Origin of the sequence: Faecalibacterium langellae, from assembly GCF_002549775.1 — a bacterium.
Lineage (GTDB): Bacteria > Bacillota > Clostridia > Oscillospirales > Ruminococcaceae > Faecalibacterium > Faecalibacterium langellae.
This window is the reverse complement of the sequence record NZ_NMTR01000012.1, coordinates 54317-110508: the sequence shown is the minus strand read 5'-3', so window position 1 is coordinate 110508 and position 56192 is coordinate 54317. Positions and strand designations below refer to the sequence as shown.

Annotated in this window: 52 protein-coding genes, 1 tRNA gene and 4 pseudogenes (2 of these 57 running past the window's edge); 28 read left to right on the top strand and 29 right to left on the bottom strand. The window is 61.3% G+C overall.

The window, feature by feature from the left end; all coding sequences use genetic code 11:
- The 6 genes from asnS to CGS49_RS04805 form a co-directional block, all read left to right on the top strand.
- Positions 1-1388 carry the 3' portion of an asparagine--tRNA ligase gene (asnS, locus tag CGS49_RS04830; protein WP_097800776.1) on the top strand. Its footprint begins 1 nt before the window's first position, so the window shows 1388 of its 1389 coding nt (coding positions 2-1389); only part of the start codon is in view: it crosses the left edge, with 2 bases visible at positions 1-2; it ends in the stop codon at positions 1386-1388.
- 70 nt (positions 1389-1458) lie between these two features.
- Entirely contained in the window at positions 1459-2502 is a 1044-nt protein-coding gene (mutY, locus tag CGS49_RS04825; protein ID WP_097800775.1) for an A/G-specific adenine glycosylase, read from the top strand.
- A 282-nt stretch (positions 2503-2784) separates the two neighbouring features.
- Positions 2785-2991 carry a phosphatase gene (locus CGS49_RS04820; protein WP_097800810.1) on the top strand — a complete coding sequence of 69 codons (207 nt, stop codon included), beginning with the start codon at positions 2785-2787 and terminating at the stop codon, positions 2989-2991.
- Between the two features lie 90 nt (positions 2992-3081).
- A complete protein-coding gene (locus CGS49_RS04815; protein ID WP_242975369.1) occupies positions 3082-4395 on the top strand; it encodes a murein hydrolase activator EnvC family protein in 1314 nt (437 codons plus the stop codon).
- A gap of 143 nt (positions 4396-4538) precedes the next feature.
- Positions 4539-5225, top strand: coding sequence for a zf-HC2 domain-containing protein (locus tag CGS49_RS04810; protein WP_097800774.1), 687 nt, complete (start codon positions 4539-4541; stop codon positions 5223-5225).
- Positions 5226-5228: 3 nt separating this feature from the next.
- On the top strand, positions 5229-5714 hold the full coding sequence (locus CGS49_RS04805; protein WP_097800773.1) for an RNA polymerase sigma factor: 486 nt from the start codon (positions 5229-5231) through the stop codon (positions 5712-5714).
- 86 nt (positions 5715-5800) lie between these two features.
- Here the strand turns inward: CGS49_RS04805 and CGS49_RS04800 are convergent, their stop codons facing one another.
- The 3 genes from CGS49_RS04800 to mnmM all read right to left on the bottom strand — a co-directional run bounded on the left by CGS49_RS04800 (position 5801) and on the right by mnmM (position 9524).
- Positions 5801-6784, bottom strand: a complete 984-nt coding sequence (locus CGS49_RS04800) for an aldo/keto reductase (RefSeq protein WP_097800772.1) — start codon at positions 6782-6784, stop codon at positions 5801-5803.
- Positions 6785-6927: 143 nt separating this feature from the next.
- Positions 6928-8532, bottom strand: coding sequence for a peptide chain release factor 3 (locus CGS49_RS04795; RefSeq protein WP_097800771.1), 1605 nt, complete (start codon positions 8530-8532; stop codon positions 6928-6930).
- 125 nt (positions 8533-8657) lie between these two features.
- Entirely contained in the window at positions 8658-9524 is an 867-nt protein-coding gene (gene mnmM, locus CGS49_RS04790; RefSeq protein ID WP_097800770.1) for a tRNA 5-(aminomethyl)-2-thiouridylate-methyltransferase MnmM, read from the bottom strand.
- Between the two features lie 196 nt (positions 9525-9720).
- Between mnmM and CGS49_RS04785 the strand changes: the two genes are divergently transcribed.
- The 4 genes from CGS49_RS04785 to CGS49_RS04770 all read left to right on the top strand — a co-directional run bounded on the left by CGS49_RS04785 (position 9721) and on the right by CGS49_RS04770 (position 15760).
- Entirely contained in the window at positions 9721-11127 is a 1407-nt protein-coding gene (locus CGS49_RS04785; RefSeq protein ID WP_097800769.1) for a S1C family serine protease, read from the top strand.
- Between the two features lie 297 nt (positions 11128-11424).
- Positions 11425-12267 (top strand): PRD domain-containing protein, encoded by an 843-nt coding sequence (locus tag CGS49_RS04780; protein ID WP_097800768.1) that lies wholly within the window; start codon positions 11425-11427, stop codon positions 12265-12267.
- Positions 12268-12513: 246 nt separating this feature from the next.
- A complete protein-coding gene (locus CGS49_RS04775) occupies positions 12514-14184 on the top strand; it encodes a PTS transporter subunit EIIC (protein WP_430407819.1) in 1671 nt (556 codons plus the stop codon).
- Between the two features lie 136 nt (positions 14185-14320).
- Complete coding sequence (locus CGS49_RS04770) at positions 14321-15760, top strand: glycoside hydrolase family 1 protein (RefSeq protein WP_097800767.1); 1440 nt, start codon at positions 14321-14323, stop codon at positions 15758-15760.
- A 64-nt stretch (positions 15761-15824) separates the two neighbouring features.
- Here the strand turns inward: CGS49_RS04770 and pulA are convergent, their stop codons facing one another.
- Both pulA and CGS49_RS04760 read right to left on the bottom strand, forming a co-directional pair.
- Complete coding sequence (gene pulA, locus CGS49_RS04765; RefSeq protein ID WP_097800766.1) at positions 15825-17780, bottom strand: type I pullulanase; 1956 nt, start codon at positions 17778-17780, stop codon at positions 15825-15827.
- A 181-nt stretch (positions 17781-17961) separates the two neighbouring features.
- Positions 17962-18993 (bottom strand): hypothetical protein, encoded by a 1032-nt coding sequence (locus tag CGS49_RS04760; RefSeq protein WP_143405813.1) that lies wholly within the window; start codon positions 18991-18993, stop codon positions 17962-17964.
- A 185-nt stretch (positions 18994-19178) separates the two neighbouring features.
- On the opposite strand from CGS49_RS04760, the gene CGS49_RS04755 reads away from it, so the two are divergent.
- From CGS49_RS04755 to CGS49_RS04740, 4 genes are all read left to right on the top strand, one after another.
- Positions 19179-21227: an AAA family ATPase gene (locus CGS49_RS04755; protein WP_097800764.1), complete on the top strand. Its 2049-nt coding sequence runs from the start codon at positions 19179-19181 to the stop codon at positions 21225-21227.
- A gap of 222 nt (positions 21228-21449) precedes the next feature.
- On the top strand, positions 21450-21704 hold the full coding sequence (locus CGS49_RS04750) for a type II toxin-antitoxin system prevent-host-death family antitoxin (RefSeq protein WP_097800763.1): 255 nt from the start codon (positions 21450-21452) through the stop codon (positions 21702-21704).
- Positions 21697-22050, top strand: coding sequence for a type II toxin-antitoxin system RelE/ParE family toxin (locus tag CGS49_RS04745; RefSeq protein WP_097800762.1), 354 nt, complete (start codon positions 21697-21699; stop codon positions 22048-22050). The genes CGS49_RS04750 and CGS49_RS04745 overlap by 8 nt, the downstream gene beginning before the upstream one ends.
- A gap of 174 nt (positions 22051-22224) precedes the next feature.
- The gene (locus CGS49_RS04740; protein ID WP_097800761.1) at positions 22225-23289 is read left to right on the top strand and encodes a Fic family protein; all 1065 of its coding nucleotides are present in this window, start codon (positions 22225-22227) and stop codon (positions 23287-23289) included.
- Positions 23290-23447: 158 nt separating this feature from the next.
- Here CGS49_RS04740 and CGS49_RS04735 read toward each other — a convergent pair whose 3' ends face one another.
- From CGS49_RS04735 to CGS49_RS14650, 7 genes and pseudogenes are all read right to left on the bottom strand, one after another.
- Entirely contained in the window at positions 23448-23777 is a 330-nt protein-coding gene (locus CGS49_RS04735) for a hypothetical protein (RefSeq protein ID WP_097800760.1), read from the bottom strand.
- An 83-nt stretch (positions 23778-23860) separates the two neighbouring features.
- Entirely contained in the window at positions 23861-24211 is a 351-nt protein-coding gene (locus CGS49_RS04730) for a hypothetical protein (protein WP_242975366.1), read from the bottom strand.
- Between the two features lie 263 nt (positions 24212-24474).
- Entirely contained in the window at positions 24475-25647 is a 1173-nt protein-coding gene (locus CGS49_RS04725; RefSeq protein WP_097800759.1) for a DHHW family protein, read from the bottom strand.
- Positions 25648-25659: 12 nt separating this feature from the next.
- On the bottom strand, positions 25660-27078 hold the full coding sequence (locus tag CGS49_RS04720) for an MBOAT family O-acyltransferase (RefSeq protein WP_097800758.1): 1419 nt from the start codon (positions 27076-27078) through the stop codon (positions 25660-25662).
- An 83-nt stretch (positions 27079-27161) separates the two neighbouring features.
- Entirely contained in the window at positions 27162-27740 is a 579-nt protein-coding gene (locus CGS49_RS04715) for a DUF4358 domain-containing protein (protein ID WP_097800757.1), read from the bottom strand.
- A gap of 225 nt (positions 27741-27965) precedes the next feature.
- Positions 27966-28056 (bottom strand): annotated as a pseudogene (locus CGS49_RS14655) (D-alanyl-D-alanine carboxypeptidase family protein); the annotation flags it as partial.
- A pseudogene (locus CGS49_RS14650) lies at positions 28030-28341 on the bottom strand (M15 family metallopeptidase); the annotation flags it as partial. The pseudogenes CGS49_RS14650 and CGS49_RS14655, both read right to left, overlap by 27 nt.
- Positions 28342-28772: 431 nt before the next feature.
- Here CGS49_RS14650 and CGS49_RS04705 point away from each other — a divergent pair.
- The 3 genes from CGS49_RS04705 (at position 28773) to CGS49_RS04695 (ending at position 30697) form a co-directional block, all read left to right on the top strand.
- Positions 28773-29234 carry a SpoVA/SpoVAEb family sporulation membrane protein gene (locus CGS49_RS04705; RefSeq protein ID WP_097800755.1) on the top strand — a complete coding sequence of 154 codons (462 nt, stop codon included), beginning with the start codon at positions 28773-28775 and terminating at the stop codon, positions 29232-29234.
- 88 nt (positions 29235-29322) lie between these two features.
- A complete protein-coding gene (locus CGS49_RS04700; RefSeq protein WP_097800754.1) occupies positions 29323-30339 on the top strand; it encodes a stage V sporulation protein AD in 1017 nt (338 codons plus the stop codon).
- A gap of 1 nt (position 30340) precedes the next feature.
- Positions 30341-30697, top strand: a complete 357-nt coding sequence (locus tag CGS49_RS04695) for a SpoVA/SpoVAEb family sporulation membrane protein (protein WP_097800753.1) — start codon at positions 30341-30343, stop codon at positions 30695-30697.
- A gap of 60 nt (positions 30698-30757) precedes the next feature.
- Here the strand turns inward: CGS49_RS04695 and CGS49_RS14175 are convergent, their stop codons facing one another.
- The 3 genes and pseudogenes from CGS49_RS14175 to CGS49_RS04685 form a co-directional block, all read right to left on the bottom strand.
- Entirely contained in the window at positions 30758-30919 is a 162-nt protein-coding gene (locus CGS49_RS14175) for a hypothetical protein (RefSeq protein ID WP_179859028.1), read from the bottom strand.
- Positions 30916-31356, bottom strand: a pseudogene (locus CGS49_RS04690) (HAD-IC family P-type ATPase); the annotation flags it as partial. The pseudogene CGS49_RS04690 and the gene CGS49_RS14175, both read right to left, overlap by 4 nt.
- Positions 31357-32174: 818 nt before the next feature.
- Entirely contained in the window at positions 32175-32450 is a 276-nt protein-coding gene (locus CGS49_RS04685) for a metal-sensing transcriptional repressor (RefSeq protein WP_097800752.1), read from the bottom strand.
- A gap of 150 nt (positions 32451-32600) precedes the next feature.
- Between CGS49_RS04685 and CGS49_RS04680 the strand changes: the two genes are divergently transcribed.
- Positions 32601-32873 (top strand): peptidoglycan synthetase, encoded by a 273-nt coding sequence (locus CGS49_RS04680; protein ID WP_097800751.1) that lies wholly within the window; start codon positions 32601-32603, stop codon positions 32871-32873.
- 68 nt (positions 32874-32941) lie between these two features.
- Here the strand turns inward: CGS49_RS04680 and rpsT are convergent, their stop codons facing one another.
- The gene (rpsT, locus tag CGS49_RS04675; RefSeq protein WP_005943554.1) at positions 32942-33202 is read right to left on the bottom strand and encodes a 30S ribosomal protein S20; all 261 of its coding nucleotides are present in this window, start codon (positions 33200-33202) and stop codon (positions 32942-32944) included.
- Between the two features lie 167 nt (positions 33203-33369).
- Between rpsT and gpr the strand changes: the two genes are divergently transcribed.
- Together gpr and CGS49_RS04665 are read left to right on the top strand one after the other, a co-directional pair.
- Complete coding sequence (gpr, locus tag CGS49_RS04670; protein ID WP_097800750.1) at positions 33370-34152, top strand: GPR endopeptidase; 783 nt, start codon at positions 33370-33372, stop codon at positions 34150-34152.
- Between the two features lie 152 nt (positions 34153-34304).
- Complete coding sequence (locus CGS49_RS04665; RefSeq protein ID WP_097800749.1) at positions 34305-34895, top strand: acyltransferase; 591 nt, start codon at positions 34305-34307, stop codon at positions 34893-34895.
- Positions 34896-34937: 42 nt separating this feature from the next.
- Here the strand turns inward: CGS49_RS04665 and CGS49_RS04660 are convergent.
- The 5 genes and pseudogenes from CGS49_RS04660 to hrcA all read right to left on the bottom strand — a co-directional run bounded on the left by CGS49_RS04660 (position 34938) and on the right by hrcA (position 40408).
- A pseudogene (locus tag CGS49_RS04660) lies at positions 34938-35235 on the bottom strand (transposase).
- 204 nt (positions 35236-35439) lie between these two features.
- Positions 35440-36615, bottom strand: a complete 1176-nt coding sequence (gene dnaJ, locus CGS49_RS04655; RefSeq protein WP_097800748.1) for a molecular chaperone DnaJ — start codon at positions 36613-36615, stop codon at positions 35440-35442.
- 162 nt (positions 36616-36777) lie between these two features.
- A complete protein-coding gene (gene dnaK / locus CGS49_RS04650) occupies positions 36778-38604 on the bottom strand; it encodes a molecular chaperone DnaK (RefSeq protein WP_097800747.1) in 1827 nt (608 codons plus the stop codon).
- Positions 38605-38705: 101 nt separating this feature from the next.
- Positions 38706-39338 (bottom strand): nucleotide exchange factor GrpE, encoded by a 633-nt coding sequence (locus CGS49_RS04645; RefSeq protein ID WP_097800746.1) that lies wholly within the window; start codon positions 39336-39338, stop codon positions 38706-38708.
- Positions 39335-40408, bottom strand: coding sequence for a heat-inducible transcriptional repressor HrcA (hrcA, locus tag CGS49_RS04640; protein WP_097800745.1), 1074 nt, complete (start codon positions 40406-40408; stop codon positions 39335-39337). The genes CGS49_RS04645 and hrcA overlap by 4 nt, the downstream gene beginning before the upstream one ends.
- A 376-nt stretch (positions 40409-40784) precedes the next feature.
- Between hrcA and CGS49_RS04635 the strand changes: the two genes are divergently transcribed.
- Complete coding sequence (locus tag CGS49_RS04635) at positions 40785-42431, top strand: hypothetical protein (protein ID WP_097800744.1); 1647 nt, start codon at positions 40785-40787, stop codon at positions 42429-42431.
- A gap of 111 nt (positions 42432-42542) precedes the next feature.
- On the opposite strand, the gene CGS49_RS04630 is transcribed toward CGS49_RS04635, so the two are convergent.
- Both CGS49_RS04630 and CGS49_RS04625 read right to left on the bottom strand, forming a co-directional pair.
- Positions 42543-43085: a stage V sporulation T C-terminal domain-containing protein gene (locus CGS49_RS04630; RefSeq protein WP_097800743.1), complete on the bottom strand. Its 543-nt coding sequence runs from the start codon at positions 43083-43085 to the stop codon at positions 42543-42545.
- A gap of 100 nt (positions 43086-43185) precedes the next feature.
- Positions 43186-44175, bottom strand: coding sequence for a helix-turn-helix domain-containing protein (locus CGS49_RS04625; protein WP_179859031.1), 990 nt, complete (start codon positions 44173-44175; stop codon positions 43186-43188).
- A gap of 210 nt (positions 44176-44385) precedes the next feature.
- Here CGS49_RS04625 and CGS49_RS04620 point away from each other — a divergent pair, with 210 nt between their 5' ends.
- Positions 44386-45672, top strand: a complete 1287-nt coding sequence (locus CGS49_RS04620; protein WP_097800741.1) for an aminoacetone oxidase family FAD-binding enzyme — start codon at positions 44386-44388, stop codon at positions 45670-45672.
- An 89-nt stretch (positions 45673-45761) separates the two neighbouring features.
- On the opposite strand, the gene CGS49_RS04615 is transcribed toward CGS49_RS04620, so the two are convergent.
- Positions 45762-46040, bottom strand: coding sequence for a winged helix-turn-helix transcriptional regulator (locus CGS49_RS04615; RefSeq protein ID WP_343215855.1), 279 nt, complete (start codon positions 46038-46040; stop codon positions 45762-45764).
- A gap of 237 nt (positions 46041-46277) precedes the next feature.
- On the opposite strand from CGS49_RS04615, the gene CGS49_RS14415 reads away from it, so the two are divergent.
- From CGS49_RS14415 to CGS49_RS04605, 3 genes are read left to right on the top strand one after another with little or no spacing between them, the layout of a single operon-like run.
- Complete coding sequence (locus tag CGS49_RS14415; RefSeq protein WP_242975365.1) at positions 46278-46691, top strand: radical SAM protein; 414 nt, start codon at positions 46278-46280, stop codon at positions 46689-46691.
- Between the two features lie 30 nt (positions 46692-46721).
- Complete coding sequence (locus CGS49_RS14410) at positions 46722-47348, top strand: SPASM domain-containing protein (protein ID WP_242975364.1); 627 nt, start codon at positions 46722-46724, stop codon at positions 47346-47348.
- 1 nt (position 47349) lies between these two features.
- Positions 47350-47934: a nitroreductase family protein gene (locus CGS49_RS04605; RefSeq protein ID WP_097800740.1), complete on the top strand. Its 585-nt coding sequence runs from the start codon at positions 47350-47352 to the stop codon at positions 47932-47934.
- A 164-nt stretch (positions 47935-48098) separates the two neighbouring features.
- Here CGS49_RS04605 and CGS49_RS04600 read toward each other — a convergent pair.
- A tRNA-Lys gene (locus CGS49_RS04600) sits at positions 48099-48174 on the bottom strand.
- Between the two features lie 556 nt (positions 48175-48730).
- Between CGS49_RS04600 and CGS49_RS04590 the strand changes: the two genes are divergently transcribed.
- Together CGS49_RS04590 and CGS49_RS04585 are read left to right on the top strand one after the other, a co-directional pair.
- A complete protein-coding gene (locus CGS49_RS04590; RefSeq protein ID WP_097800739.1) occupies positions 48731-49948 on the top strand; it encodes a DUF3048 domain-containing protein in 1218 nt (405 codons plus the stop codon).
- Between the two features lie 13 nt (positions 49949-49961).
- A complete protein-coding gene (locus CGS49_RS04585; protein ID WP_097800738.1) occupies positions 49962-51071 on the top strand; it encodes a DUF3048 domain-containing protein in 1110 nt (369 codons plus the stop codon).
- Between the two features lie 183 nt (positions 51072-51254).
- On the opposite strand, the gene CGS49_RS04580 is transcribed toward CGS49_RS04585, so the two are convergent.
- From CGS49_RS04580 to CGS49_RS13920, 4 genes are all read right to left on the bottom strand, one after another.
- Entirely contained in the window at positions 51255-51860 is a 606-nt protein-coding gene (locus tag CGS49_RS04580; protein WP_097800737.1) for a Tat pathway signal sequence, read from the bottom strand.
- An 88-nt stretch (positions 51861-51948) separates the two neighbouring features.
- Positions 51949-52623: a histidine phosphatase family protein gene (locus tag CGS49_RS04575; protein WP_097800736.1), complete on the bottom strand. Its 675-nt coding sequence runs from the start codon at positions 52621-52623 to the stop codon at positions 51949-51951.
- A gap of 149 nt (positions 52624-52772) precedes the next feature.
- Complete coding sequence (locus CGS49_RS04570; protein ID WP_097800735.1) at positions 52773-55217, bottom strand: protein kinase domain-containing protein; 2445 nt, start codon at positions 55215-55217, stop codon at positions 52773-52775.
- Entirely contained in the window at positions 55189-55539 is a 351-nt protein-coding gene (locus tag CGS49_RS13920) for a hypothetical protein (protein WP_143405811.1), read from the bottom strand. The genes CGS49_RS04570 and CGS49_RS13920 overlap by 29 nt, the downstream gene beginning before the upstream one ends.
- On the opposite strand from CGS49_RS13920, the gene CGS49_RS04565 reads away from it, so the two are divergent.
- Positions 55538-56192, top strand: the 5' portion of a protein-coding gene (locus CGS49_RS04565; RefSeq protein WP_097800734.1) for a helix-turn-helix domain-containing protein. The gene runs 41 nt beyond the window's last position; 655 of the gene's 696 nt are visible here — the first part of the coding sequence; it begins with the start codon at positions 55538-55540; its stop codon lies off the right edge, out of view. The genes CGS49_RS13920 and CGS49_RS04565 overlap by 2 nt on opposite strands.

Sequence of the window (56192 nt, the reverse complement as noted above, 5' to 3'; positions counted from 1 at the left end):
TGGAACGCACTGAGATCGTTTCGCTGTTCAAGAACACCCCCGCCGACGGCACCGAGCTGACCGTCTGCGGCTGGGCAAAGAACATCCGCGACTCCAAGAACATCGGCTTCATCGCCCTGTCGGACGGCGGCTGCTTCAAGACCCTGCAGGTCGTGCTGGAAGCAGGCAAGCTGGCCAACTATGATGAAGTCATCCACACCGGCCTGTACAGCAGCCTGCGCGTCAAGGGCAAGCTGGTGCTCACCCCGCAGGCAAAGCAGCCCTTTGAGCTGAACGCCGACAGCGTGGAGATTCTGGGCGACTGCCCCGCCGACGAGTACCCCCTGCAGAAAAAGAAGATGAGCATGGAGTATCTGCGCACCATGCCCACCCTGCGCCCCCGCACCAACACCTTCAACGCTGCTTTCCGCGTGCGCAGCGCCGCTGCTTACGCCATCCACAAGTTCTTCCAGGAGAACGGCTTCGTCTACTCGCACTCTCCGCTGCTGACTGCTTCTGACTGTGAGGGCGCAGGTGAGATGTTCCGCGTGACCACCCTGGACCTGGAGAACGTGCCCAAGAACGAGGACGGCACCGTGGATTACACCAAGGACTTCTTCGAAAAGCCGGTCAACCTGACCGTTTCCGGCCAGCTGGAAGCCGAAGCCATGGCCATGGCCTTCGGCAAGGTGTACACCTTCGGCCCCACCTTCCGCGCCGAAAAGAGCTTCACCACCCGCCACGCCGCCGAGTTCTGGATGATCGAGCCCGAGATGGCCTTCTGTGACCTGAATGGCTATATGGACACCGCCGAGGCCATGACCAAGTACGTCATCCGCTATGTGCTGGACAACTGCCCGGATGAGATGGACTTCTTCAACCGCTTCATCGACAAGGGCCTCATCGAGCGTCTGGAGCTGGTGGCAAACAGCGAGTTCGGCCGCATCAGCTACACCGACGCCATCGAAATTCTGAAGAAGAACAACAAGAAGTTCCAGTACCCTGTCGAGTGGGGCGTGGATATCCAGACCGAGCACGAGCGCTACCTGACCGAGGTGGTGTTCAAGAAGCCCGTCTTCGTCACCGACTACCCGAAGGAGATCAAGAGCTTCTACATGAAGCAGAACCCGGACGGCAAGACTGTGGCCGCAGCCGATATGCTGGTGCCCGGCATCGGTGAGCTGATCGGCGGCAGCCAGCGCGAGGAAGACTACGACAAGCTGGTGGCCCGCATGGACGAGCTGGGCATGGACAAGTCCACCTACGACTGGTACCTCAACCTGCGCAAGTTCGGCGGCGTGGAGCATGCCGGTTACGGCCTGGGCTTCGAGCGTATGATCATGTACCTCACGGGCATCCAGAACATCCGTGACGTGCTGCCCTTCCCCCGCACCGCATACGGCTTCTAAAATCGAGCATACTTTTACCGGGCTGCTGCATCTTGCAGCGGCCCTTTTTTCAACAAGGAGACAACGACAAGTGGAAAACATCTCTCCTGCCCTGCTGGAATGGTTCTACCAGAACCGCCGCATCCTGCCCTTCCGGGAGGACCCCACCCCTTACCACGTCTGGCTCAGCGAGATCATGCTGCAGCAGACCCGCGTGGCGGCGGCCCTGCCCTACTACGAGCGCTTTCTCGCCGCGCTGCCGGATATTCCGGCGCTGGCTGCCTGCGAGGAAGAAAAGCTGCACAAGCTCTGGGAGGGCCTTGGCTACTACAGCCGGGTGCGCAACCTGCAGAAGGCGGCAAAGATCGTCTGTGCGCAGTACGGCGGGCAGCTGCCTGCCGACTACGACGCCCTGCGCGCCCTGCCCGGCATTGGCGACTACACGGCCGGGGCGGTGGCGTCCATCAGCTTCGGCATCCCGGTGCCGGCCGTGGACGGCAACGTGCTGCGGGTGTTTTCCCGCCTGTACAACGACCCGGGCGTCATCACCGAACCGGCCGTGAAAAAGGCCTTCACCGCCCGTGTGATGGAACACCAGCCGCCGGAAAAGGCCGGGGACTACAACCAGGCTCTGATGGAGCTGGGCGCACTGGTCTGTGTGCCCAACGGCGCACCCCTGTGCGAACAGTGCCCGCTGGCCCACTTGTGCGCCGCCCGGGCGGCGGGCACTGCGCCGGAACTGCCGCAGAAGGCAAAGCCCAAGCCCCGGCGCATCCAGCCGGTAACGCTGGCACTGCTGGAAAGCCCGGAGGGCTTTTTGCTGCAGCAGCGGCCGGAAAAAGGCCTGCTGGCCGGGCTGTGGCAGCCGGTGCTGTGGGAGAACGAAAGCCTTTCGGCAGAAGAAACGCTGGCCCGGCTGCAGGCCATGGGGCTGGATGTCCGCGGCACCCGGCCGGAAGCCCTGCCTGCGGCAAAGCACATCTTCAGCCACATCGAGTGGCACATGGGCGGCATCGCGCTGCGTCTGCCCGCCCAGGCGGCCCCGGCTGGCTGCGTCTGGGCCAGCCGCGAAGCCCTCAAGACCACCTACACCCTGCCCGGGGCGTTCAAGGCCTACCGGAAGCGGATGCTGTGAATTTTCGGCCTTTTTGGCCGGAATGGTTGTAATTTTTGGCAGGAACGGGTATAATAAAAACCACAAGAAGGCTGGCCGCGTCTGCGGCTGGCTGCACTCGCAGGGGACGGCGGCGCGCCGCCATCCCGCAAACGGAAGGTGCTGCGGATGATCTTTCTGGTAAAACTCTCGCTTCACATGCTGTCCTTCCTCTGGAAGGCGGCGGAGATCTGCCTGCGGTTCTCCCGCTGGAAAAATAAGCTGAAACATCGTTTCGACCGAAAAAAGGAGTGTACTGAACCTATGAAGAAATCTTGCCTGATCGCTGTGATCGCTGCTCTGGCCGCTGTGGCCGGTGCCCTTGCTGCTGTGGCTGTCTACCTGCACCGCCGTGAAAAGGAGCTGGACGAGTACGAGCGTCTGCTGTTCGGCGAGGACGACGCTGCAACGGTCGAGCCCGAAGCGCCCGCAGCCGAGGAAGCTGCTCCTGCCGAGGACGCCGCGGAATAAAAGCAAAAAACGAAACACCTTCGGGCGCACCGGGCATGTCTTTTGCGGACTGTTCCGGTGCGCCCTTTTTGTACATAAGGAGTAAGGGATATGCTGAGGACCATCAAGCATTTTCTGCTTTGGCTGGGGTCGGTCGCGCTGGGTGTGGTGCTGCTGCTGACGGTCGTGATGGGTGTGAGCTACGAGTTCACCACCGAGGGCAGCTGCCCGGCAAGCGCGGTGCAGTTCGGCGGCACGGAACTGGAAGCCAACGGCTGGTGCTGGCAGGTGCCGCTCATCGGCGGAAAGCTGGATAAGGTGTTTGCAAGCCCCGTCACCCTCACGGTGCAGAAGCTGGGCACCCTGTACACGGCCCACCCGGCCTTCACCCTGCCGGACTGGTACAGCTACGGCCCGCTGACCATCACCGACAGCGCGGGCAATGTGGTCTATGAGGGCACGGCAGCCGCCTACGACGAGTTCCTTTTCCCGGCAAACGGCGAGTACAAGGCCGAGCTGACCGTCTGGCGGCTGCCGGAAACGATGACGGCCGCCCAGTTCGAGGGCGGCAGCACCGGTGCGCTGTGCCAGAACCTGGGGCTGGAAAAGCCTGCAAAGCCCACGGGCTGGTACCACTATTCCTTCCGGTTCACCCTGCAGGCCAGCGCCGAGGTGGAGCTTTCCGCCGAGCGGGTGGAGCAGGGCGGCGTGGTGGGCCTGCGCATCTGCGGCATGGCCGGCGACACTGCGCCCACCGTGGAGACTGACCTCGGCAATGTGCAGTGCGTGCGCACCGCAGACGGCTGGCGGGCCTACATCCCGGCGGCCTACAACGCGTCTTCCGGCGGGCATGAGGTGAACGTTACGGTGAACGGCGAGGTCATCTCCCGCAGCATCATCGTGCTGCCCAAGGACTTTGGCACCGTGGAGGTAGAGCCGGAGCCTGCCGCGTCGGATGCCGCCAACACCGAGTTCAAAAACAGCGTCTGGCCGCTGTATGAGCAGCCCGCGCGGGAAAAGCTCTGGCAGGGCGGCTTCGTCTGCCCGGCCGAAAGCTACACCACACTGGTGGATTACGGCCAGGTGAAGGTGGAAAACGGCCAGCAGGGCAGCCGCTCCAACTCCACAATGCTCTACACCATCCCCGGGGAGCCCTGCCGCGCCCCGGCGGCGGGCGTGGTGGTGCTGGCAAAGGAACTGGCCCTCACCGGCAATACAGTGGTCATCGACCACGGCTGCGGCATGCGCAGCTACCTCTACGGCCTGCAGACCCTTTCCGTCTCACAGGGGCAGACCGTGGAAAAAGGCCAGGCCGTGGGTGCCCTGGGTGAAGAACTGACCATGGACTATAAGCTGGGCAGCAAAAGTGTGAACCCGTGGCTGCTGTTCCAGACCGGCGGCGGACTGTTCTGGAAAGAAAACTAAATAATAAACAGGCTAGCCCTCTCCGTCATTGCTTGCGCAATGCCAGCTCTCCCGAAAGGGAGAGCTTTTTTGCAAGGTTCCTGTAACGTTTTCCCCTTTTGTGCGTTATTGGGGTGAAACGGCCCGAAAAGGAGGGGAAAACGATGAAACTGGATTGTGAAGTCATCCGCGACCTGCTGCCGCTCTATGCGGAGCACATCGCAAGCCCCGCCAGCACCGCGCTGGTGGAGGAGCATTTGGAAAGCTGCGACGCCTGCCGGGAAGAACTGCGGCAGATGCAGATGCCGGTGCCGGTGCAGCCGGAACCGCAGCCGGATGCACCGCTGAAAGGCATCCGGAAGACTCTGCAGAAAAAGAGCATCCGCACCGTGGCCGCAGCCGTGCTGGCGGTGCTGTGCGCTGTGGCGCTGGTGTTCTGGATGGGCACCGCCCGGGCCCCGGCCACTGCCGAACAGGCCCAGTTCTGGACCTACAACCGCAAAGAGGACGGTGCGAACCTCTGCATCCTGGAAGCGCAGGGCGAGGGCGTCTGGCTGGAGGTGGAAGGCGGGTTCAGCTGGGGCATGGAGAACATTACCGTCACCGCGATGCACTACCGCTTCCCCGGCGTGCACCGGGCGCTGCTGGCGCTGGTGGGGTCCGAGGCGTCGTCTGCCAGCGTCACCGTCTCCCGCACCCAGGTGCTGACCGTGGTCTGCGCCGACGAGACCCGCTATTACAGTGATGGCCAGCAGGTGGAGCGGTTCATCGTGCGGGTGGACCCGGACGGTACGGTGCAGTATGGCTACGGCACCGAGGAGCAATACGGCAGCAGTTTTCAGAAGGGCTGAACCATGGATATCGAAACGATCTACCGGCTCTATTTCCGGGATGTGTTCCTGTTTTTACAGGGGCTCACCGGCTCCGAGACGCTGGCCGAAGAACTGACCCAGGAGACCTTTTTCAAGGCGCTGGACGGGCTGAAAGGCTTTGACGGCAGGCAGGACGTGCGGGCCTGGCTGTTCACAGTGGCCCGCAACGCCTACTACGACCACTGCCGCAGGGCAAAGCGCACCGCCCCGCTGGAAGCCGCCGCCGATGCCGCCGCAGACGCGCCGGACGTGGTGCAGCTGCTGGCCGACGAAACGGCGGCCTTCACAGTACACCAGTGTCTGCACGCGCTGGACGAGCCGTATAAAGAGGTATTCAGCCTGCGGGTGTTCGGCGAGCTGCCCTTTGAAAAGATCGGAGCCATCTTTGGCCACAACGCTGCCTGGGCCCGGGTGACCTACTACCGCGCCAAGACAAAGCTGCACGCACTGCTGGCCGAAAAAAACTGACACTTCCCTTTCCGTATACAGCACAAAGGCCCCGGACCATTGCGGTCCGGGGCCTTTGGCGTTTGTCAGGATGGGTGCAGCCTTTTTCAGGAAATGGAGTCCACGTCCCACTTCATGCGGACGGCATCGGCACCGTCCAGCTTGATGTTCATGGCACCGGCGTTGTCCAGCACCTGTTCGGGCTTGCGGGCACCGCACAGCACATGCAGGCCGGGGATCATGCGGGCGGTCAGGGCGATGACCAGCTGTGCCAGCGTGCAGTCGTACTTCTCGGTCAGGTCGCTCCACTTTGCCAGCATCTCCAGCGCCTGGGCACGGCGTGCGGGCTGGAAGCTGGGGTTCGAGTTGCGGGTGCTGCCCTCGGGGTAGGTGGTGTCCATGGTCACCTTGCCGGTGAGCAGGCCCTGCTCCAGCGGGGAATAGGCCTGAATGGAGACGCCCAGCTCCTTGCAGGTGGGCAGCAGCTGCTTTTCAATGCGGCGGGTCAGCAGGCTGTACTTTTCCTGAATGACGTCCAGCTGACCGTACTTGCAGTAGCCGCGGATGATGTCGGCCGTGACGTTGGACGCACCGATGGCACGAATTTTGCCCTGCTCTTTCAGCTTCATCATGGCTTCCACGGTCTCCTCCAGCGGGTAAATGCCGAAGTCCGGGGTCTGCCAGTGGGTGTACAGCACGTCCAGATGGTCGGTGTGCAGGCGGCGCAGGCTGTCCTCCACATCCTCGATGATGCTCTGGGCCGACAGATCACGGTACACGGTCACGCCGTCCACCACCTTGTGCAGCACCGGCGTCTCATGCCGCCACTCCAGGCCGCACTTGGTGGAGAGCACCACCTTGTCGCGGTCGATGTGCTTCATGGCCTCGCCCACCACTTCTTCGCTGTGGTACAGGCCATAGATGGGCGCGGTGTCGATCCACTGGATGCCCTGCTCCACGGCGGTCTGGATGGCCTTTACCGACAGTGCATCGTCGTTATCGCCCCACCATGCACCGCCGCCGATGGCCCAGGTGCCCATGCCGAGGAACGGCACTGCGATGCCGCTCTTGCCGATTTGGAGATTCTTCATATACTTACCCTCCTGCCAGCAGTGTTCCCCGCAATGGGAACCCTTCATTCCAATGCTGGCATCCTTTGATGTATTTTTTGGTTTATTCAAAAAAAGCCGCAGCGCAGGGGGTTGCCCCACACAGCGGCTTTCTTGAAACAGGTTTAAATGTTGCCGAACTCGCTCAGTTCCAGCGTTTCGTTGTGGGTCTCGGCCCAGCGCACGGCCCAGTCGGAGGTGAACAGCAGCAGGCGGTTGCCCTTCATGTCCTCCACCGCCTTGGTGTCGCTGGTCAGGTCGAGGTCGCGCAGGTTGTAGGTGTCGGGGTCGTTCTTCACCCAGCGCAGCTGCTCAAAGGGCAGCTGCTGCATGCGGATCTCCACGTTGTACTCGGTGTTCAGACGGTACTCCAGCACTTCCAGCTGCAGCACGCCGACCACGCCGACCACCACTTCTTCCATGCCGCCGCCCACTTCGCGGAAGATCTGGATGGCGCCCTCCTGGGCGATCTGCTCCATGCCCTTCACGAACTGCTTGCGCTTCATGGTGTCCTTCTGCTCAATGCGGGCAAAGTGCTCCGGGGAGAAGGTGGGGATGCCTGCAAACTGCACCTTCTTCTTGCCGGTGCACAGGGTGTCGCCGATGGAGAAGATGCCCGGGTCGAACAGGCCGATGATGTCACCGGCGTAGGCCTCATCCACGATGGCGCGGTCCTGCGCCATCAGCTGGGTGCCGGTGGCCAGCTTGATGTTCTTGCCCTCCTGCACATGGAAGGCTTCCATGCCGCGCTCGAACTTGCCCGAGCAGATGCGCATAAAGGCAATGCGGTCGCGGTGGGCCTTGTTCATGTTGGCCTGAATTTTGAAGATGAAGGCCGAGAACTCGTCACGGCAGGGGTCCACGGCTTCGCCGGTCAGGCTGTCCACGCGGGCCAGCGGGGTGGGGGTCAGCCGCAGGAAGTTCTCGAGGAAGGGTTCCACGCCGAAGTTGGTCAGGGCCGAACCGAAGAACACAGGGCTCAGCTCACCCTTCAGCACCTTGTCGAGGTCAAATTCCTCGGCAGCGCCGTCCAAAAGCTCGATCTCATCCACCAGCTGCTGGTGCAGGTAAGGAGTCAGCAGCTCGTCCAGGGCCGGATCGCCCAGCTCAGCCTCGGTCTCCTCCACCTTCTTCACGCCGTTGGCGCGGCCGTCGCTGGAAAAAGCCAGCACCTTGCGGGTGTTGCGGTCAAACACGCCCTTGAACTCCTTGCCGCAGCCGATGGGCCAGTTCATGGGGTAGGTCTTGATGCCCAGAATTTCCTCAATGTTCTCCATCAGCTCAAAGGGGTCGCGGGCTTCGCGGTCCATCTTGTTGATGAAGGTAAAGATGGGGATGTGGCGCAGGGTGCACACCTTGAACAGCTTGATGGTCTGGGCCTCAACGCCCTTTGCGGCGTCGATGACCATGACGGCAGAGTCTGCCGCCATCAAGGTGCGGTAGGTATCCTCCGAGAAGTCCTGATGGCCCGGGGTGTCCAGAATGTTCACGCACTTGCCGGCGTAGTTGAACTGCAGCACCGAGGAAGTGACGGAAATACCGCGCTGCTTTTCGATGTCCATCCAGTCGGACACAGCGTGCTTGGCGCTCTGCTTGCCCTTGACGGAACCGGCCTGGTTGATGGCTCCGCCGTACAGCAGCAGCTTTTCGGTCAGCGTGGTCTTGCCGGCGTCGGGATGGCTGATGATCGCAAACGTCCGGCGGCGCTCGATTTCTTCACGATTTGTCATAGAAATAAGATTCTCCTAAAGGGTGAAGTGATCTGCGTTCCTGCTGCGCAGGAACGCAGATCACATATTTTTACACATACGAATCATATTCTAACCGAAAACGCTTGATAATGCAAGAGTTTTCGTCATTTTTTCAGGATGAGGCAGGGCAAGGGGGCCGTTTCGGCCCAGTTGGCAAAATCACACACCAGAACGGTGAAACTTTTCAGTGGAAGTGCCCGCAGAAATTCCAGCACCGTCTGCTTTTCGCCGGAGCCGATGACCTGCCCGCTGTAGAGGATGGCCGTTACCACGCCGCCGGGCCGCACCGCTTCCAAGGCAGCTTTCAGCGCCGGGATGCTACTGTCCGCCGTGGAGAACACCCCGTGGTCGGCCCCCGGCAGCCAGCCGAAGTTGAACATCACGGCGTCCGCCGTGCCGGGCTGCACATACTGCAGAAGGTCCGCGTGGCTTTGGCAGTGCAGCTCGTACCGCCCGGCGGGCACGCCTGCCTGCTCCAGCCGGGCGCAGGTGGAACGGATGGCCTCGGGCTGAATATCAAAGCCCAGCACTCTGCCATCCAGGGCCGTGATGCCGCACAAAAACGCCGTGTCGCCGCCGTTGCCGCAGGTGGCGTCGATGCAAAGGCGCGGGTGCACCAGCCGCGCAGAGAGAAAATCCTGCACGAACTTCACGGCGGTCAGGTCCGGCGTGCGGCGGCGGTACAGCCTGCCGCCTTCTGCCGCAAAGCCGAACTTTGCCCAGAAGGCCCGTTCGCCCGGGTCCGCAGGCAGCGGCGCTGAGAACACGGTGGCCTTTTCGCGGTCATATCCGGCGAAGGTGCGCAATACTTCTTTTAACAGGTAGGAGCCGTAACCTCTGCGCCGCCACTGCGGGGCGATGCACAGGGCCGCGATGTCCGCACCCTGCGCGGCGGGCCGGACGGCACAGGTGCCGATGCAGTCCTTTTCTTTATAAAGGGCAAAGCCCTGTTCGGTGCGGCGCAGTTCCATGCGGCAAATCCTCCTTGACGATGCGTTTCTTCTCCCTTACAATAGCAAGCAGCGGCGCGGCTGTCAAGCAGGACCGCATTTCACAGCTTTTTCACGGCACAAGCGATTCATTTTCACAATTGCCGGTTACAATAGGGGCAGTTCAAAGGAACGGATGCCCCTGTGGACCAGGCCTTTGAGGAAGGGAAGTAGTAATATGGCAAATGAGAACAAGTGGGAATATGATTATTCCTCTCAGAATAATACCGGCGGCACGGACACCGGGTACCCCAACGTAGGCAGCAGCGGCATGAACACCGCCAACCAGTATAACGACCCGCAGCCGCAGTACACGGCCCCGAATGTCCCGCCCATGCCGGATGCAGGCGCAGGCGGCGTGACCCCGCCGGTGTACCCCGCCCAGCCGCAGCAGGCCCAGCCGCCCAAGCCGAAAAAGAAGAAAAAGTTCAACGGCGGCCGTGTGGCCCGCAGCGCCGTGGCGCTGGTTCTGGCAGCAGCCATGGGCTTTGCAGGCGGCTTTGTGGGCGCAAAGTACGGCGGCAGCGGCAAAGTGGTCATCCAGCAGGCGGCACCTTCCGCCGCATCGGACAGCAGCACCGGCAGCTCCGGCGCGGACAGCACCATCACGGCCGCTTCCAGTTCCGGCAGCAGCCTGACCACCGAGCAGGTGGCGGACATGGTCAGCCCCAGCGTGGTGGTCATCACCACCGAGCAGGTAGTCTACTCCCAGTGGTCCTGGTACGGCCAGAGCCAGGTGGAGAGCGGCGCCGGCAGCGGCGTCATCATCAGCTCGGACGGCTACATCCTCACCTGTGCGCACGTTGTGGATGGTGCTTCCTCCATCACCGTGACCATTGACGATAAAGACTACACCGCCACCCTCGTGGGCGAGGACACCACCAGCGACGTGGCCGTGATCAAGATCGACGCCACCGGCCTGACCCCCGCCACCGTGGGCGACAGCGACAACCTGAAGGTGGGCCAGAGCGTCATGGCTGTGGGCAACCCGCTGGGTGAGCTGGGCGGCACCGTCACCGGCGGCATGATCAGCGCACTGAACCGCAGCGTGACCATTCAGGGCAGCAGTTCTGTGAACACCATGTCCCTGATCCAGATGGATGCTTCCGTCAGCCCCGGCAACTCCGGCGGCGGCCTGTTCAACATGAACGGTGAGCTGATCGGCATCGTGAACGCAAAGTCCTCCTCCAGCGACGCCGAAGGCCTGGGCTTCGCCATCCCCATCAACGACGCCATCAAGGTGGCGCAGGAGCTGCTGGAAAACGGCTATGTCACCGGCCGGCCCTATCTGGGCATCACCTATCTGGGCGTTGAGGACGCCCAGACCGCTGCCCAGCTGGGCGTGAACGCTTACGGCGTCTATGTGGTGGAAGTGGTCAAGGGCGGCCCTGCCGAGCGGGCAGGCCTGCAGTCCGGTGACCGCATCGTGAGCATCGACGGCACCGAGATCGCCTCCAAGGACGATCTGGGCACCCTGATGCAGAAGCACGCGGCCGGTGACACCCTGAACATCACCATCGCCCGCAACGGCCAGATGCAGACCGTCAGCGTGACCCTGGGCGAAAAGACAGCGTCTAACAGCTAAAAATTCAAATCTTCTTGCGGCGGCAGACCTTTGCAGGCGGTCTGCCGCCGCTTTTGTGTGCCCGGAAAAGCCCCTTTGACCGAACGCACAAAAGTATGAGAAAAAATTTGTGAATATCGCCATCTGGACAAGCGGACCTTCCTGCGGTAACATAGATTTACAAGATTGTTACTCTCCATGAGGCATTACTTGCACACTGATCCTTAAGAGCATTTATGCGGCTTATGGGGTGTGGTGTAAGTATAACCACAGGGGGAGTTTTTTCTTTGTAAATTTTGCGGATGGAGCGTGCCGGAGATGCAGATTTTCAAAAAGATCAACAACAACGTTGCTCTGGCACGGGACGCAAAAGGCCGCGAACTGGTGGTGTTCGGCAAGGGCATCGGCTTCCCCGCCATGCCGTATGAACTCACCGATCTTTCGGCGGTGCAGCGCACATTCTACGATGTGAACGAGAAGTATTTTGCACTGCTGCGCGACATCCCGGGCGAAGTATTCCTGCTGGCGGACGACATTGCCGCCGACGCGCAGGACGAGCTGGACTGCTCCCTGAGCCCGAACCTGACCTATGCGCTGGCCGACCATCTCAATTTTGCCATTCAGCGCTGCCGGGACGGCATTGCCCTCCAGACACCGCTTGCCTATGATATCCGGCATCTGTACCCGCATGAATACAGCCTGGCAAAGCAGGCTTTGCACCAGATCCGGGATACGCTGCACGTTGACCTGCCCGCCGAAGAAGCCGTGAGCATTGCGATGCACTTCATCACGGCAGAAGCCGAGGTGGGCGACATGCACTCCACCATCCTCACCGCCAAGGTGGTGTCCGAAATTTCGGCGCTGGTGGAAGAAAACCTCTCCGTGAAGCTGGATAAGGACAGCTTCAGCTTTTCCCGCTTTGCGATGCACCTGCGCTACCTTGTGCAGCGCATGATGCACGGCAAACCGCTCAGCGGTGACACCGGCATGGACTCCATGTTCCGCACCGTCAGCCGCGAATACCCAAAGATCTATGCCTGTGTGCAGAAGATCAACGACTTCCTCACGGCCACCTACGGCTGGCCCTGCAGCAAGGAAGAACAGCTCTACCTCATCATGCACATCCACCGGGTGTGCTGTGAGCGCACCGAGGAAGAATAAGCCTTCCCCGAAAGACAACCGAATACCCCGAGATCATCGGATCGTTACCCGTGCAAAGTTCACGGGGCGTCACCCAGCTCGAAAAGAACACAGAACGGCTTTGGGCCGCGCTGCGGCCTTTTGCGAATTGGGTGATTTTTGTTTTTACGGTATATCCGCCGCCCGGCGCGCGAGGGCGGTGTGTTATATAAAATTTTATTGCATCTTGATGAAGGACACCTTCGTGTGCCCGGACAAAGAAAGGAAGTGCGGCCTTTGCAGGAAACGGAACCCCGGCAGGCATTGCTGGACCAGCTGCTCCCCCTTGTGGGCGGTGAGGCGAACGTGGCCTCCACAACCCGGCGGGGCAGCCGCATTTCCATGACACTCAAGGACGAAAGCCTTGCGGACCCTGCGGCGCTGGCGGCTCTGCCGTTTGCGGCCACCGTCAGTCTGCGCAATGGGCGGCTGCGCCTTGAGCTGACCGAACAGGCATACGAAACACGTAAAAAGGAGAATCTACTTATGGCTAGTAAATATGATGGTCTTGCGCGTATCATCGTTCAGAACGTGGGCGGCAAGAGCAATATCGTGTCCCTGACCCACTGCATGACCCGCCTGCGCTTCAAGCTGCAGGACGAGAGCAAGGCAAACACCGATGTGCTGAAAGAGACCGATGGCATCGTGACCGTGATCCAGTCCGGCGGGCAGTATATGGTGGTCATCGGCCAGCAGGTTGCCGATGTGTACGATGCTGTGTGCACCGTGGGCCACATTACCCCGGGCGGCGCTGTGGACGATAACGGCAACGCCATCGGCAGCGCCGATGCCCCCAAGGAAAAGCAGAGCCTGTTCAACGCCTTCGTCAGCATCATTACTACAGTGTTTGCACCCTGCCTGGGCGTGCTGGCTGCCACCGGTATCGTAAAGGGCTTTATCTCCCTGTTCGTTGCCATCGGCGTGCTCAGCAATACCAGCGGCACCTACAATATCCTGTACTCCCTGGGCGACAGCTTTTTCTACTTTATGCCCATGCTGCTGGCCTACACCGCCTCCAAAAAGTTTGGCCTGCCGGAGCTGGAGGGTATGACCATTGGTGCAGCGCTGCTGTACCCGTACCTGTCCACCACTTCCGGCATGGATATCTCCAACCTGTTCGGGATCCCGGTCGTTATGCCTGCTTCCGGCAACTACACCTCCAGCGTTCTCCCCATCGTCTGCGCCATCGCATTTGCAGCCTGGTTTGAGAAGAAGTATAAAAAGTTCATCCCGGATTCCTGCAAGCTGTTCTTTGTGCCGCTCATCACCTGCGGCGTTACCTTTATCCTCACGCTGTGGATCATCGGACCCATCACCTCTCTGCTGGGCGATGGCCTGGGCATTGCACTCAATGCGATCGCAAACTTTAACGGCATCCTGCTGGGCGCTGTTGTGGGCGGCCTGTGGCAAATCCTGGTCATGTTCGGTCTGCACTGGGCTACCGTGCCTCTGATGCTGAACGACCTGGCCACCAAGGGCTACTCCAACGCACTGACCGGTATGTTTGGCTGCACCTTTGCACAGTGCGGTGCTGTGCTGGCAATTTACCTCAAGACTAAGAACAGCAAGACCAAGAGCCTGTGTGTCCCCGCACTGATCTCCGGTATCGCAGGCGTTACCGAGCCGGCGATCTACGGCCTGACCCTGCCCAAGAAGAAGCCCTTTATCATCACCTGCATCGTGGGTGCCATTACCGGCGCTGCCCTGATGGCGTTTAATGTTACCGGCTACACCAGCGCAGGTACCGGCATCTTTGGCTACACCGCTTACATCAATACTGTTACCAACGATATCTCTGGCATGATCGCATCCATCGTCATCTCTCTGATCGCCGTTGTGCTGGCCTTCGTGATGGTCTATGTGACCTACTCCGATGAGCCTGCCAAGGCAAAGAAGTAAAAAGCACCACAGTTTTAGCAGGGGTTTTATAGATATCCGTATTCAGGGGCAGGCTCCGGCCACAGGCCGTGCAGGGCCGCAGCCGTAAAGGGCCTGCCCCGCTTTTTATATCAGCTGAACAAAGGAGAAAAACACCATGAGCGTTTTCCGTGATGATTTCCTGTGGGGCGGCGCCTGTGCTGCCAACCAGTTTGAGGGCGCATGGGATGTGGACGGCAAGGGCGCCAGTGTGCCCGATATGTGCACCAACGGCTCCCACACCGTGCCCAAGTGGGTGACCACCACCATCCACCCGGACCGGCTGTACCCCAGCCATGAAGCCATCGACTTCTATCACCACTACGAGGAGGACATTGCCCTGTTTGCCGAGATGGGCTTCAAGACCTTCCGCACCTCCATCAACTGGACCCGCATCTTCCCCAACGGCTGGGAAACGGAACCCAATGAGAAGGGTTTGGAGTTCTACGACCGCGTGTTCGACTGCTGCAAGAAGCACGGCATCGAGCCGCTGGTCACCATCAGCCACTACGAGCTGCCCTATGCGCTGGTGGAAAAGTACAACGGCTGGGCTTCCCGGGAGCTGATCGGGTTCTACATGAACTACTGCAAGACCATCTTTGAGCGCTACAAGGACAAGGTCAAATACTGGCTCACCTTCAACGAGATCAACGCAGGCATGATGGCCTTTGGTCAGGTGCTTTCCACCGGTACCGTGCAGGGCTACGAAGGCCCCGCCATGGGTGCACCGGATGACCCCCAGACCCGCCTGCAGGCTTTGCATCACCAGTTTGTGGCCAGTGCACAGGCCATCATCTACGCCCATGCGCACTACCCCCAGTTCAAGATGGGCTGCATGCTGGCCTACGGCCAGAGCTACGCCATGACCTGCGACCCGGATGACCAGCTGGCCAACCAGCAGAGCATGAACGAGCACAACTGGTACTGCGGCGATGTGCATGTGCGCGGCGAGTACCCCTACTTTGCAAAGCGCCTGTGGAAAGAGCTGGGCGTGGAGATCCGGATGGAGCCGGAGGACGCCGAGACCTTGAAGAAGGGCGTAGTGGATTTTTACACCTTCAGCTACTACATGACCAGCTGCGTGACCACCCACAAGGATGTGGAGGGCATTGGCGGCAACCTGCTGGGCGGCGTGAAGAACCCCTACCTGAAAGCTTCCGACTGGGGCTGGCAGATCGACCCCAAGGGCCTGCGCTATGCCCTGAACGAGATCTATGGTCGTTACCAGATCCCCCTGATGGTGGTGGAGAACGGTCTGGGTGCCTACGACGAGAAGGGCGAGGACGGCGTTGTTCACGACAGCTACCGCATCGACTACCTGCGCAGCCACATCGAGCAGATGGCTGAAGCTGTCAAGGATGGTGTGGACCTGATGGGTTACACTCCCTGGGGCTGCATCGATCTGGTGAGTGCTTCCACCGGTGAGATGGCAAAGCGTTACGGTTTCATCTATGTCAACAAGTTTGACGATGGCACCGGCGACCTGAGCCGCGAGAAGAAGGACTCCTTCTACTGGTACAAGAAGGTCATTGCCACTAACGGCGAAGATCTGGCATAACTGCATCTGAAAAAGGCTCCGGCAGCGAAAGCTGCCGGAGCCTTTTTGCGTATTCAGATGATTCTTATACCTGCCCGAAGATGGTTGCGCTGTAAGGCATGAGCACGGCTTCGTGCTCGTACACCCTTGCAGGGCCGCGCCACAGGCTGGACGAGGTGCCGTCGCTCAGCAGCTGCCACCGCCCGCCGGGCAGCGGAACAGTGCGGCTGGTATCGGTGGGGTTGTAGAATACACACAGTGCGCCCCACGCGGCACCGTCGCCCCACTGGGCGGGCAGAGTCCAGCCCACCAGCGGCTGCTCCAGCGCGAAGAACTGCAGCGCGTCCGGCGCGTTGCGGTCGGCTCCGCCCAGCCGCGGGAACTTTGCCCGCAAAGCAAGCAATCCCCGGTAATAGTCCACCAGCGGGTGGTACTTCTCGGCCCGCTCCCAGTCCAGCCGGTTCAGCGCGGGCGAGGAGCGGTAGCTGTTGCCCTGGCCCTTTTTGGTGCGGGCAAACTCCTCACCGGCCTGCAGAAAGGGCAGGCCGAAGCTTGTCAGGTAGATGCCCGCCGCCAGCCGGTTCTGGGCCAGCGCAGTGCTGTCGGCGGCGGTGAACTCCGGCTTCTCGTGCCGCACGAGAAGCAGCTTGTCCCACAGGGTGAAGTTGTCGTGGGCGGAAACATAGCTCACGATCTGCCCGGGCGCGTGGGGCGGCAGCTTGTCGCTGCGGCACCAGGCGGCCACCGCCGCGCCGATGTCCCACAGGCTGTCGGGTTTGCCCTGCACATAGCCCGGCTCCCGGGCGTTGAAGCACCCGCCCTTGATGGCGTCGCGGGTGTCATCGCAGAAGATGCCCACCCGCTCGTCCAGCATGGCGAGGTTTGCCTTGTTGGCCTCGTACCGGTGCAGCTGGCTGCCGCCGCCCTGCCACGGCTCACCGTACATCAGGATATCCCGCCCGCCGGGCAGGCGGTCCAGCGCGGCGCGCACCGCGTTGATGGTCTCCACATCGTACAGGCCCATCAGGTCGAACCGGAAGCCGTCGATGTGGTACTCCTGCGCCCAGTAGAGGATGGAGTCGATCATATACCGCCGGGCCATCACCCGCTCGCTGGCGAACTCGTTGCCGCAGCCGCTGCCGTTGGAAAAGCTGCCGTCCTCGTTCTGGCGGAAAAAGTAGCAGGGCACGGTGTCGTTCAGCGGGTTCTCATTGCGGTACATGTGGTTATACACCACGTCCATCACCACGCCGATGCCCGCCGCGTGGAGGGCGGCGATCATCGCCTTGCACTCCCGGATGCGCACTTCGCCGCGGGTGGGGTCGGTGGAATAGCTGCCCTCCGGCACATTGAAGTTGGCGGGGTCGTAGCCCCAGTTGTACTGCCGCAGCAGGGGTCTGGCCTCGTCCACGCTGCCAAAGTCGAAAATGGGCATCAGCTGGACGTATTTCACCCCCAGACGCTTGAGGTAGTTCAGGCAGGTGGGGTGCACCCCGTCGCCATGCAGGGTGGTGCCGCTCTGGGTAAAGGCCATGAACTTGCCCCGCCAGGCCGGGCGCACGCCGCTGGCGGCATCCTGCGAAAAATCCCGCACGCTCACTTCCCACACGGCCCGCTGGCTGGGCGGGATCACCGGCCGCACATCCCGCGCCCAGCGGTCGGGGTCCGTGCGGGCAAGGTCCACGATCATGCTGCGGATGCCGTTCACACCCGCCGCCCGGGCGTAGGGGTCGCCGGTCTCGCGGGCGGTGCCGTCCACGGTGACGGTAAAGGTGTAGTAGCGGCCGTGCTGGTCGCCGGGCAGGTAGATGCTCCACACGCCCTGCGCCCCGCGCTCCAGCGGCAGGGTGCCCATGCGGGCGCTGCCGTCGCCTTTGCGGTAGAGGTTCACCGCCACGCTCTGGGCCGTGGGGGCCCACAGGTGCAGCCGTGTGCCGGAGGGCGCATACTCCGGCCCCAGCGGGCCGGTATAGGTGGTCTCGCGGGCAAAGGTGTCGCTCTCGAACAGCGTTTTCAGTTCAGCAGGGTTTGTGGCGTTCATGTTCCTTCATTCCTTCTTGCGAATTTCCCATAGAGTAAGTGTAAACAACACAGCCGGGTTTTGCAAGGGTTTCCCACATAAAAATAGCACAAGGCCCCGGAAATTGCGTACCGGAGCCTTGTGCTGTACGGAAAAAATGGGAGATGTTCTGCCGCACCCTGCGGGGAACAGCATTGGCTGTTTAGCCTTCCAGCAGGGTAGGTTCATTGGCTTCCGTGTGCGTCAGATAGAACACATCACCCTCGTCTGCCAGAGCTAACAGGTCCGAGATCTGGAAAGAGCTGGTGCGCTGGCTGGTGGTGAACACAATGGTCTGCGCACCGTGCGCCTGCAGGTATTCCAGCGTTTCCATGGTGCCGGTCAGGGTGCCGCTGCTGAGCACAGCATCGGTGAGTCGTCCGCCTTTACCGCCGCCGATGCCGGCCGCACCTTCAGAGCCAACCGCAGTGACCGTCGGTTCGTAAGCATCGTTGACACCTGGCACACCGGCATTCAGGCCGACCATATGTGCACCCGCACCGTCGCCGCCGCCAATGCCTGCACCACCGCCTTTTCCGTAGGCGTTGACGGTTCCGTTCAGGATATACAGGCCACTGCCCATATCGCCCTTGCCACCGCCGATGCCTGCACCGCCGTCACCACCGTTGGCGGTCACGGTGCCGCCGTCCTCGTTAGAGTCGTTGATATTCAGAGAACCGACACTTTCCGTCCGGTTCTTTTCCAGACCGGCATGGCCATCCCCGGCAAGCAGTTCATTTTTGCCGTCCAGTTCTATATTGACGACTCCGTTGCCCTGGATCGTCATACCGGCACCGCCGGTGGCTCCTTCAGAAGAAGCGTCCTCCCGCGCATCCACAGTCACATTGTCCAGAGTAACATTCACGGTTGCCGTTGCAGTTTTGGTTTTATCCGCCTTGACGGTGATGCCGCTTTTGTTCGCTTCACCGTTCGTGACAATGTCCACATCTTTGAGCGTAACGTTTGCTTCACCGTCCTCCGCATGGATGGTGATCGTGTTGGAAACAGAGGTGGTATCGCTCTCATCCTCATGGTTCTTGATAATGACCGGACCATCATCATCCAGCACATCGCTGACGTAGTACTGGCCGCCGCGAACTTCGACGGTAATATTGCCCTGGTCCAGATAGTGGGTGCCATACAGCGCAATGCCGTAAGCGTCCGCAAAGGCCGGGGCCGCGATGGACGTGACCATGGTCATTACCGCCGCCGTGGAAAGCACCCGCAGGGCGAGGAAGGGGGAGGGGGCGCATTTTCTTTATTATATACCCCCCCTCCCCTCAGTAAATCAAGTAAAAACAGCAGCAGCGGCGCTTTTTCTTGCAAAAATGCGCCGGGTACACTATACTGAAAGAAAACAATGACACGGAGGGCAAAGCCATGGCATATACCGACGATTGGGAAACCCTTATGAACGGTGTGTTCGGCGCGGGCGGCAAGCTCAAATTCGGCGGCGCACAGCCGGGGGAGAAGCCGCAGGCCGCAAAGCCCGCAGGCAGCCCCCTGCCGGACCTGAACGCCGCATTGCAGGAGAACCAGCGCCAGCTGGACGAACTGCTGAAAAAGCAGAACGCCCAGCTCAAGGCCCAGGACGCCGCCGCGCAGTCTGCGCTGGAAGACAGCCGCCGGATGCTGCGGGACATGGAGGCCGACGGCCTGCTGGCCAAAGGCACCGCCGATGTGCCGCCGGAACAGCTGGGCAGCTTTGAGGGTCTTGCCGCCGAGGTGAAAAAGAGCGTCCTCGGGCAGGACGCCTTCGTGGACAGCGTGGTGCGCGCCATGCGGCGGCCCTTCGTGCTGGGCACCGAGCGCCCGGCGGCACGCAACGTGATCCTGATCTGCGGGGCACCCGGCACCGGGCGGCACTTCGCGCTGGCGGAGACGGCCCGCATCATGGCGGCGCGGGGCCTGCTGCAGAACGACCAGACCGCCGTGCTGGACCTTGCCCTTTACCCGAACTCCGGGGCCGAAAAGCTGTTTCTGCAGGACCTTTACGCCGCCCTGCACGCCCCCGGCGAGATCGTCATTTTTGAGCACTACGAGAGCTGCCACCCGGGCTTCCTCAAGACCCTTTCGGACCTGGCCGTGAAGGGCAGCGCCCCGCTTTCCAGCCGGTATCTGGTCAACAAGGAGGGCATCCTGGTGGACGCGGGCACGGCGCTGGCCCCGGGCGCGGTGAGCACCATCACCCCCTGCGGCAAGTACCTCGTTTTCTTCTCCCGCAAGGGCCGGGACGCGCTGGCGGATAAATTCGGTGCACCCTTTGTGGCGGCGGTGGGCGATGTGTGCACCACCAGCGCCTTCGCCCGCGAGGACCTTGCTGCCCTCGCGGCCCAGCAGCTGAACGCGCTGGCCCAGAAGGTGAACACCCGCTTGGGCCTGACCCTCACCGCCGGGGCGGATGTGCGGGACTACGTTGCCGCTCAGTGCTCCAAGGAAAAAGGCGCGGCGGGCCTTGCCGCCGCCTGCGAGCAGATCTTCCGCGCCCTGAGCGAATACTGCCTGCAGACCGACGCAAAGCTCACCGGCACCGTGGCCCTCACGGCCCAGCCGGAGGGGGTGTGGTTCAGCCTGAACGGGGCCGAGGCGCAGCCGCTTGCCGCCCTGCTGCCCGCCGAGTACACCGGCGCGGTGGACGCCATCCGCGCCGAGCTGGACGACCTTGTGGGCCTTGCGCCGGTCAAGGAGTATGTGTTCGGCCTGGCGGATAATCTGCAGGTGCAGCAGCGCCGGGCGGCGGCGGGCTTCAAGACCGCCAGCCTTTCCATGCACATGATCTTCACCGGCAACCCCGGCACCGGCAAGACCACCATTGCTCGCCTTGTGGCGAAGTACCTCAAGGCCATCGGCGCGCTCAAGGGCGGCCAGCTGGTGGAAGTGACCCGCGCGGACCTTGTGGGCCGCTACACCGGCCACACCGCGCCGCTGACGAACAGCGTCATCCAGAGCGCGCTGGGCGGCGTGCTGTTCATCGACGAGGCCTACAGCCTGTACCGCGGCGAGCAGGACAGCTTCGGCCTGGAAGCCATCGACACCCTTGTGAAGGGCATGGAGGACCACCGCGACGAGCTGGTGGTCATTCTGGCGGGCTACACGAAGGAGATGGAGACCTTCCTCACCGCCAACAGCGGCCTTGCCAGCCGCTTCCCGAACAAGATCGAGTTCCCGGATTACACCGCCGACGAGCTTTTGGATATCACCACGGTGCTGGCCAAGGGCAAGGGCTACCGCCTGGCCGAGAGCTGCACCTTCCCGCTTTTGGGCTACTACAAGCGCCGTCAGGCGCTGGACAGCCGCACCGCCGGCAATGGCCGCCTGGCCCGCAACACGCTGGAAAAGGCCATCTTCAACCAGAGCCGCCGCCTTGTGGCCGAGCCCGCCGCCGAGCTGGACCTGATTTTGCCCAGCGACCTGGAATTTGAGGAATAAACGATAAAAAGCAGAACGCCTTCGACGCTGGGTCGAAGGCGTTTTGCATTATTGCCCGGGCAAAAAAGTAAAACTTTTTGTCTAATGACTTGCACTTTCGTCTCAAGGCCGCACGGTTTTAGACGAAAACAGAAAAAGCTGAGAAGGAAAAAATGCGCTGCAAATTTTACGTTGAATTTTACAGCACAGTGCGTTATACTAAGGCTGAAAGGAGCGGATATTATGCCAAACATCAAACCGATTTCTGATCTGCGAAACTACAATGAGGTGCTGCGGGACGTGGAGGAAGGCTCGCCGGTCTTCCTGACCAAAAACGGCCGCGGGAAATATGCCATCGTGGAGCTGCGCGATTATGAGAAAGCGCAGGCGACCATCCGCCTGATGAGCGAGATCGCAAAGGGCCGCCGCTCCGGGGAAGAAGAAGGCTGGCTGAGCGTGGAGGAAGTGGAGAAATCGCTTGGGATCACACATGAATAAATTGCAGGTTTCAAAAGCAGCACAAAAAGATTTGCAGGAAATAAAAGCCTATCTCGCGGTCGATTTGGAAAATCCGGGGGTGGCAGTGGCTGCGGTGAGCAAGATCACGAAAAAGATACGGCTTTTGAAGGATAACCCGCTGATGGGCCCTGCGCTGACAGCCGTCACTGATGCAAACAGTGACGAACGATTTCTCGTCTGCGGGAATTATCTTGTTTTTTACTCTGTTACGCGGGAAAACATCTTTATTGACCGCGTTCTTTACGGCCGCAGAGATTACCTGCGGGTCCTCTTTGGCGAACAGGCCGATATGGTGCAGGCGGGCGAATTTCAGCCGGAAGAATGATACAAAAAGCGCGGCGGTACGTCACGGCTGGGAGGCGCCGCCGCGGCTTTGCAGCCCGGGCAAAAAAGTAAGAGCTTTTCGTCTAACCGCTTGCACTTTCGTCTCAAATGGGGTATGATTGAGACGAAAGAGAATTTGTGAGACGAAAACCACTGCAAGAAAGAGGGATGCTTTGTGCGCCATTTTGACTACGGAAAGCTGGCAGAACGGTTATGGGATATCGAAACGCTCACCTGTATTGCAAAGATCCATGAATGCAAGGGGCGGCAGGAGCTGTATGTGCGCCAGAAACCGGAAGAACTGGAACGTCTTGTGGAGATCGCGCGGATCCAGAGCACGGAATCATCGAATAAAATAGAAGGAATCGTAACGACGGCGACCCGCATGAAACAGCTGTTTGCGGAAAAAACAACACCGAGAAACCGGGACGAAGGCGAGATTATGGGGTACCGGAACGTGCTGAACACGATCCACGAGCACCACGACGATATTCCGGTCAAGCCGAATTATATTCTGCAGCTGCACCGGGATATGATGCAGTACGCAGGTGTTTCCTACGGTGGGCACTTCAAGAATGTGCAGAATTATATCAATGAGACACGCCCGGACGGCACACAGGTGACCCGCTTCACCCCTCTTGCACCTTATGAGACGGAGGCGGCCGTGACGGCGATCTGCGAAAGCTATCAGCGCACGATCGCGCAGGAGAAGGTGGACCCCCTGCTGCTGATCCCGGTGTTTATCTGCGATTTTCTGTGCATCCACCCGTTCAACGATGGCAATGGCCGCATGAGCCGGCTGCTCACACTGCTGCTGCTGTACCGCAACGGCTATGAAGTGGGAAAGTATATCAGCATTGAAAAGCAGATCGAGAACACAAAGGACACCTATTATGAGGTGTTGCAGCAGATCGACCAGGGGTGGTATGAGGAAACCAATGACCCAACGCCCTTCATCCGCTATATGCTCAAAGTGATCCTTGCCAGCTATATGGAGTTTGAAGAAAGGGTCGGGCTGGTGAATGCTGCCGGAACGCGCAGCTCGGCGTATGATATCGTAAAAAAGTGCGTCAGCGAAAAAATAGGCCGCTTTACCAGCGCAGAAGTGATCGCGGCCTGTCCGTCCGTGGCGAAATCCACGATCCTGCGGGAACTGAAAGTGCTGACGGAGCAGGGCGTGATCCGCAAAATAGGGGCAGGGCGAAGCACCTGCTATCTCCGGGAGGATGCATCGGAATAAAAAAGCGTTTCGTCTAATGTTTTGCGCTTTCGTCTCAAATGATGTGGCTTTGAGACGAAAACCGCACAAAGAAAAAGCGAGGGGGCTGTCCTGTCTGGGACAGCCCCCTCGCCTATGTTGTTCTTTGGTCTGTCTCCGGCCTGTGTTATGAGCGCAGGTCAGAGCAGGATGACCGCTGCGTTGACCACCAGGCCCACGCCGGTCGCGCAGGAAGCGGTGACCCAGACGATGCGGCCCAGGTCGCGGATCGCATTGGCGGCGCTCTTGTTCATATCGTTGGCGATGGCGTCAATGCCATTCTCCAGCCAGGTCTTGGGGTTGGCGTTGCGGTAATCACGGATCGCCGTGATGCCCTTGTACCAGCCGATGAACGGGATCCAGTTCAGGATGGCTTCGCTCATGGTAGCGTTTGCGCCGCCCTCGGTGTAGGTCATTTCTTCGCAGGAAAGGACATTATAACATGCAGGCATTCTCATCGTAGCTTCCATAATAACACTCCTTTTTGAAACAAAGATTTATTTCTGCAGCGCCGGACAGGGCGCTGACTCCGACGAAAAGATGCGGCCGGAAATCACTTGCGCAGCAGCAGGATGGCGCTCAGCGGAGCCAGAGCCACCAGCGTTGCCACCGATACGCCGTCGCGCAGTGCGTTGGAGGCAGACTGCTTCATGTCGGCGCCAATGTCGTCAAACGCACGGCCCAGAACGGTGAAGAAGTTGCCCTGCTTGTTGTCGGGCTGCGCCAGCCAGGCACGGCCCTGCTGGATGCCCCAGATGTAGCTGGAACCCAGCACACCAAAGCCGATGGTGGAGGTGACGGCGACAAGTCCGGTCAGGATGGCCGAACCGCCCTCGGTATAAGTCATTTCTTCCTCAGAAAGCACAGTATAACCAGCGGGAAGATTCAGATTCGTATTCATCATGCATACACCCTTTTCAAAAGATGATCGGTTCGATTTGTTCCAAGCACTCGCACCGCTGCAATATCCGGGCAGAGAAACCTCTCTGTACCGCCATTGTACAACAGCCGTCGTTTTTTTGCAAGAGGGTTCTGGGCAGGATGCGCAAAAACTGGAGAGACTTCCGAAAAGAACTGGAAAAATTTGTGAAAAAGGACTGCAATAATTCGCGAAATCGCTGATTGCAGTCCTTTTTTGTTCCGTTTCTTTGCCGGTGCTGAAGTTTCTCAGCCCACAACGCCTGCCCGGTAGAGGTAGGGGTCGCTCTTGAAGCTGTCGAAGCTGTAGAGCACCAGAATCTGATCGTAATCGTTGTCCGCGATCAGCTGGTCAAGGCCGTAGTTGTAATTGCGGAAGTCCACCACGTCGATGGCGGCGTAATTCGCGGTCAGGTAGGGCGCAAAGCAGTTGGCATAGCTGTCCTTGATGACCAGAATCTTTCCCGTCCCCTCGCCTTCGATGCGGCTCAGGCCGTTGTTGCCGTGCAGGAACATGGCGTACTTGTCGTACACGTTCAGCTTGTCGGTGTCGTACAGGCCGGTGGTCTCGCCGTCCGTGGGCTGGCCCGCCGCCGTTACGTTGTAGATGGTCAGGCTGTTGGGCAGGTCGTAGTACGTGATGGTGTCCGGCACGGCGTTCCAGGTGCGGGCCTTGGAGTAGTGGGTGCCGTAGAAGCTGTTTGCCGTCAGCGCGGTGTGGGCGGCTGTGTCGAACGGGGTCAGGCCCAGCTCCGCGCACAGCTGGCCGTAGGCGTAGTAAGCGCCAAGGGTCGTCCAGTGGTGGTCGGTGCGGTAGTAGATATATTCACTCTTGTGGGCGGCAAGAACCTGCCGCACGTCCACAAAGCGGCCTCCGGCGGCCTGTACGGCGGCGGAGAGCCGGTCGAGGTATGTGTCCTCGTCCAGCAGCGGGGCGTTTGCAGGCACATTTTCCTTGTAGATATCCGAGGCCGCCGGGGCCAGCAGCACGTTCACCTTGCCGGGGTACCGCTGGCAGAGCGACTCCACCGCGGCGGTGTTCTTGGGCAGGGTGCGGGTCTCACTGTCCAGCAGGCCGAAGGTGCGGGGGAACATCATGTGCTCTTTGCCCAGCAGGATGCCGCCGTTCTGCTCCTTCTGCAGCAGGGTGGTCTCCACCACGCTCTGCAGGCTGATCCACTGGTCGCGGCCGAATACCTGATCCTTCACGTACTTCGTGTAGGCGGTGAAGTAGCTGTTCAGCCCCTTGGCGGAAAGCTGGGTCAGGGCCGGGCGCTGGCTGAGGGTGGTGTTTTCCATCTCGCTGTAGGCGCGGTCCGGCGTGATGAGGTCCAGCGCGAACAGGCCGACGAAGAACAGGCTGAACACCACCAGCACCGGGTAGTGCAGGAGCGAAGAAGATTTTTTGCTGTGCTTTGACATCTTCACGCCTCCTTAAAAGTTGAAGTAGAGGAACGGGCTGTTGGTGCTGCCCACGACGTAAGCAGTGGAGACCACCAGCAGGGCCAGAATGGCACCGCAGCGGGTGACGACATTCTTTTTGAGCAGGTTCCAGAACTTCTCAATGAGCGGGGTGCAGCAGACGACGCTGACAGCCAGCAGTACGCCGTAGTTGCGCAGGAAATACAGCGGCGACACACCGCCGGAGGGGATAAACAGCTTCTGGAACAGCAGGCCAAAGCTCACGCCGGTATCGTTGCCCACGAACATGGCCCAGCCCACAACAACAAGGAACAGAGTGTAGATGTGGGGCCACACCCTGCCTTTTTCCAGGTGTTTGAGCAGGAACAGCTTTTCCACCGCCAGCAGCACAAAGTAATACAGGCCCCAGCAGATGAAGTTCCAGTTGGCACCATGCCAGATGCCGGTGAGCAGTTCCACCACGAACAGGTTGAAGATTTGGCGCTTGAGGCCCTTGCGGTTGCCGCCGAGGGGAATATACACATACTCGCGGAACCAGCCGGACAGGGTCATGTGCCAGCGCCGCCAGAACTCGGTGATGGAAGCGGAGATATAGGGATAGTTGAAGTTTGTCGGGAAGTCGAAGCCCAGCATCTTGCCCATGCCGATGCCCATCATGGAGTAGCCGGAAAAGTCGAAGTAGAGCTGCAGGCTGTAGGCCAGGATGCCCAGCCACACCAGCGGGGTGGACGCATTGGCAAGGCCCACAAAGGTGGTGGAGGGGCTGTCCGCCACACCGATGATGTCGGTCCACAGAGCACCAATGGCGTCCGCCAGCAGTACCTTCTTGGCCAGACCGAAGGTGAACAGGGTCATGCCGTCCTCGATCTGCTGGAGGGTATAGCGGTGCTTGTAGACATGCAGCTGGTTCGAGACATCGCGGTATTTCACGATGGGGCCCGCGATCAGCTGCGGGAACATGACCACATAGGCACCGAAGTCGATGATGTTGCGCTCGGCTTTCACATCCCGGCGGTAGACGTCGATGGAATAGGAGAGGGTCTGGAAGGTGTAGAAGCTGATGCCCAGCGGCAAAGTGCCGATGCCCTGAATTTCGGCAAAGGCGGTGCCCAGCAGGGCATTGGCGCTGCGCAGCACGAAGTTTGCATATTTGAAGTAGAACAGCATCCCCAGACTGCCGATGAGGGCGACCAGCAGAAAGGCTTTGCGCAGAGCAGGCTTTGCGTCAAAGTGCTCGATGGCAAGGCCGCATACATAGTTGATGAAGATGAGGGCCACCATGACCGGGAAAAAGCGCACCTCGCCCCAGCAGTAGAACACCAGACTGCAAAGGAACAGCACGGTATTCTTGAGCTTTGCGGGCGCGAGATAGTACAGCGCCAGCGTGATGGGCAGAAAGCGGAACAGGAAGATGATGGTGCTGAAAACCAAGGCGTCAGCCTCCTTTTTTACCTGAAAAAGCCGATGCCGAAAATGGCACCGGCTTTGGGTGGGTCAGATTCAGAACGGGACGATCAGGCCAGGGCGTTGTCCACGGCGCTGTCCAGATCGGCAGTGCACTCGTTGGAGGCGATCACCATGACAACGGTGTTGTCCTTGAAGGCGATGACCGCGTTCTCCACGTTGGTCTGGGCCTGGGCGAACTCGGCATAGTTGCCGTAGAAGGCCACCTGATCCTGCTGGTAGGTGTACAGGGCATCGGCAATGTCCTGAGCCTTGCCCTCGGCGGCCTCGATCACCAGCACAAGGCCGGCGTCGCCGTTGTCGTTGCTCTTGACGCCCTTGTAGCTCACCACGTTCTCGGCAGGCAGGTTGAAGTCATACTCGATGTTCATGGCTGCGATCTCGAACTGGTTGGAGATGGGGTCCTGCTCCAGCAGAGCGTCGTAGATGCCGTCCAGCGCAGAGGTGCCGTTCTCGGCGGCGTTGTCCACCACGGAGGATGCTGCCGCGCTGGAAGCGGGCGAGGTGACCTCAGCCGTGGAGACCGAGGACGGGGCAGCGGAAGAACTGCTGCCGCCGCAGCCGGTCAGTACAGCGGCGGACAGAGCGGCCACAGCCACGAAAGATGCGATTTTTGTGCGGTTTATCATAAAAAATTCCTTCTTTTGTTCAAAACATTCGCCGCCCTGCCGAAACAGCTTTTCTCCCAGGGCAGACTATTGTTATCTTACCATAACTGCGGGCAAAATGCAACGCAAAGGGCCCCGGTTTTACGGATTTTTAACCGGTGACGCTCTCCCCTGCAGCCAGCTTTTTCAGCAGTGCCACGGCGTCCTCAAAGCACAGGCCGCTCTGGTTGATGAGGGCGGCATTCTCCGGGCCCACATAGCGCCAGTGCCAGGGTTCGTAGGTGATCTCGGTGACGGCTTCGGCGTCCTTCGGATAGCGCAGGATGAAGCCGTATTCCTCCGCGTGGGCGCACAGCCAGCGGAAGGCCTCGGTGTTCTCAAAGCCCTCGTCAAGGCCGGTGTGCTCCGGGCTGTTCAGGTCGGCGGCAAGGCCGCAGTTGTGCTCCGAATAGCCCGGCGGGTTCACGATGGTGGCCGCCTGTTGGAGTGCCTCGTCCCGGGAGAGACCTTTCTCGAGAAAATACTGGGTCTTTTTGTCGTAGAGTTTTTTCTGGTAGTCCACGCTGCGGTAGCCGCTCTGCATCCAGACGGTCACGCCGTCCTTTGCGGCGGCGGCCTGCATGGCAAGGAAGGCGTCGGCGGCTTCGGTCTGCAGGGTCTTGTTGATGGCGGTGGCCGAGCCGCACTCCTTGGTGGTGAAGGTGTAGCCGTCCGGCATCTTGCTTTGGTGGTTCACCAGCACCATGCGGGGGTCGTCCAGCATGGCCTGGGCCTGCTGGGCCTGCGCAGCGCTGTCCTCAGCCTGTGAAGCGGCACTGCGGGCCGGGACGGAAGCGGCCTGCGGCAGGGCGGCGCTGCGGGAGAGCGCGAAGGAAATGCCGCCCACGGCCAGGCAGGCGGCGGCAGTCACGGTGAGCAGCCGCCGCACGGCGGGGCGCAGATGGCGGCGGCGGTGCGGGTGCCGGGTGGATGTGTTCATGCAAAAGCCCTCTTTCCGGTTCGATGGATAGAATTGCCCGTCTTCGGGCAGACTATGCCCGGAGGGGAACGAATATGAAACTTTCAGCACAGGAATATGCGCGCCGGGTGCGGCGCATCGGGCCGCATTCGCCCCTGGGGATGGACTGCCTGTGGGCCTTCGGTGTGGGCGGGTGCATCTGCCTGCTGGGCGAGGTGCTGCGCCAGCGGTACCTTGCCCTGGGGCTGGAAGCCGACCTCGCGGGCACCCTGACCAGCTGCAGCCTCATCGCCCTTTCGGCGGTGCTCACCACGCTGGGCTGGTACCAGAAGCTGGCGGCCAAAGCCGGGGCCGGGTCGCTGGTGCCCATCACGGGCTTTGCCAACGCGGTGGTCAGCGCGGCCATCGAGTTCAAGAGCGAAGGCCGGGTGCTGGGCACCGGGGCGAAGATGTTCACCATTGCCGGGCCGGTCATCGTGTACGGCACGCTGGCGGCGGTGGTGTACGGCGTGGTGCTGTGGGCGGCGGGCGCGCTGGGCGTCGCCCTTCCATCCTGAATACGGATCAGCGCGCCGAAAGCTTGCAGCGCAACGCTATTGTACCATAAAACTTTGCATTTGTTGCCGGAAAGGGGAAATTTTGTTCATGGTGAACCGCTGCGGGGATACCCTGCTGTTTGAAGCGCCGCCGGTGATCGCTGCCGGGGCGGCGGTGGGCGGCAAGAAAGAGAGCGAGGGCCCGCTGGCAGCGGAGTTCGACGAGCTTTCCTCGGACAACCGCCTCGGCCAGTCCGGCTGGGAAGCGGCAGAGACTCACCTGCAGCTGCGTGCTGCACGGCTCTGCCTGAAAAAAGCCGCCCTCCCGCAGGAGAAGGTCCAGCTGGCCCTTGCGGGCGACCTGCAGGCCCAGTGCACGGCGTCCAGCTATGCCATGCGGGAGCTGGGGGTGCCCTTTGCGGGGGTGTTCGGGGCCTGCAGCACCATGGCGGAAGCCCTGGGCCTGGGCGCAGTGCTGTGCAGTTCCGGGGCCGCGCGGAACCTGCTGGCCATGGCGTCCAGCCACTTCTGCGCGGCCGAGCGGCAGTTCCGCACGCCCCTGAGCTACGGGGCCGTGCGCACCCCCACCGCCCAGTGGACGGCCACCGCCGCCGGGTGCTGCCTGCTGCAGCCCCAGGGCGAGGGCGTGGGCATTGCTGCAGCCACCTTCGGCCGGGTGCAGGACTATCAGGTGAAGGACATCAACAACATGGGCGCGGCCATGGCCCCGGCGGCGGCCTCCACCCTGCTGCACTATTTCCGGGATACGAACACCGAGCCCCAGGAGTTCGACTGCATCTACACTGGTGACCTTGGCCAGGTGGGCAGCCAGCTGCTGCGGGAACTGCTGGCCGCAGAGGGCTTTCTGCTGAAGAACCATGTGGACTGCGGCTGCATCCTGTTCGACGCAAAGGAGCAGCAGGTAAAAAGCGGCGGCAGCGGCCCGGGCTGCTGCGCGGCGGTGCTGTGCGGGCACATCCTGCCGCGGCTGCGCAGGGGCAGCCAGAAACGGGTGCTGTTCGCGGCCACCGGGGCCCTGATGAGCCAGACCACTTTTTTGCAGAAGGAAAGCATCCCGGCGGTGGCACATTTGGTCGAGCTGCGCGGGCCGGAAAAGGAGAACTGACATGAATTATTTCTGGGCGTTCTGTGTGGGCGGGGCGATCTGCGTCGCGGGGCAATTGCTCATCGACCTGACTAGCCTGACCCCGGCCCGCATCCTGACGGGCTATGTGGTGGCGGGGGTGGTGCTTTCGGCCGTCGGGTGGTATGCGCCGCTGGCGGAGTTTGCCGGGTGCGGGGCTACCGTGCCCCTGCTGGGGTTCGGGCACCTGCTGGCAAAAGGGGTGCGCACCGCGCTGCAGGAAGAAGGTGCTGTGGGCATCCTCACAGGCGGGCTCACCGCTGCGGCGGCCGGGATCACCACAAGCCTTGTCTGCGGCGTGATATGTTCATTGGTGGGCAAAAGTCACGACCAGAACTGAATACGCAAAAGAGGGAGCGCCAGCAAGGCGCTCCCTCTTTGCATAGAAAAAGGATTTGTTTTACAGCAGCATCACCGCGCATACCACGGCCACCACGGCACCAATGGCAGCCGTGGCACCGTAAATTTTGCGTGATTCTGCGTCGTTTTTGTTCTGCTGCAGGTAGTAGACACCTGCGCCGAACAGCAAAATGCCAATGATGAGACCAACGATCGTGATCATCCGTTTTTCCTCCAATTCAACAGCAATGCCGAGTTGATGATAACGAGCACACTGCCTGCATTGTGCACCAGTGCGCCGACGACAGGGTTCAGAATGCCGGTGATGGCCAGCGTGATGGCGATGAAGTTCAGCGTCATTGAGAAGGTCAGGTTCAGCTTGATGGTGGTCATCATCCGCTGGGAGAGGGCCATCAGGTGGGGCAGCTCCTTCACTTCGTCGTCCACAAGGGCGATATCCGCGGCGTCCACCGCAATGTCGCTGCCGGTGCCGCCCATGGCGATGCCTACCTCGGCCTTTTTCAGGGCCGGTGCATCGTTGATGCCGTCGCCGATCATGCACACCGGTTCGCCCTTCTGCGGGAACTCGTCGATGCAGCGCAGCTTATCCTGCGGCAGGCAGTTCGCACGCACTCCCCGGATGCCCAGCTGGCCCGCAATGAGCGCCAGCGACACCAGCACGTCCGCCTTGATGTCAAATTCGGTCACAAGGCCGATGATGGCCTCCAGAATGATGGGCACACCGCACAGGATGAAGGCCGCCCACGCGATATCGAAGGGCAGCGGCTGGACGCCCGCCAGACTGAGCACCACCGCAATGCCGGAGAGCACCAGCAGGGTGATGTCTTTTCGGATGCCGCCCAGTTCCAACAAATGTTCCAGCGGCTCCATGAGCCGTTTGCGGAAGGGTTTCATATTCTCCGAAACATAGAACACTTTGAGAAGGCCCTTCTTTTCCTCCTGCACCCGAACGATCCTGAGCACATAGCCCGCATCGTCGGCGTAGGTCTGGAACAGGTCTTTCAGGGTGAGGGCGTCGGCTTCCCGCCGCTGCTGCGCCTTCTCGAGGGTCTGTTTCTGGCGGTGTTTTTTCTTCGCGGCGGCTTTCCGGTTTTTCTCCCGCCAATAATCTGCGTCTTCGTATTTTTCGAAAAAGCGGCATTCCTTCCCCAGGCAGTCGTGGGCCTCCATCAGTTTGCGGGTCAGCTTGCCGGGGTGGATGCGGTTGTGGCAGCAGCCCACCAGCGCCCGGAAGCTGACTTCGACGGTCCTGCCGCCCAGCAGGCGCGTGGTCACGCATTCGGCTGCGGCGTGCTTCCGCTGTGACCCACTCCAGATCGAACAGAACGTACATGCCAACGCCTCCCTGCGCTTTTTGCTTTATTAGCGCAAAATAAGCGGGCGCTGTCAATTCATAAAAAAGCAGCCGGGACCCTGCAAAGGGTCTCGGCTGCTTCCAAAACCGGTGTGTTCCGGCTTCAGCCCATATTTGCAAAACGCTCCACGGCCTTGGTGAAGTCCTGGATGGTCTTGTCAGGGTCGCCGTGCTCGATGCCGTCCCGCACGCAGTGCTTGATGTGGCCTTCCAGCACGACCTGCCCGCACTTGTGCAGGGCGGATTTTGCGGCGTTGAGCTGGGAGAGGATGTCCTCGCAGGGCACATCCTCGTCGATCATGCGGTCGATGGCCTGCACCTGACCGATGATCTTCTTCAGGCGGCGGTGCAGGTTGTCCGCGTCCATGCATTGTTTCATTGCAAAAGCCTCCATACGGGTGGGTGTAGTAGTATGATTGTCTTTATTGTAGCGGCTTTGGGCAAAATGTCAAGCGGACGGGCGGTTTCGGCACATTTTTCAACAGGTCTGCGCTAGAATGTGGAAAATATTCCGGGAGAGGTGATGTGCATGAAGCAACGCTGGACGACCCTTTTGTGGGAGCTGTGGGCGGCGCAGACCGTGTGCACGGCGGCGGCGTTCCCGCCGGGGAACCCGTTCATCCGGAGCCCGGCCTTTGCGCTGCCGGGGCTGGCCCTTGCGGCGGCGGTGCCTGCGGCCTGGGCCGCATGGGGGCTGCTGGCCCAGCCGCCCGAACCTCTGCCGCCGGAGCAGCTTCTGGAAGCGCCGCCGGGCTTCGACCTTGCCACTCTGTGCGACTTTGAGGCCGCCGCGCCCGGGTGACGGGCAAAACAAAAACCCCTGCGCCGGAGTACCCGGTACAGGGGTTTTGTTCGTCAATCAGAAAGCGATCAAGCGTTCTTGTTAGCACGCTTTGCCATACGGCTGATCTTGCGGCTGGCGGTGTTCTTCTTGATGACACCCTTAGCGCGAGCCTTGTCGATCGCGGAAACAGCAGCCAGGACGGTTGCGTCCTTGTCAGCGGCATTCGCATCGATGGCAGCGTCTGCCTTCTTGACGACTGTTTTCAGGTTGGTCTTAATGGCCTTGTTGTGAGCCTGCTCTGCAGCAGCCTGCACGACGCGGTCCTTCTGAGATTTGATGTTAGGCATTCGTTCCACCTCCTTGGCTACCTATAACAGCGCACCCTATGATACCATATTTCGCGTACCAGCGCAAGCGTTTTTTTGATTTTTGTTTGGAAAAGTTTTATTTTTCCCATACTTTTTGTGTCAGAGGGCCTTCTCCGGCCCCAAAATGAGCAAAAGAGGTGGGAAATATGCGTTCTACCGATATGGCCGACGAGCTGTTCGGCGCGGCAGATGCACTGCCCGGCGGGGTAAGGCTGGCCACAGCGAAGCGGGGCGGCGTCACGGTCACCCGGGTGGAGATCGCCCGGGAGGGCCTTGCCCGGCCCCGGGGCCGGTACGTCACGCTGGAGATGCCCAGCGTCAGTGTGCTGGACGAGCGGGACGCCGATGTCATCGAGACCTGCGCGGCCGAGCTGCGGGCCCTGCTGCCGCCGGAGGGCCCGGTGCTGGTGCTGGGCGTGGGCAGCCGCCGCATCACCGCCGACGCTCTGGGCCCGCGCACGGCGCAGAAAATTCTGGTCACCATGGGGCCGCAGCACACCCTGCCCGTGAAGGGCATCCGGCCGGTGGCGGCCATTGCGCCGGGGGTGTCGGCGTCCACGGGGCTCACCCTGCGCCAGCTGGCCGGGGCGCTGGTGGACGCGGTGCAGCCCGCCGCCCTCATCTGCGTGGACAGCCTGTGCAGCGCCGAGGGCGCGCGGCTGGGCCGCAGCGTGCAGTTCTCCGACACCGGGCTTTACCCGGCGCAGGCGGACCACGCAAAGCATCTGGACGCCGCATCCCTCGGCGTGCCGGTGCTGGCGGCGGGCATCCCCACCCTGATGGAGTCCGACGAAGGGGCCGACCTTGTGGTGACGCCCCGGGCGCTGGACAGCGTCATCGCCCACGGGTCGGCCCTGCTGGCAGGTGCCATCAACCGGGCCCTGCAGCCCCGGCTCAGCCTGACGCAATTGTGCTGGCTGACGGGCTGAAATGACGCATTCTGCGGGTTGTAACGGCGGCCTTTCCGGCCGTACCTTAAAAGAAAAGGCACCGCCCGGCTTGACAATGGGCGCGGGGTGGGTATCATAAAAAGGCTTTTCAGCAAAGAAACCATCAACCTCACCAGAGAAAGGAACACAAAATGACCAGTTTTTACACCGAAGAAGAATTGAAAGGCCTCGGCTTCCGGCACATCGGGAACGGGGTGTGCATCAGCCGCAAAGCCAGCATTTACGGCGCGCAGAACATCTCGCTCGGCGACCATGTGCGCATCGACGATTTCTGCATCCTGAGCGGCAGGATCGAAATCGGCAGCTATGTGCACGTTGCGGCCTACACGGCCCTTTACGGCGGCAGCGACGGCATTTTCATCGAGGATTTCGCAAACCTTTCCTCCCGCATCTGCGTCTACAGCGTCAGTGATGACTATTCCGGCCAGACCATGACGAACCCCATGGTGCCGGACGAATACAAGGCCGTGGAAAGCGCGCCGGTGCACATCCGCCGCCATGTGATCGTGGGCTCCACCAGCGTCATCCTGCCCGGTGTGGACCTGAAGGAGGGCAGCGCCTTCGGCAGCTTTTCCTTCATCAACCGCGACCCGGAGCCCTGGAGCATGAATGCGGGCATCCCGGCCCGCAAGATCAAGGAACGCAGCAGGGATTTGCTGGAGCTGGAAAAGCAGTTCACCGCCCTTTACAAGTCAAACTCACCGGCCGAGCCGGTGGCTTGAGTAAGCCCTAGAACTAGCAAAGCCCCTTAAGAGGCCTTTTATTTACGGCTTGATTTCCTTGCTGCCCGTAAACGGGTCCACGAATTCCTTAAGGCTCAACTGATCGGCGATCTGGTCCTGTTGCAGCTGATTTTGGATGTATTCTTGAATTTTCTTTTTGTTCTTCCCTACCGTGTCCACGAAGTATCCCCTGGCCCAGAAATGCCGATTTCCATACTTGCCGTACTTGTTTGATTTGACCGTAAATCGCCATTCGCCGATATTTTGGCGCCAATACGCCATGGTATTGACCTCTCCATGTCGTATGGCTTAAACTATCTACGTCTTTGTTCTCTTTCATTTCAAAGAGAAACCTCCCTGTTCTTAAAATGTGGTTGGCAAAACTCTATTCTACAGGGAGGTTTCTTCTTGTCTAGGGCTAAAGCCGTTTTTATTCCACCCGCTTAGCTGGTGGTTTTCTTTCGCTCAAGCACTCAGCAAAAAAGCGGCGGCACCTCCCAGCTGGGAAGCGCCGCCGCTTTGCATGATGTTGTTCCGTTCAAGCTCAGCTGTTGAACATATCCTTCAGCTTTTTGAAGAAGCCCTTGCGCTTTTCGTAGTTTTCTTCTTTCAGGGTGCCCTCAAATTTCTTCAGGGCCTCGCGCTGGGTCTTGTTCAGCTTCTTGGGGATCTCCACCTCGCACTTGACGTACATGTCACCGCGGCCGCGGCCGTTCAGGTACTGGATGCCCTTGCCGCGCAGGCGGAAGGTGGTGCCGCTCTGGGTGCCTTCGGGCACGGTGTACTCCACCTTGCCGTCGATGGACGGCACCTGAATAGTATCGCCCAGCACGGCCTGGCTGTAGGTGATGGGCACCGTGACCCACACATCGTAGCCGTCGCGCTGGAACACCTCGCTGGGCCGCACCGTGACCATCACGATCACATCACCTGCGGGGCCGCCGTTGCTGCCTGCATCGCCCTTGCCGCGCAGTGCCAGGCTCTGGTCATCATCAATGCCTGCGGGGACAGACACCTCCATCGTCTTCTGGGCGGCCACCCGGCCGCTGCCGTGGCAGACCTTGCAGGGGTTTTTGACCAGCTTGCCTCTGCCGCCGCAGCGGGAGCAGGGCTGCTGGGTCTGCATCACACCAAAGGGGGTGCGCTGCTGCCGGATGACAAAGCCACGGCCGCCGCAGTCCGGGCAGGTCTCGGGGCTGGTGCCGGCGGCGCAGCCGGTGCCGTGGCACTCGGTGCACTCCTGCTGGCGGGTGATGGTGATGTTCTTCTTGCAGCCGTGCACCGCCTCGTCAAAGCTCAGGGTGATGCGCACGCGGACGTCCTGACCCTTGCGGGCAGCGTTGGGGTTGGAGCGGCTGCCGCCGCCAAAACCGCCGAAGCCGCCGCCAAAGATATCGCCAAAGATGTCACCCAGATCCACGCCGTCGCCGCCAAAACCGCCAAAGCCGCCCGCACCGGGGCCGCCGCCGTTCTGGGCTGCGTAGGCCGGGTCAACGCCTGCAAAACCGTACTGGTCGTACAGCTGGCGCTTTTTCGGGTCCGAAAGCACCTCGTTGGCCTCATTGACCTCCTTGAACTTTTCCTCGGCTTCCTTGTCGCCGGGGTTGTAGTCCGGGTGGTACTTCATTGCCAGCTTGCGGTATGCCTTTTTGATCTCCGCATCCGTCGCCGTTTTGGATACCCCCAGCACTTCGTAGTAATCACGCTTTTCCTGTGCCATATCCACTCACCTCTCCGGGAACGTTCTATCCGGGAAACGCCCCGGTCGGTTCCTCGCTCTATAACCAGCAAGAGCCGCCCCGGCCGAAACCGGAGCGGCTTTTGCTATTCATGCGTGTGTGTCCTCCGGTTTGGCCGGACACGCACCGCTCAGTTCAGTTGATCAGACTTCCTTGAAGTCGGCATCCACGACGCCGTCATCGTTGGGCTTCTGCTGGTTGTTGCCTGCGTCGGGGCCGGGCTGTGCGCCTGCAGCCTGCTGTGCGGCAGCGGCTGCCTGGTACATCTTCTCGAACACCTGGCTCAGAGCTTCCTGCTTTGCCTTGATGTCGTCCACATTGCCGGACTGCACAGCGGTCTTCAGGTCGGCCAGCTTTGCCTCGGCCTCGGTCTTCACCTCAGCGGGCAGCTTGTCGCCGTTCTCCTTCAGCATCTTCTCGGTCTGGAAGACCATCTGGTCGGCACCGTTGCGGATATCCACTTCCTCGCGCTTCTTCTTGTCGTCGGCAGCAAACTGCTCAGCTTCCTTCACAGCCTTGTCGATATCTTCCTTGGACATGTTGGTGGAAGCGGTGATGGTGATGTTCTGCTCCTTGCCGGTGCCCAGATCCTTTGCGCTGACCTTCACGATGCCGTTGGCATCGATATCGAAGGTGACTTCGATCTGCGGCACACCACGGGGAGCCGGGGCAATGCCGTCCAGATGGAAGACGCCCAGGCTCTTGTTGTCGCGTGCGAACTCACGCTCGCCCTGCAGGACGTTGACCTCAACAGAGGGCTGGTTGTCCGCAGCGGTGGAGAACACCTGGCTCTTGTGGGTGGGGATGGTGGTGTTGCGGTCGATGATCTTGGTGCACACGCCGCCCAGGGTCTCAATGCCCAGGCTCAGCGGGGTGACATCCAGCAGCAGCAGGCCCTTCACGTCGCCCTGCAGCACGCCGCCCTGAATGGCAGCACCGACAGCCACGCACTCGTCGGGGTTGATGCCCTTGAAGGGCTCGCAGTTCAGTTCCTTCTTGACGGCATCGTAGACAGCGGGGATACGGGTGGAACCGCCGACCATCAGGACCTTCTTCAGGTCAGAGGGGCGCAGGCCTGCATCCTGTAGAGCCTTACGGACAGGGCCCATGGTGCGATCGACCAGATCAGCGGTCAGCTCGTTGAACTTTGCGCGGGTCAGGGTCATATCCAGATGCTTGGGGCCGGTAGCGTCGGCGGTGATGAAGGGCAGGTTGATCTGGCTGCTCATGGCGCTGGACAGCTCGATCTTTGCCTTCTCGGCAGCTTCCTTCAGGCGCTGAGCGGCCATCTTGTCCTTGCGCAGGTCGATGCCGTTCTCCTGCTGGAAGGCGTCTGCCATCCAGTTGATGACGCGCTCGTCGAAGTCGTCGCCGCCCAGATGGGTATCGCCGTTGGTGGCCAGAACCTCGGTGACGCCGTCGCCCATCTCGATGATGGAGACATCGAAGGTGCCGCCGCCCAGGTCGTAGACCATGATCTTCTGGTCTTCTTCCTTATCAATACCGTATGCCAGAGAAGCAGCGGTGGGCTCGTTGATGATACGCTTGACGTTCAGGCCTGCGATGGTGCCTGCGTCCTTGGTGGCCTGACGCTGGCTGTCGTTGAAGTAGGCGGGCACGGTGATGACGGCCTCGGTGACGGTCTCGCCCAGATAAGCCTCGGCGTCAGCCTTCAGCTTCTGCAGGATCATTGCGCTCACCTGCTGGGGAGTGTACTCCTTGCCGTTCAGGGTCACCTTGTGGTCGGTGCCCATGAAGCGCTTGATGGAAGCGACGGTGTTCTCAGGGTTGGTGATGGCCTGACGCTTTGCGACCTGACCGACCAGACGGTCGCCGGTCTTGGTGAAGCCCACCACAGACGGGGTGGTGCGTGCACCCTCAGAGTTTGCGATGACGACGGGCTCGCCGCCCTCCATGACAGCCACGCAGCTGTTGGTCGTGCCAAGGTCGATACCAATGATCTTGCTCATAATGAACTCTCCTCTCGAAAGAACAACTCTAATTGTTTATGTGATGCTCAAATGTTTAAAAGCGGATGTTATATTCAAAACCCTTGCGGGTTTTTGCGTTGTTACTCGGCCACCACAACGGTCGCATGGCGGACGATCTTGTCGCCCAGCTTGTAACCCTTCTGGTAGACGGTGATCACGGTGCCGCTCTCCTGCCCGTCCGGGGCGGGGATCTGCTGCACGGCGTTCATGAAGTTGGGGTCAAAGGGCTTGCCCAGCGCTTCGATCTCCTCCACGTGGAGAGCATCCAGCGCCTTGGCGGCTTTGTCCAGCGTCATGGTCACGCCCTTTTTGTAGTTCTCGTCGGTGGTGGGGGCGTTGGCCGCCATGTCCAGCGTATCCAGAATGGGGATGATCTGGTTCACCGCGAAGGACACGCCGTCGTTGAACTTCTGGTCGGCTTCGCGGGTGGAGCGCTTGCGGTAGTTCTCGTACTCGGCCGCCATGCGCAGCAGCTGGTCCTTTGCCTGTGCGGCGTTGGCCTCGGCGGCGTCCAGCTTTGCCTTGACGGCTTCCAGCTCCCGGGCCTTTTTGTTGAACCAGCCGTCCTTTTTCTTGTCGTCCTTCGGTTCAGCCTTCTCGTCGGCGGCAGCTTCCTGTTCGGGTGCTGCGGCGGGTTCGGTCGTTTCCTCGGGAGCGGTTTCGGGCTGCTCAGCTTCCTGCGCCGGAGCCGTGTTCTTGGTTTCTTCACTCATTCCAGGTCCTCCTTATAGATCACAGTCCGCCGGGGTGCGGCAGCCTGCGGGGTGTCTTTTCGTTTGCCGCTCATGCCCTCGCCCAGCTGGTCTGCAAAATAATGCAGCAGCGGCATCAATTTCTGGAAGGGCATCCGGGTGGGGCCGATCAGGGCGATGGAGCCCCACAGGCCGCCGCCCACCAGATACCGGTCGCTCACGATGCACATGCCCGGGATCTGCGGCTCCAGGTCTTCGCCCAGCAGCACGCTCTCATTGCGGTCAGCCGGGGGCGCGATGAGGTCTGCGGCCTGCTCCTCGTCGTTCAGCAGGGTGAGGATGTCGCCCACCTTGCCGTCCAGCTGGGGCCAGTTGAGCAGGTACTGCTCGCCGCCCAGAAAGACGTGGGGCTTGACGGAATCCTGCAAAATGGCCGCCGCCGCGCTGATGACGGGCACCAGCTCCGGGTCGATCTGGCTGCACAGCTCTGCCAGCAGCCGGGGGGACAGGTCCACCGGTGCCACGAAGGTCAGGTTGCGGTTCAGCAGGGCAGCCAGAGCGGCCGCCGCTTCCCGCGAGAGCCCGGTGCGCACCCGCGCCACACGGGTGCGGACGTAACCGGCGGTGGTCACGGCCAGCACAGCCGCTGCGCTGCGGCCCACCTGAACCACTTCATAGTGGGCGATGCACAAATCCTCGGCACACGGGGTGCTGACGGCGGCGGTGCAGCCGCTGATGGCTGCCAGCGCCTTGGCGGCACCGGCGGCCAGCTTTTCCGGCTCGTGGTCGAGGCTTGCGAACACCGCATCCACACGGGCACGGGTCACGCGGTCCAGCGGCTGATCGCTGGTGAGCAGATTATCAAGGTAGTAACGGTAGCCCTTGGCGCTGGGCACACGGCCCGCGCTGGTGTGGGGCTGCTCCAGCAGGCCCAGCTTTGTCAGCGCCGCCATCTCATTGCGAAGCGTTGCGCTGGAAACCGCCATATCAAAGTAGTTTGCCAGCACGCTGCTGCCAACGGGCTCCCCTTCGAGACCATACAGCGCCACGATCGCCTGCAAGACTCGCTGCTTGCGTGCATCCATCGTCATAGCGCCTGCCTCCTTTTTGCGTTCGCTTTCGTTTGTTTAGCACTCCTTGTTCCTGAGTGCTAAGACCATTATAGCCAATTTTCCGGTGCTGTCAAGGGCTTTGCAAAAATGTTTATAAAGATTCATAATTCTGTCATAAAGGGGGTGTGTTCCTCTCAGGCGGGGCGGGGCTGAACCCTCTCAGTCACGCCTGACGGCGTGCCAGCTCCCCCGAGGGGGGAGCTTTATCCTAATAGGTACTACTTTCCCCCATTTTTCAGCAATTCGTGCAGTTTTAGCCCCATTCGTGCAGAATTTCTTTTGTTTTTACCCAATTTGTGGTATATTTATAATAATGGTACTCCTGTACAAAAATCACACGAAAGGAGCGAAAACAATGAAAGCAAAACGCATTGTAAGCATCCTGCTGACCGGCAGTATGCTGCTGTCCCTGCTGCCGGTGTCTGCACTGGCAGCTGCCCCGGTGTTCGATGCACCCGCCCAGACCACGGCGAAAAAGGCTGTCCCCCTTGTGCAGGAGGCAGACGCCTCCCGCAGCACCGAGGAGGAAGCCGCCACCCGCAGCAGCCGTGATCTGGACGCAGAGAACGGCACCGCCGAAAGCATTACTACCATCCAGCTGAACGCCGCTGGCAAGCCTGCAAGCGAGGGTAACTTTGGCAATTGGTACTACAGTGCTGCCTCCGGTTGCCAGCTGGACACTGGCGTTTTTGCCCTGCAGCCCTCCTCGGAGCCCGAGGCAGAAAGCGCATTGAAGGCACGCCTTTTCCGCATTGACGATAACGCCGAGCTAGTCCGCGGCACCGTCGGCTGTGAAACCATCAATTATGGCACCATCTTCGACGGCATCTTCCAAGGGAAGGTGACTAACTTCCGAACCATCTCCGGCGGCACCTTCCAAGGGGAGGTGAACAACTGGGGCACTATCTCCAACGGTACCTTCCAAAGGGAGGTGGACAACCAGGGCACCATCTCCAACGGTACCTTCCAACAGCCTGTGAACAACTCCAACACCATCTCCGACGGTATCTTCCAAGGGAAGGTGGCTAACTTCCGAACCATCTCCGGCGGCACCTTTGAGGAAGTTGTCGAGATGAACGAGTCCCCCGACGGGGTCACAATTGAGGGTGGAACCTTTAAAAAGGGTATAAAGCTCAATGCTGGTGCGTGCTACCCCATCATCACCGACGGCCTGTTTGACGGAAAGGTTTCTGCCGCAGAAGGTTACTCCGGCACGCTTAGCATCCGCGGCGGCCTGTTTACCAAAGCTGTGGATATAAGCAACACCGGCCTGCCCAATCTTCAGATCACCGGCGGCTATTTTGTAAGTAAGCCCACTGTGCCGGAAGGCAGCGTCAGCTTTACCTCTGTGAGCGATCAGAATGGCGGACCCTTCCAAGTGTTTGTAAATAAAGGCTGGTCTGACGGCTACAACGAACTTTATGTCCCCAGCGGATCGTCTGAGCAGCCCAACACCATTACCGTAAAGACCGCTGCCCCACTGACCGACTGCCTTGCAGGCGACGTATCCATTATGGATAGCGTACAGGCAAACGCGGACGGCAGCTACGCCATTGACGTGCATTCCCCGGCGTCCATCGTGCTGGTGACCGCGGAGCCCGCGCCGGGCGAACCCGGCGGCGAGCTTGACCCGGAGTTCTCCTCCGGCGCAGCCGCGCTCGGCATCGTGCTGGGCACTGCAGGTCTGGGTTATGTCACCTATGTCTGCGGTTCTTCCCTGTACCTGCACTATGTTTTGCCGGACGGCTTTATCCCCTCCACCCGGCAGGAGCTGGCCACCGTCCTGTGGACGACTGCCGGTAAGCCCGACCCCGTAAGCACCGCCCTGTATACCGATATCCCCGCTGACGCTATCGAGCAGCAGAAAGCCGCCCGCTGGTGCGCAGAGCAGGGTCTGCTCTCCGACCACGGCGAAACCTTTGGCCCGGATATGAAGGTGTACAACGCCCGCATCATCCGCGCATGGAACAGCCTGAAAAAGCTGCCCGTGCCCATTAAATAATCATTCTCTCATTCATCCTTTCATGTACACCGCCGCCCGGCTTGCTTCCACAGGCCGGGCGGCGGTGTTTTTGCAGGTAAAACCCTCTCGTGAAAATGCGTTTGTCCTGCCTTACTCCTCCATCTGCTTTGCCAGAAAAGCCGCCGCCACGCTCAACGCCTTGCGCTGGGCATCGTCCGGCACAGCGGTGCGGTCCTCGGTGAGCAGGCCCACCGCCCCGGTCACATCTCCCGCCGCGATGATGGGCACTGCACACAGCAGCACCCGGGGCGAGCCCTCGCAGGGCAGCACGGCGTGGTCGGCGCGGCCCTCGTTCTGGTAGGGCTTGCGGGCGTCCATGAGCTTTTCCAGCGGCAGGCTGATGCTGCGGTCGGCAAGCTCCCGCCGTCCGGTGCCGCTGACCGCGAGGATGCGGTCCCGGTCGGCCACGAAGGCGGTCAGCGCAAAGCTGCGGTTCAGCACTTCAACGTACTGCGCCGCCACGCCGTTCATCTCGCCCACGGGCGAATACTTTTTAAAGATCACCTCGCCGTCGCCGGTGGTGAAAATTTCCAGCGGGTCGCCCCGGCGGATGCGCTGGGTGCGGCGGATCTCCTTGGGGATCACCACCCGGCCCAGCTCGTCGATGCGGCGCACGATACCTGTTGCTTTCATGCTTTGGTCTCCTCCGTTCTGTTTCCTTGTTTGTGGCGATACAGTTAGTATCTGTCAGAACGGGAAATTTATACCTGCCGCCGCTGCGCCCCGGGGGAGCTCATTCTTCGCTCCGGCCCGCCCAGGCGCGCACCGCCAGCCACACGGCCGCGAACAGCACCCCCGCCACGGCCCAGATCCACCAGCTGGTGTTCCAGCTGTCGTGGCGGAAGCTCACACCCAGGTACACCGCCGTCACGCCGCACCAGTAGGCCCCGGCAAACCAGCCCACCCGGCGGGTCACCCGCTTGCTCTCCACGGTGTAGTCCCCGGTCTGCAGCAGCTTATCCAGCGCTTCCTTCTGCATCCCGGCCCGGATCAGCGGCTGCACCGAGATCGCCACGATGGCCAGCAGCAGGCACACCGCTGCCGCCATCCAGAAGTCGGAGCCGTCCAGCATCACCGCCGCCATCAGCGGCACCACCGACAGCACACAGCCCACCACGCCCCAGGTGCTTTGCCGCAGAAGGTGCGGGCCGCATTCCTTTTTCTGTTTTTCCACGATCCCGGCCACCCCGTAGCCCAGCTGGAACACTTCTTTTTCCAGATAGTCATAGCTTTCCAGCTGCATTGCCGCCGGGAGGATGAGCAGCAGGCCCAGCGCCACCAGCACCAGCAGAGTGATCATCCCGGCACCGGCCGCAAAGCCCTCGCGCGGGGTGCCGTCCGCCCAGGCACCAAGCAGCAGCAAGGCGATGGGGCAGAGGATGCACAGGCCCACGCCCGCCGCAATGCGCCCGCAGGCGGCCTGCACAAGGCTCAGGTAGTCGTTCGCTTCTTCCAGCGTCACCGTGCGCAGGGGTTCCGCCTCCGGTGCAGGCAGCACCGCCGCCGGGGCCGCATCGGGCGCTTCGAGAGTATCCTTCAATAAGTAATCGGTGGTCACCTCAAACAGCGCGCTGAGCTTTAAGATTTTGTCCAGGTCCGGGATGGACGCGCCGCCCTCCCACTTGGACACGGCCTGCCGGGACACCTGCAGGCGGTTCGCCAGTTCTTCCTGGCTCCAGCCTTTCTGTTTGCGCAGCTGGGCGATCTTTTCCGCTAAAATCATGGTCTTCTCCTTTTTGTATGGGCACTCGTACGAAATCACAGCTGTTTTTCTGCCCCCAGCATACCACATTCTGCGGTTGACAACTACCATTTGCGCTTGGAAATCTGTCAACCAGCGGTTGCAGCCGGCAAAAAAGGCCCGGTTCGTTGTGTTTTGGCCCCGGTTCTGCTACAATGAAAGCAGATTTTTGCAGGAAAGGCAGGTGCCCGCATGGCACACATCCTCATTCTGGGCGGCGGTGCCGCCGGGCTGACCGCCGCGCTGGCGGCGGCCGAAGCTGCACCCTCCGCGCAGGTGACCGTGCTGGAACGCAGCCCGAAGCCGGGCAAAAAGCTGCTGGCCACCGGCAACGGCCGCTGTAACCTGGACAACACCGGCATCGCGCCGGAGAAATACTTCACGGCCGACCCCGCCGCACTGCGCCCGCTGCTGCAGGCCGTGAACGCCGCCGACCCGCTGGGCTGGCTGGCCGCCCACGGCCTGTACACCCGCACCGACGAAGCGGGCCGAGTGTACCCTTACTCCAACCAGGCAGCGGATGTGCTGGCCCTGCTGGAACACCATCTGGCGCGCCGCCGGGTGCAGCTGCGCACCGGCTGCACCGTGAGCACCCTGGCCCAGAGCCGGAGCGGCTACGCGGTGCAGTTCCAGAACGCCGAGGGCACCGCCGAGACCCTGCGGGCCGACGCCGTCATCTGCGCCATGGGCGGCGCAGCCGGGCCGCAGTTCGGCACCGACGGCTTCGGCCCCCGGTTCGCCGGGCAGTGCGGCGGCCGGGTGGAACCGCTTTACCCCTGCCTGACCGCCCTGCAGTGCGCAAAGCCGGACAAAGCGCTGGCCGGCATCCGCGCCAAAGCGGCGGCTTCCCTGCTGGACGGCACCCATGTGCTGGCCGTGGAGACGGGCGAAGTGCAGTTCACCGACTACGGGCTTTCCGGCATCTGCATCATGCAGCTGTCCGGCCTGCTGGCCCCGGGCCGCGGGCCGAAAGCCCCCGCCGTGGAGCTGGACCTGTTCCCGGCGCTGGACGAAGCGGCCCTCGCCGGGCTGCTGGCCGCTCACGCCCGGCAGGCGGCAGGGGAGCGCCCGGCCGACTTCTGGCTGGGCCTGCTGAACCCAAAGCTGGGCCGGGCGCTGTGGTCCGCCGCCGCCCTGCCGGACACAGCCGCCCTCACCCCGGGCCAGTGGCAGAAGCTGGCCCGCACCGCCAAACACTGGCGGTTTGAGGGGCTCACCCCCTGCGGCTGGAAGCAGGCCCAGGTGACCGGCGGCGGCCTTGCCCTGCGGGAGGTGGACACGCACTTCCAGTTCAAGGGCTGCCCCGGCCTTTACTTCGTGGGCGAAACGCTGGACTGCACCGGCAGCTGCGGCGGCTTCAACCTGCACTGGGCCTTCGGCAGCGGCATCGCCGCCGGGCAGGCGGCAGGCCGCTGCGCGGCCGCAGGGAACAGACCGCCCCAGCACGGCCGGGACCCCCGCAAAAAGCGCAGCCGCTGAGCCGCTTATCCCATGCAGACAAACGAACACCCGCTCACCGTGGAGATGCCACAGGTGAACGGGTGTTCTGCGTTTTATCCTTTCCGGTTTTATGCCGGTTCCTCTGCTGTTCCGGGCAGCGTGCCGCTCTTGTAGGCCAGGCCCCAGGTCTCCATCGACTTGATGATGGGCTTCATGGATTCTCCCAGCGGACTGAGGGCGTACTCCACCCGGGGCGGCACCTCTGCATAGACCGTGCGCACCACAAGGCCGTCCGCTTCCATGGAGCGCAGACTGTCGGTCAGCACCTTCTGGCTGATGCCATCCAAGTCTTTGCGAAGTTCATTGAACCGCCAGGGCCGCGCCAGCAGGTTCCGCATGATGAGCAGCTTTCACTTGCTGCCGATGAGGGAAACGGTGGTCGCCACCGGGCAGGCAGGCAGTTCTTCTTTGGTTTTCATAGGGGCACCTCCATAGGCGTGATATCAGTTTCCAAAAGAATGTTATATGCATATTATAACCATCCTTTCCCGAACGCGCAAGACAGTTACAAAAAGGTGACCCGGTAATAAAAAGGTGCGTACTTTTCATCCGTACACCGCCGAATTATACTAAAAGCACGGACAATGAAGTCCGCAAAACAATTTACGGAGGCAACATCTTATGGCACTTTCCAATCTGTTCGGCTGGGCAAAGAAGACCCCTGCCGCATCCGCCTGCGGCACTGCTACATCTTCTCTGAAAACACCTGCAAGCATCTGGATTCCATGAGCTGGGCCGAGGTGCAGGAGACCTTCTATAACTGTCTGGATTTCTGCGCGGTGCATGACCGTCTGCCCTATTTCTATATCACGGGCGGTGACCCGATCCTGCACCCGGATTTCTGGCAGCTGCTGGAGCTGCTCAAAACACACAGCATCCCCTTCACGATTCTGGGCAATCCGTTCCACCTGAACGATGCCGTCTGCCAGCGGCTGAAGAACTACGGCTGCGAGAAGTACCAGCTGTCCATTGACGGCCTGCGCGAGACCCACGACTAGTTCCGCAAGCCGGGCAGCTTTGACACGACCTTGGAGAAGATCGGCTGCATCAACCGGGCGGGCATCCGCTCGGTGGTCATGACCACGGTTTCCGGCAAGAACATCGACGAAGTGCCCGGCATCATTGACGCGGTGGTGGCCGCAGGCGCGAACGTATTCGCCTTTGCCCGCTACTGCCCCACCAGCGGGGAGAAGGACACCGGCATCGCGCCCCTGCGCTACCGCCAGCTTCTGGCCGACTGCGATAAAAAGTTCAAGGAATATGAAGCCGCCGGATGCACCACCTATTTCAACAAGAAAGACCACCTCTGGACGCTGTACGAGTACGAGACGGGGGCATTCACGCTGGATGGAGTCTACGAGGACGGCATGATCTATGGCGGCTGCAACTGCGGCAACTGCCATCTGACCATCTTGCCCACGGGCGATGTGTATGCCTGCCGCCGGGTGCAGAACAGCAGGGTGGGCAATGTGTTCGAGGATCGGCTGGCCGATGTGTGGGTCTGCCAGATGGAGCAGTACCGGGACTACGCCCGCTTTGCCAAATGCTCCAAGTGTGAACTGCTGGCCTTCTGCCGGGGCTGCCCGGCTGTAGCCAGCGGCAAGAGCGGCGACTTCTACGCCGCCGACCCGCAGTGCTGGAAGGAGGTAATTTAATATGGATATTTTGCAGACGATTCTCCACCGCCGCTCCATCCGGCGGTTCGATACGCGCCAGATCGAAGAAGAAACCCTCCAGAAAATTTTGCAGGCCGGGCTGTATGCGCCCAGCGCAGGCGGACGGCAGGGCGTAATTTTTGCGGTCAGCCAGAATCGGGAAGTCAACGAGCGGCTGGGCAAGATCAAGCGGGCCAATTCCTATTTTCGGATGTCCACCGCCACGCGCTATGTTTCCCGCGAGCAGCCCAGCATCGTGGACGACGCAAAGCTGACCAACGCTTTTTACGATGCGCCCACGGTCATCACCCTGTTCGCCCCGAAAGATTTTCTCTTTGCGGCAGAGGACTGCGCCGTGGCCGCCGAAAACATGATGCTGGCGGCGGATGCGCTGGGCGTGGGCAGCTGCTATATCGGCCAGGGTTGGACCGCCTTTGCTGCCCCCTACGGGCAGGATATCCTGCGGCAATGGGGCATCCGCACCGATTACTACGCCGTGATGCAGCTGCTTCTCGGTTACCCCCGCCCCGGTGACGCCCATCCGCAGGCAAAGCCCCGCAATAACGCACGGGTACTGCGGTTCTGATTTTCGCCAAACACGTCTGCTTTGCGAAGCAAATCCGTCTGTGCTTTTCTAATTTTGTCCCTCTGATCTCTGCATTTTTTGAAAAAATCACAGGTACAAACCAAAAAGCCCGCATAAAACAAAAAAGACGACAAACCGTTTCTTTCAACGATTTATCGTCCTTTTGGTGCGCTCGAGGGAACTCGAATCCCTGGCCCTCTGATTAAAAGTCAGATGCTCTACCGGCTGAGCTACGAGCGCATATTCCTGCGGCAAAACAATACCGCCGAATAATATTACCACAACTTTGCGCAAAAAGCAAGGGTTCCCGGGCAAAAAGGCGCAAACAGCGCAAATTTCCCGTTCTGCTGCGCCGGTACGGCAGCTTTTTTCACAGTGCCTGGGCAGGGCACCCGCACCGGGAACAGCCCTAAAAACTCCCGGCGCGTCATCCCCGACAACTTCGCGTTTGTGGAGCGCAGCGGAACAATGAAGTCCCCAGCGGGGACTTTAAGCGACCGAACGGTCTTGCCAAAGGCAAGATGGAGAGGCCCCGCCCCGACAAGTTCGCGTTTGTGGAGCGAAGCGGAACAATGAAAGCCCCAGTGGGGCTTTTAAGCGACCGAACGGTCTTGCGCAAGCAAGATGGAGGGGCCCCGCCCCGACAAGTTCCTCTTTACAAAACCGGCAAGAATCGTTACAATCAAATCAAATCCGTTTGCGGTGCGCCGGGCCTCACCGGTGCGCCGTGTCTGCCGTGTTTTTTGCGGCTCCGGCGCTGTGCCGGGCCGAGCTTTTTGTGCAGGAGGTTTTTCCTATGAAGATCACGCGCCGTGCCGTTCTTCGCCTTACCGGTGCCGCTGCCGCCTCGCTGGCTTTGTCCAGCTGCAGCGCAAGCGGCACCATTCTGGGCAGCAACTTCTCCGCCTGGCTCCAAAAAACGCTGGGCGGCTCTGCCTCGTCCGCCGCATCCAGCGATGCTGCGTCCGATCTGGTCGTCTCGCCGCTGCCGGAAGGGGAACAGCTGGACCCCGGCTTTGCCGTGACCCCCGCTTACGACGCCGACCCGCTCACCGGCGAGGCCCGGCGCAGCGGCGGGCGCATCGTGGGCGTGATGGTGAACAACATCTCCAACACCTCCCGCCAGAACGCCCGCCCGCAGCGCGGCATCGGTTCGGCGGACGTGCTCATCGAGTGCAAGGTGGAGGGCGGCATCACCCGCTTCTGCGCGGTGTTCCACGACGCCGACGCCATCCCGGAGATCGGCCCGCTGCGCTCCGGCCGCGACCAGTTCCTGCAGCTGCTGATGCCGTATCAGGCGCTGTACTACCACGACGGCGAGAGCGCCGCCTGCACCAAGTTCATCAGCGTGTACGATTACTCCGGCCTGAACATCGGCGGCAAGAGCTACTTCAACACCCCGGTCCACCCCCATGTGGCCCACCGCGACAGCCGCGGCCGGGACGTGGCCTACGAGCACACCGAGTTCACCTCCGGCACCGAGATCAAGCAGGCTGCCGCCAACGCAGGCATCGGCCTGGACTACGCCTGCGACACCACCTTCTTCCGCTTTGCGGACTACCGCACCGGCGCCGAGAACGCCATGAAGGGCACCGCCTCCGGCAAGAGCGTCAGCATCGTGCACTCGGACCACTACAAGACCAGCTTCAGCTACAACTGGTTCGACCACACCTATAAAATGCAGATGTACAGCCGCATCTCCGGCCAGTTCGAGAAGGCGGTGGACGAGCTCACCGGCAAGCAGCTCAGCTTCGACAACCTGGCCGTCTGCTTTGCGCCCATCGCGGCTTACCCCGGCGACTCCGGCGACGTGCAGCAGGTGAGCTACATCTCCGGCGGCGAGGTCTATTTCTTCAGCCGGGGCGGCATGGTGCGCGGCACCTGGCAGAAGGCTTCGCCCGAGCACCCGCTGCGCCTGTTCGACGAGAGCGGGGCCGAGCTCATCTTCAACCGCGGCAAGACCTACCTTGCCATCGTGGACGACGACGAGTGGTCCAACTTCAGCTATCAGTAAACGAGGAAACGCCATGAAACGCATCTGGACCCGGGCAGCGGCGGCCGCCGCGCTGTGCGCCGTATTGTTGAGCGGCTGTTCCTTTTCGTCGGAGATCCTCTCCGACCATTCCGCGCCCTCCGACCCGCTCACCGGGCAGGCGCTGCAATACCCCGGCGAGCGCGCCGCTGCCGTGGTCATCGACAACGCCCCGGCCAGCACCGTGCAGTGGGGCATCGGCAGCGCATCGGTGGTGCTGGAGGCCCAGACCGAGGCCGACGCTCCCACCAGCCTGTGCCTGGCGTACCCTGCAGTGAGCGCCATGCCCACGGTGGGCCCGGTGACCCTGGGACAGGACCTGTACTGGCGGCTGCTCAGCGGCCAGCAGGTGCTGCCGGTGCAGCGGGGCGCAGGCCAGTTCGCCCGCAACTATCTGGATTACTACAATCTCCGCGCCGTGGACGCGCTGGAGGTGGGGCGCAACGCCTTCACCTGCGACGCCGACTGGAGCAGCGCCCCGCTGTGGCGCACCAGCGGCAAGGCGGTGCTGGGCGTGCTGGACAGCCTGAACCTCTCCAGCCAGCTGGATGAGCTGGCGGCGTCGGCCTCGTCGGCGGTGACGTCCGACAGCACCGGGGCGGACACCGTTCTGCCCACCCTTCCGGCGCTGCTGCCCCAAAAGGCAGAGCCCCGCCTGCCGGAGCCGGACGCCGAGGACGCCGCCGCCGTGCAGATGCACTTCGGCACCCAGAGCACCACAGCCTTTGCTTACAGCGCCGAAAGCGGCACCTACGGCATGCTGCACGCCGACGGCACCGCCCAGCTGGACGCCAACACCGGCACCCAGGCCCAGTTCGACAACCTGCTCATCCTGTTCAGCTCGTCCACCCTGCGGGACGATGGCCGCACGCTGGATTACGACCTGACCCTTGGCGGCGGCGTGTGGCTCAACGGCGGCCGCCTGTGGCACATCACCTGGACCCAGGGCACCGACTCCACCTTTTTGTTCTACGACTCCGACGGCCGGCAGCTGAGCCTTTGCACCGGCCGCAGCTATCTGGCACTGGTATCCAGCGTCACCGGCGACGAACTGGCCGTGCAGAGCTCGGCCGGGGAAGAACTGCTGGCACACGCCGCCGCATAACAACGCAAAAAGCCATCTGCGACTTCAACCGTCACAGATGGCTTTTCTTATGTTTTGCGTTCTTTCCGCCCGGGTGTAGGGAACACATTCATGCGTTTCGCTCCCGTCCCGGCAAATGCCGTCTACCTGCGGAGCAGATGAACCCGCTCCCTGCAGAAAACCGGCTGCCTGAGAGGGCCCCTTTTACAGGTCCACCACGCTGCCCACCTCGGCGGGGCAGGAGGGCACAGCGCCCAGGGCCACCTCGTCGGTGCCGCGGTGCACCGTGAAGGTCTCGCTGCGGCCTGCAGCAAAGTCCGGGTGCCAGGTCAGCTCCAGCGTCTGCCAGTTTTCCGGCACGGCGCAGAAGCAGTGCACCAGCGCGCCCCTGCCTGCGGCAAGGTTCAGGGTGAACACCGAAGCATCCGCCGCGTTCTCGCCGTAGAGCGGGGCGGCAAAGCTGCCGCAGCGCACGGCGGTGCCGTCGCACACGGCGGAAAAGCCGGTGCCCATGCTGTACAGGTCCGCCAGGGTGCGCACCTCGCGGCTCTGCAGGTAGCTGGCGTCCACGGGCAGGGAGGAAGCCGAAAGGTTCTCCACCGAGAGGTACACCAGCACATTGCCCATTTCCGGCGCAGGGGCATAGCCCAGCAGCTCCACAGCGGCCTTGCCGTCCAGCAGGGCAGGCTCGCCCGCAAGACGCGGCTGCTGCGCCGCAGCGGAAACACCGGTGAGCAGGGCAGCGGCAAGGCTGACCGCACCGGAACCGGCACATTTCAGGAATGACCGGCGGGAAATGGACTGGGACATGGGGCTTCCTCCTCAAAAATCGTTCCTTTATACAATAAAGGATTGCGCGGGTTCTGTCAAGGGATGGGCCGGGATTGTAACCGAATCCTTACTCAAAGGCCTCGTTTTCCTCGGTCTCGGCCTGGCCGCGCAGGGTATCGGCGTAGCCGAAGGGCACGATGTCGATGGCCTCCACCAGACGGTCGCGCATCCACAGCTGCACATCGGTCTGCACGGTGTAGCCGCAGCCGGGGTCGGCCATCCACTGCTCGGGGCGGCGGGTGGGCACGGCACGCTGGCTGAGCATGCTCATGATGACGCCGCCGTGGGTCACGCAGGCGGCCTCGGTCACATCCATGCGGATCATATACTCGAACAGCTTCATCAGGCTTTCGGCGCAGCGGGCGTGGAACTGGTCGGTGGGCTCGGCCCCCTCGGGCACATAGCCGGAGCCGGGGGTGATCCACTTTTTGAAGTCCTCGTCGTGCACCAGTTCCTTCACGGGCTTGTTCTCAAACTTGCCGAAGCCCGCCTCCCGCAGGTCGTGGACGGTGAAGGTGTGCTTTGCGTCCGGGAACAGGATGTTCGCCGTTTCCACCGCGCGCAGCAGGGGAGAGGAGAACACGGTGTCCACCTGCGGGTACTCGAACCGCTCCTTCAGCTCGGCCAGCTGGGCACGGCCCTCGTCGCACAGCGGGATGTCGGTGCCGCTGCCGATGTAAAGGCCCTGCAGGTTGCCGGCGGTCATGCCGTGGCGGATGAGATGAAGCTTAAAGGTTTTCATGAAAACACCTCGTATCGTTTGGGGAATGCCCCGCCCGGCAAACTGCGGACGGGCGCTGAATTTTTATTATAGCACAAAAAGCCGCTTTTGAAAACCGGGGTCAGTCGTAGTAGTTGATTGGTTCATTGTTTTTCACCAACCAGTAAATTTCACTCCCACAGGGATGCCCACCAGTCCTCTACTCCCTCGTCCAGCACCTCTTGCTCTGTGTCGGATTCTGTATCAGAAGATATCTCTTCATCAACCTCAGAAGAACTAGACACCGCAACACTACTGGATGATGTTGATGCTTTCCGGGACGAGTTGGCTCCCTTTGAACCTTTAGCTTTGCTAGACGAACTCGCCGCTTTTGAACTGCTTACCGCGCTGGACGAACTCACAGAGCTGGAACTGCTCACCGGCTTTTCGCTTTCCGAACTTGCGGCGGCACTTTCGGCCACGCTGGCGGAAGCACTTTCCTCGCTGGCGGTACTGGAAGCCGCTGCACTTGCCGCCTGACTGGACGCCGCCTTTTTACCGGAAGCCTGTGCAATGCAGTCTGCAGCAGCCTTCTTGATGGCGTCGCTGGTGAGAGTGGCACCGGTATAGCCGTCCACATCGGTGCTCTGGCTGCGGATGATCTCGCTCGGCAGTTCTTCTGCGGCCTTGCCGCCCAGCTCTGCCGTCTCGCCGGAAGCGTCCACCCGCACATCGGTGATGGCTTTATCGCTGACGGTCACCGTCACGGTCACATCGCTCAGACAGCCCTCGGCCGTGGCCGTGTAGGTGCCCGCCGTATAGATGGCATCTGCCGTGCTGGCAGCTGCTGTGCTGGATGCACCGCCCCGCCCAGCCAGAGCGAAGCCGCCCACGGCCACCACGGCGGCAACGGCCACGCCGCCGATCGCCAGCGGCAGCTTGCTGCCCTTCTTCTGGGAGACGGCGGGTTCCGCCTGCTGCTGGGCTGCCTGCGCCGCAACGGCCTGTTCGGCTTCTGCCTTGCGGGCGGCTTCCTCGGCGGCGGCCTGCTCGGCCGCGCGCTTCTCGGCGCGGATGCGGGCCAGCTCCGCTTCCTTTTCTTCAGCGGCCTTGCGGCGGGCGGCTTCCTCCGCTTCCCGCTTGGCCTGCTGCTCCTGACGGCGCTTCTCGGCCTGCGCTTCGAACAGGAAGGTGGTCTTGTCGCTCTCCTGCACATTCTGCACCGGCTGCACCGGCGCGGCCACGCGCTCGGTGTGGTCCTCCGCCGGGGTCTGCACCGGCACTGCGCCGGGCATCAGCCGCACGGTGCTGTCGTCGGCCGGGGCGGCGGGCTGGGCCGTTTCCACCCGCACGGTCTGGTCCGCTGCGGGCTCCTGCGGCACGACAGGTGCTGCCGGTTCTGCCGCCGGGGCAGGCTGCGGCATCGGTTTCAGGGTGAGGTCCAGCGCGTCGGCTTCCTCTTTGCTCAGGCCGGAAAGCTCCCGCAGGGAGAACTGCTGTTCCAGCGGGGCGTCATCCCTTGCGTTTTTCAGGCATTCCGGCAGGTCTTTCTCCGCTTTGGCGGGTTTCTCGCTGTCGGCGTGCGCCTTTCCCCACACTGGGCGCTCCGTCTCTCCGTTGGGGTCATTTTCCTCCGGGGCGGCCGCGCCGCTGGTGCTGGGCACGGGCACGGTGTCGCCCTCCGGGTAGATCATCTTCGCCTCGCCCTCGGTGTAGAGGATGGCTTCCAGCGCCTGCCGCATCACGGTGGGACTGTCGTAGCGCTGGGCCGGGTCCGGCGCGCAGGCTTTGAGCACGATCTCGGCCAGACGGCCTTCGGCGTTGGCCGGGGGCGGCAGGGCCGCGCCGGAAAGCCGCTGGGCCTGGGCCCGTTCCCGGCTGGACGGGGTGATGGGCTGGGGGTAGGGCGGGTAAAGCGGCATCCGGTTGTTGTTCAGCAGCTGGTACATCACAAGGCCCAGCGAGTAAATGTCCACATTGCTGGTGTACTTTTCACCCCGGAAGACCTCCGGGGCCATATAGTTCACGGTGCCCGCACGGGTGGAAGCGCCGGTGGACGCGCTGGCGATGCGCGCCACGCCGAAATCGCCCAGCTTGAAGTCCTCGGTCTCCGAGATGAAGATGTTGGCGGGCTTGATGTCGCGGTGGATGATGTTGTACCGCTGGCAAATTTCCAGCGCCTTGCACAGGTCCATGCCCAGCTGGATGACCTCGCGGCGGGTGAAGGTGTGGTTCTGCTTCAGGTAGCTGGTGATGGGGGTGAGCAGCTCCATGCGGATGAGGATATCCCAGCCCACACCGTCTTCGTGGGGGAACATCTTGTGGTCCTCGTAGCTCACGATGTTGCTGTGGCCCTTGAGCTTGCTCATGAGGGCGATCTCCCGGTTGAGCTCCTTGACGTAATCCCGGAAGTAGGTGGAAGCGCCGTTCATGTCCATGCCGTCGGCCAGGATCTCGTCCAGCTCCCCCTGGCTGGACGGGATGGTCACGGCCTTGAGCGCACCGGTGTACACGGTGTCGAACTCATCCCGGCGCTCGATCTCGAACACCCTGCCGTAGCTGCCTGCGCCGATGAAGCGCTTGATGCGCCACTCGCCGAAGAACGGCTCATACCGCTTGTAATACTCGTTTTCCATGCTGATCCCTCGTCTTATTTTTCTGCTTGCAGCGCTGTTTTTGGCCAGAATGCCCGGCAAACGGCTGCAGACCGTGCCAAAGCGCCGAATTTTTTGGTTTTTCCGCAAATCGCGCGCCACTAAATGTATGCGCTGATGCTTTCAGTTTAGCATAGATATGGTATCCGGTGCAATGGTTTTGACAAAAATGACGAAATTTGATGAAAAATATCGTCATTTTTCTTGCTTTACAAGTCGTTTTCCGCTGTGTATAATCAACCTGTTGTAAACCAAAAATCAGGATGTCCCCCAACCATCCGACGCATTGAGGAGTCAGTATCATGGAATTCAACCGTATCATCAAGCTGCTGCGCAAAGAGCGCGGCATCACCCAGAAGCAGGCCGCCGAAGACCTGGGCGTCTCGCAGGCGCTGCTGTCCCACTATGAAAAAGGCATCCGCGAGTGCGGCCTGGACTTCGTGGTGCGGGTGGCCGATTATTATAATGTTTCCTGCGATTACCTGCTGGGCCGCAGTGCCGAGCGCAACGGCATGATGCTTTCGGCCGAAGATATCCCGAACCCGGATAAGATGAAGGATAACGTCTACCACGGCAGCGTGCTGCCCACCATGAACAAAAAGCTGATCTCCAACAGCCTGAACGTGCTGTACGCCAAGATCGGCCAGTGCCACAGCAAGGCCCTGACCACCGAGGTGAGCTCCTACCTGATGATGGCGGTGGCCAAGATGTTCCGCCACCTCTACTCGGCCGAGCCCCACAACGCCGCCAGCATGTTCAGCATCGACGCCTACCGCTGGCGCGGCTATTCCGACGCCGTGATGTGCATGTCTGAGGCCAATGTGGAAGCGCTGCTGGCCGGGCAGGACGTGAACGGCGGCGAGGGCGTGAAGGACCCCGCCTGCCTTGCCATGACCACCGAAAGCCTGACCCGGGAGTTCCCGCTGTACACCCCCAGCCTGTTGAATCTGGTCAAGA

Bases quoted from the DNA above. Each gene is read 5' to 3' on its own strand.
- CGS49_RS04745 (WP_097800762.1), top strand. From the start codon at position 21,697: ATGAATAAATTGCAGGTTTCAAAAGCAGCACAAAAAGATTTGCAGGAA.
- CGS49_RS04570 (WP_097800735.1), bottom strand. From the start codon at position 55,217: ATGGAAAACGAGTATTACAAGCGGTATGAGCCGTTCTTCGGCGAGTGG.
- CGS49_RS04625 (WP_179859031.1), bottom strand. From the start codon at position 44,175: ATGATTTTAGCGGAAAAGATCGCCCAGCTGCGCAAACAGAAAGGCTGG.
- CGS49_RS04725 (WP_097800759.1), bottom strand. From the start codon at position 25,647: ATGTCAAAGCACAGCAAAAAATCTTCTTCGCTCCTGCACTACCCGGTG.
- CGS49_RS04695 (WP_097800753.1), top strand. From the start codon at position 30,341: ATGAATTATTTCTGGGCGTTCTGTGTGGGCGGGGCGATCTGCGTCGCG.
- CGS49_RS04800 (WP_097800772.1), bottom strand. From the start codon at position 6,784: ATGAAGAATCTCCAAATCGGCAAGAGCGGCATCGCAGTGCCGTTCCTC.
- CGS49_RS04590 (WP_097800739.1), top strand. From the start codon at position 48,731: ATGAAGATCACGCGCCGTGCCGTTCTTCGCCTTACCGGTGCCGCTGCC.
- CGS49_RS04760 (WP_143405813.1), bottom strand. From the start codon at position 18,993: ATGGTCACGTCCATCGCGGCCCCGGCCTTTGCGGACGCTTACGGCATT.
- CGS49_RS04685 (WP_097800752.1), bottom strand. From the start codon at position 32,450: ATGAAACAATGCATGGACGCGGACAACCTGCACCGCCGCCTGAAGAAG.
- dnaJ (WP_097800748.1), bottom strand. From the start codon at position 36,615: ATGGCACAGGAAAAGCGTGATTACTACGAAGTGCTGGGGGTATCCAAA.
- CGS49_RS04605 (WP_097800740.1), top strand. From the start codon at position 47,350: ATGGATATTTTGCAGACGATTCTCCACCGCCGCTCCATCCGGCGGTTC.
- hrcA (WP_097800745.1), bottom strand. From the start codon at position 40,408: ATGACGATGGATGCACGCAAGCAGCGAGTCTTGCAGGCGATCGTGGCG.
- CGS49_RS04635 (WP_097800744.1), top strand. From the start codon at position 40,785: ATGAAAGCAAAACGCATTGTAAGCATCCTGCTGACCGGCAGTATGCTG.
- mnmM (WP_097800770.1), bottom strand. From the start codon at position 9,524: ATGGAACTGCGCCGCACCGAACAGGGCTTTGCCCTTTATAAAGAAAAG.
- CGS49_RS04815 (WP_242975369.1), top strand. From the start codon at position 3,082: ATGCTGAGGACCATCAAGCATTTTCTGCTTTGGCTGGGGTCGGTCGCG.
- CGS49_RS04805 (WP_097800773.1), top strand. From the start codon at position 5,229: ATGGATATCGAAACGATCTACCGGCTCTATTTCCGGGATGTGTTCCTG.
- CGS49_RS14415 (WP_242975365.1), top strand. From the start codon at position 46,278: ATGAAGTCCGCAAAACAATTTACGGAGGCAACATCTTATGGCACTTTC.
- CGS49_RS13920 (WP_143405811.1), bottom strand. From the start codon at position 55,539: ATGATACTGACTCCTCAATGCGTCGGATGGTTGGGGGACATCCTGATT.
- CGS49_RS04820 (WP_097800810.1), top strand. From the start codon at position 2,785: ATGAAGAAATCTTGCCTGATCGCTGTGATCGCTGCTCTGGCCGCTGTG.
- CGS49_RS04705 (WP_097800755.1), top strand. From the start codon at position 28,773: ATGAAACTTTCAGCACAGGAATATGCGCGCCGGGTGCGGCGCATCGGG.
- gpr (WP_097800750.1), top strand. From the start codon at position 33,370: ATGCGTTCTACCGATATGGCCGACGAGCTGTTCGGCGCGGCAGATGCA.
- CGS49_RS04755 (WP_097800764.1), top strand. From the start codon at position 19,179: ATGGCATATACCGACGATTGGGAAACCCTTATGAACGGTGTGTTCGGC.
- pulA (WP_097800766.1), bottom strand. From the start codon at position 17,780: ATGAACGCCACAAACCCTGCTGAACTGAAAACGCTGTTCGAGAGCGAC.
- CGS49_RS04715 (WP_097800757.1), bottom strand. From the start codon at position 27,740: ATGATAAACCGCACAAAAATCGCATCTTTCGTGGCTGTGGCCGCTCTG.
- CGS49_RS14175 (WP_179859028.1), bottom strand. From the start codon at position 30,919: ATGATCACGATCGTTGGTCTCATCATTGGCATTTTGCTGTTCGGCGCA.
- CGS49_RS04630 (WP_097800743.1), bottom strand. From the start codon at position 43,085: ATGAAAGCAACAGGTATCGTGCGCCGCATCGACGAGCTGGGCCGGGTG.
- dnaK (WP_097800747.1), bottom strand. From the start codon at position 38,604: ATGAGCAAGATCATTGGTATCGACCTTGGCACGACCAACAGCTGCGTG.
- CGS49_RS04785 (WP_097800769.1), top strand. From the start codon at position 9,721: ATGGCAAATGAGAACAAGTGGGAATATGATTATTCCTCTCAGAATAAT.
- CGS49_RS04735 (WP_097800760.1), bottom strand. From the start codon at position 23,777: ATGGAAGCTACGATGAGAATGCCTGCATGTTATAATGTCCTTTCCTGC.
- CGS49_RS04575 (WP_097800736.1), bottom strand. From the start codon at position 52,623: ATGAAAACCTTTAAGCTTCATCTCATCCGCCACGGCATGACCGCCGGC.
- CGS49_RS04770 (WP_097800767.1), top strand. From the start codon at position 14,321: ATGAGCGTTTTCCGTGATGATTTCCTGTGGGGCGGCGCCTGTGCTGCC.
- CGS49_RS04645 (WP_097800746.1), bottom strand. From the start codon at position 39,338: ATGAGTGAAGAAACCAAGAACACGGCTCCGGCGCAGGAAGCTGAGCAG.
- rpsT (WP_005943554.1), bottom strand. From the start codon at position 33,202: ATGCCTAACATCAAATCTCAGAAGGACCGCGTCGTGCAGGCTGCTGCA.
- CGS49_RS04580 (WP_097800737.1), bottom strand. From the start codon at position 51,860: ATGTCCCAGTCCATTTCCCGCCGGTCATTCCTGAAATGTGCCGGTTCC.
- CGS49_RS04680 (WP_097800751.1), top strand. From the start codon at position 32,601: ATGAAGCAACGCTGGACGACCCTTTTGTGGGAGCTGTGGGCGGCGCAG.
- CGS49_RS04730 (WP_242975366.1), bottom strand. From the start codon at position 24,211: ATGATGAATACGAATCTGAATCTTCCCGCTGGTTATACTGTGCTTTCT.
- CGS49_RS04810 (WP_097800774.1), top strand. From the start codon at position 4,539: ATGAAACTGGATTGTGAAGTCATCCGCGACCTGCTGCCGCTCTATGCG.
- CGS49_RS04620 (WP_097800741.1), top strand. From the start codon at position 44,386: ATGGCACACATCCTCATTCTGGGCGGCGGTGCCGCCGGGCTGACCGCC.
- CGS49_RS04665 (WP_097800749.1), top strand. From the start codon at position 34,305: ATGACCAGTTTTTACACCGAAGAAGAATTGAAAGGCCTCGGCTTCCGG.
- CGS49_RS04795 (WP_097800771.1), bottom strand. From the start codon at position 8,532: ATGACAAATCGTGAAGAAATCGAGCGCCGCCGGACGTTTGCGATCATC.
- CGS49_RS04750 (WP_097800763.1), top strand. From the start codon at position 21,450: ATGCCAAACATCAAACCGATTTCTGATCTGCGAAACTACAATGAGGTG.
- CGS49_RS04700 (WP_097800754.1), top strand. From the start codon at position 29,323: ATGGTGAACCGCTGCGGGGATACCCTGCTGTTTGAAGCGCCGCCGGTG.
- CGS49_RS04585 (WP_097800738.1), top strand. From the start codon at position 49,962: ATGAAACGCATCTGGACCCGGGCAGCGGCGGCCGCCGCGCTGTGCGCC.
- CGS49_RS04780 (WP_097800768.1), top strand. From the start codon at position 11,425: ATGCAGATTTTCAAAAAGATCAACAACAACGTTGCTCTGGCACGGGAC.